Raw genomic sequence first — 54299 nt, 5'->3', positions numbered from 1 at the left:
GGCGGAATTCATGCTCAAGTCGCGAAATGCGGCAATTACAGCATCTGACGCGAGAACGAGATCCTGCTCTACGGCAGGCAGATCATCCTTCACGAAACTCGACGCGTTGTTCCATTTCTCATATGCGAGTTCGTCAAGAATGGAGGACTCGGGATCTACCGCCCTTAGCACAAGAGGGGTTTCTAAGCCATCCAATGCTTGACGCAAAGGAGTGAGGCTTTGCAACGCGCGAACATAGGGCTCTCGACGCATGTCCTGCAATCGGTTGCGGTCCGCTTTTCGCGAAAGGTGAACATCTCGAAGCCATTGAATCACCTGTCCCAAAACGGCTCCCGCGAAAGCCCCGACACCTCCCGCGACAGCCAAGGAAAAAGACGCATCCATACTTCTCCCACACCCTCCGTCGAGTAGCGGATTCAAGGGTATCGAACCCATGTCAGCATGATAGCGCTTTTGCATGGGAGAAACCCCGTAGCGCGAGAAAAATACTCGGCCCGAGGCCACGCTGGCGGACTCGATGGCCCCGGCGTATGGAGCGCGCTCGCCGAGCGAGTCAACCGCACTCCACTTTGGTACCCCGAGAGGCGCTCTAGAGTGCGTAGCGATCACGCTTAGCGAAGCTTGCCCTCGGGTGGCGCTGTTGCCACGAAACGCGATCCCCTCCGTCACGGCATCAACGGCAGCCGCCCGACGATCTTGTCGACACGGTTGCGCGGGCCGACGATGCTCACCGCGGCGTACTCGATCTCGGCGGCTATGGCCCCGGAGACGGCGGTGAGGTACTCGTCGTACACACGCGTGCTCTGGGCCGCCTGAGGCGTGTCGGCGACGAAGGTCAGCTCGTGCGCCTCCGCCTTGGCGCGGACGGCGCGGAGCGTCGCGGCGTCCGCGACCAGGACCGAGCACCCCGCCCACGGCAGCCCGGGGTGCACCGCACCGTCGGCGTCCTTCGCGTCCGGGCCGAGGAGTCCGCCCACCTGCTGCGCCGTCGCGGCCGCCGCGCAGATCGCCGCGTTCGCCGCAACGCCCGGGGCCAACGTCTCGTCGACGACGATGACCCACTTGAGCCGCGCCGCGCGCGTCGGCGCACTCGTGTCGATCTCCTCCGGGGCGAACCCGATCCCGCTGCTCATGGCGTCTCCTCAGTCATGTATCCGGTGTGACGCCGTGACTCTATGACGAGATACGCGTGCAGCGCATTGAATCCGTAGATGATTCGGCAGAGTCCGTAGGATGCCAGTCATGGACGCACTTGATCAGGCAATCCTCCGCGAGCTGCAGTCGGATGCACGGAAGACCAACAGGGACGTCGCGGCCGCCGTGGGTGTCTCACCGACGACGGCGCTCGACCGCACCCGGGCCCTGCGGGACCGCGGTGTCATCCGTGGCGCGGTGCTCGACGTCCACCTGCCGTCCATCGGCCGACCCGTGCAAGCGCTCGTCGCGGTGCGCATTCGCCCGCCGTCGCGCAAGGCCATCGAGGCGTTCCGCGACTGGGCGACGTCACGGCCGCAGACACTCGGCGTCTTCGTCACCACCGGCACGGAGGACTTCATCGTCCACGTCGCGGTGGCCGACAACGACGCGCTCTACGCGTTCGTCATCGACGAGCTCACCCTGCGCCCCGAGGTCGCCGACGTGCGGACGTCGGTCGTCTACGAGCACCTGCGGAGCACACGCATCGACCCGGTCGGCTGACGCGGACGTCACGCTGGAGCCGTCCCGCCGGGGTCGTCGCGCAGGGAGCGGATCATGTCGGTCAGCATCGCTCGGGCGACGACCTGCTGCTCCTGCGTCATACCGCCCAGCATCCTCACCTCGACGGACCGGACGGCGGCGGAGGCCTCGGCGAGGCTCTGCCAACCGCGGTCGGTGAGCTGCGCGGGAAGGACCCGCCCGACCCTGCCCTCGACCGGTCGAGTCACGGAGCCGTCGCGCTCGAGGGCCTGGAGGAGCACGTTCATCGACTGCCGCGTGACGAACGTTCCTCGCGCGAGCTCGGAGCTAGACAGGCCCGGCCTCTGCGCGAGCAGCTCCAGGCAGGAGTAGTGCGTGATGGTCATCCCCAGCGGGCGCAGGACGGCCTCCATGGCCGTCCGAAGTGCGCTCGACGCCTCCTTGAGCAGGTAGCCCAGCGACGTCTCGAGATCGATCCCCTCGTGCCTCATGTCAGAAGTCTGACATACACTTGGCAATGTCAACCTTCTGACATGACACGAGGAGCTCTTCCATGCCCGTCACCGGACCCGACTTCATCTCTCTCCAGGCCACCGACCTCGCCGCGTCCCAGGCGTTCTACGAGAACCACCTCGGTCTCGTCCGTTCCCAGCCCGGGCCACCGCACGCCGTCGTCTTCGAGACCGCCCCGATCACCTTCGCTCTCCGGGAGGTCGTCCCCGGGACGGATCTGTCGACCGTCGCCCAGCCGGGCATCGGGGCCGCGATCTGGCTGCACGCCACGGGCGTCCAGGAGATCCACGACTCCCTCGTCACCGACGGCCGCACGATCGTCACCGCCCCCTTCGACGGTCCCTTCGGCCGCACCTTCACCTTCGCCGACCCCGACGGCTACCACGTCACCCTCCACGACCGCGCCTGACACCCGAGGCGTCGCCGGCCGTCGTCGGGGTCGTGGAGCGCTGCGGACGGTGGGGTCACGGTGAGGGGAGTGCGCCCGTCACGCCCGCGCCATCCCAGCCCCGCGCCGGGCCGCGACGGGCACGATGGCGAGCACCGCGATGAGCACGACGGCGGCGGTGAGGCCCCCGTACATGGGCCAGTTCATGGGCGGCAGGACGGTGCCGAGGAGCCCGTACCCGGCGCCCACGAGGGCGGGGACCACGGAGAGGGTCCCGATGCCCCAGGCGAGGACCGCGACGAACGCGGCCTCCACGGCGACCATGGTGGTGAGCTGGCGGCCGGTCGCACCGGTGCGGCGCAGGAGGGCGAGCTCGCCGCCGCGCTGGGAGCTGAGCATCGCGAGGGTGTTGGCGGCGGCCATCGCGATGAACGTGAGGAGCGCGAGGAGGAGCACTGCGGAGAACTGCTGCTGCTCGGCGCCCGACGCGCGGACCTCGTCGACGTACTCGCCGGTGGTGCGGACACCGAGGCCCAGCGCCTCGACGGTCTCCCGCACGTCGCCGGTGGCACCTGCGTCGGTGCGCACCAGAGCCGTGTCCAGCGCCGCCCCGTCGGCGAGACCGGAGCCGAGGCCCACCATGTAGTCGCCGAACCCGAGCGACCGGTCGTAGACGGCGACGATGGTCAGCTCGGTCTCGACGCCGTCGGCGTCGCGCACCTCGACGGTGTCCCCGAGGCCCTTGCTGGTGCCGAAGGTCGCGTCCTGGGAGACGGCGACCGTCCCGGCGGAGGCGAGGTCGTCGAGCGTCCCCTCCCGCACCAGGGGGTCCACGACCCCGGTCACGCCGTCGCCGAGGAGGCGCAGCGCGGTCGGTTCCCAGGAGAGCGCGTCGAGGGCGGGGAGGTCCTCGTCGTCGGGCTCGATCTTCACGTCCGCGGTCACGGTGCCGGTGCTCGCCACGGCGTCCACGCCGGGCACGCCCCGCAGCTGGGTCGACTGGGTGTCGGTCGCGTCGACCACGAGGTCGGCGGTCAGCCCGTCCTCGAGCTGCACGCCCGACGCCTCGACGACCGTGCGGTCGACGCCCGACTGCACGGTCCCGAGCGCGAGGAGCAGGGCGAGGGGCACGATGGCCGCGGTGAGGCGGCGCGAGAACCCGCGGGCGTTGAGCATGGCCATGTGGCCGCTCACGGAGCTTCCCGGCCCGGAGGCCCGGACGGCCCGCTCGGCGAGGCCGGCCACGAGCAGCGGCCCGGCCAGCGCGGACCCGGTGATGAGGAGCAGGGCGGAGCTCGCGGCGGCGGCGGTGCCCATGATGCCGGGCGAGAAGAACGGCACGGTGGCGACGGCGACGCCCGCGACGCCGAGGCACGCGGCGGTGGTGCGGCGTGCGGTGCTGAGGGCCGACGGCTCGGCCTCGGACTGCTGCACGGCGGCGGTGGGGCTGGTGCGCACGGCCTCCTTGCTGGCGAGGCGGGCGGCGAGCAACCCGGTGGGGACGAGCAGGAGGAGGGTCCCGAGCACTGGCCACGGGGACAGGGTGAGCTGGTACCCGGCGGGCACGATGCCGCCCGACTCGAGGAGGGGGGTGAGGAGGCGGGCCGCGAAGAGCCCGGGCACGGCACCGACGGGTCCTGCGAGGGCGAGGACGAGGAGGACCTCACCGGTGACCATCTGCCGCACCTGGCCCCCGGTGGCACCGACGGCGCGCAGGAGCGCGAACTCCTGCCGGCGTTGCCGCAAGGCCGCGGAGATGGTCGTCGACACCATGAGGAGGACTACGAGGACGGTGGTCCCTGCGAAGGACGACGCGACGGTGACGAGCAGCATGGCGGTGCCGTCGGGCTGCTCCGCACCGAAGCCGGTGCGCGCACCGGAGTCGAGGAGGACACCGGTGGCGGTGAGCAGCGCGGACGCGAGGACGACGATGACGAAAGCCCCCGCGAGGCTCGCACGGTGGGCGCGGGCGGAGGACCGGGCGAAGGACCACATGGCGCTCACCTCCCCGACGCCACGAGCTGGGCGGTGATCTGCTCGACGCTGGGCGCCTCGAGGTGCCCGACGACGTTCCCGTCGGCCAGGAAGAGGACCTGGTCGGCGGCGGTCGCGACCCGGGGGTCGTGGGTGACGAGCACGAGGGTCTGGTCGAGCTCGCGGGCCGTGGCGCGCAGGACGTCGAGGATCTGCTGGCCGGTGCGGGAGTCGAGGGCACCGGTGGGCTCGTCGGCGAAGACGACGGTGGGGCGCGTGACGAGCGCCCGGGCGATCGCGACGCGCTGCGCCTGGCCGCCGGACAGCTGTCCGGGGAGGCGGTCCTCCATGCCCTGCAGGCCGACGGCCATGAGCAGGTGCTCCTGCCAGGCGGGGTCGGGGCGTCGGCCGTCGAGCAGCAGCGGCAGCTGGACGTTCTCCGCGACCGTGAGGTGGCGCACCAGGTTGTACGACTGGAAGACGAAGCCGACGCGGCGGCGGCGGAAGCGGGTGAGGTCGTCGGCGCTCAGGGTGGTGAGGTCGACGTCACCGACGACCACCTGGCCGCTGGTGGGGACGTCGAGGCCCGCCGCGCAGTTGAGGAACGTCGACTTGCCCGACCCGGAGGGGCCCATGACAGCGGTGAAGGACCCGGGGCGCAGCGCGACGGACACCGACCGCAGGGCCTCGGTCTCCCCGAGGCCGTTGGGGTACGTCTTGCGGACCTGGACCAGGCGGACGGCGGTGAGCGAGCCGTCGTCCGGAGCGGTGTGCGGCGCCGCCTGGGCGGGGCTCACGCTCGGGGACGACTGCGACGAGGGTGCTGACGGTGCGTTCATGGTGACGCTCCTCCGGGGGTCGGGGCGACGGGTGATCCGTCGTCCTCGACGCTACGAGCGGCACCGGGGCGCCATCGAGCCGCCTAGGAGGGAACCTCGTGCCTTGCATCCTTCGATGCAAGGCCCACACCGGCGCCCCCTCCGGCGCTGTCGTCGGGCACGGTGACGATGCGGTTCTGGTAGGCCCACACGACCGCCTGGAGCCGCGAGCGCACCCCGATCTTGGGCATCATGCGCGCCAGGTGGGACTTCACGGTGGACACCTCGACGACGAGCTCGGCGGCGATGTCGTCGTTGGACATGCCCTGGGCGAGGAGCAGGAGGATGTCCACCTCGCGGGCCGTGAGGAGGTCGGTGGGGTTCTGCACGGTGACGGGCTGGGTGCGGCGACGCTCGACGAACTCGCGCAGCACGCGGCGCGTGAGGGTGTGGTCGAGGGTCCCGTTCCCGGCGGCGATGGACCGCACGGCGTCGACCATGGTGGACGGTTCGGCGTCCTTGAGGAGGAACCCCGACGCCCCGGCCTCGAGGGCCCCGAAGACGTACTCGTCGAGGTCGAAGGTGGTGAGGACGAGGACGGGCACGGGGTCGGTGACGTCGGGGCCGCAGAGCTCCCGGGTGGCACTGATGCCGTCGCGGCCGGGCATCCGGATGTCGAGGCACGCGACGTCGGGGCGCAGCTCGCGGGCGAGGCGGACGGCCTCGTCGCCGTCCCCGGCGACGCCCACCACCTCGATGTCGGGCTCAGAGCCGAGGAGGGCGGCGAGCCCTGCCCGGACGAGGGGCTGGTCGTCGGCCACGACGATCCGGATCATGCGGTCTCCCTGGTCGCGCGGGCGTCGTCGCTCGGGGCGCCGGCGTCACTCTGGTCCTCGGTGGGGTCACGGCGCAGGCGCAGGGACACCTCCCAGCCGCCGTCGATCGTCGGACCGTACCGCAGGTCGGCGGCGGTGAGCTCGGCGCGCTCGCGCATGCCGACGAGGCCGAACCCTCCGCCCGTCCCGCCGGGGTCGGCGGTCGCCGCGGCGTCGTTGCGGACGGTGACGACGACGGTGGCCGGGTCGGTGTCGTCGACCGTCACGAGGGACGGGGCCCCTGGAGCGTGCTGGACGGCGTTGGCGAGCGCCTCCTGGACCATGCGGTACGCGGTGAGCTGGGCGAGGGGGCCCAGCCCCGCGCCCAGGGTGTCGTCGTCGGCGGCGGGGAGGGTGAGGAGCTCCACCGTGGCCCCGGCGGCCGACGCCTGCTCGACGAGCGCCGCGATGCCGGTGAGGGACTCGACGGACAGCTCGGCGTCGCCCTCGCGCAGCAGGCCGACGAGGCGGCGGAGGTCGCGGAGCACGGCCGTGCTCTGGCCGCGCACCTGCCGGACGCCCTCGCGGGCGGCGTCGGGGTCGGTGATGATCTGGCGCTCGACGGCCGCGGCCATGACGGCGATGCCGGAGAGGTGGTGGGCGGCGATGTCGTGGAGCTCGCGCGCCATGGCGGTGCGCTCCTGGGCGCGGGCCTCGCGCACCAGGGCGTCGTGCTCGCGGGCGAGCGCGAGGATCTCCTGCTCGCGGGCGCGCCCGACGTCGCGGCGCGTGGTCACGAGGAGCGCGACGAACGCGGGCGCCCCGACGAGGACGAGTGCCTGCCCGACGGCGTACGCCACGAGCATCCACCAGGTCGTGTCCCCGGCGCGCAGCCCGGCGACGAGGTACGCGACCACGGTCAGACCGGCTGCGGCGAGCCCGACGCCCCGCACGTCGGCGGGGGTCCGGTCGACGAACGCCAGGTAGCAGGCGACGACGAGCGGCAGCGACGTGATGCTCGACGCCTCCCCCGCCCCCGCTGCGGCGACGAGCACCTGGACCCCGGCGACGAGGAGGAGCACGGCGACGGGTGCGGTGCGGGCCCGCAGCAGCGCGGCGCACTGGACCGTGAGTGCGACGGCCACGACCCACCACACGGCGTCGCGGACGGTGGGCACCGACACGAGGCCGGGGTCCGCCGTGTCGGTGAGGGTCACGAGGAGCAGGACCCCCATGGATCCCGCCCAGCAGAGCGCCGCCGGGAGGATGTCGCGGTGCGGCGTCGGACGGTCCGTCCGCGAGAGGGTCATGGGGCGACCCTATGCCCGTATCCACCCGGTCGACAGAGTGTCAAACGTTATCGATAACGTTTTCTGTACGGTATGGTCGGGTTCATGGCACAACGGGTCACGATCACCGACGTCGCGCGCGCAGCAGACGTCTCCGTGGCCACCGTCTCCAAGGTCATCAACGGCAGGTACGGCGTCTCGCCCACCACCTTCGGGCGCGTCAAGGAGGTCATCGAGACCCTCGGCTACGAGTCGAGCCTCGTGGCACGCAGCCTGCGGTCCCGCCGCACCAACGTCATCGGGATCCTCGTCGCGGAGTTCGAGCCGTTCAGCACGGAGATCCTCAAGGGCGCCTCCACCGGCCTGGCGGGCACCGACTACGAGCTCCTCGCGTACACCGGTGGCCAGCACAGCGGCGGCGTCGGGTGGGAGCGCCGGTACCTGTCCCGCCTGAGCGGCACCCTCATCGACGGCGCCGTCCTCGTGACCCCCACCGTCGTGGACGCCGACGCGGAGATCCCCGTGGTCGCCATCGACCCGCACGCCGGGCCCGCCGACCTCCCCACCGTCGACTCCGACAACCTCGCCGGGGCGCGCCTCGCCACGGAGCACCTCCTCGCCCTCGGCCACCGGCGCATCGCGTTCCTCTCCGGCCGCAGCGACCTCGAGTCCTCGCGCCTGCGCGAGGAGGGCTACCGGCAGGCCCTGGCCGCCGCGGGCGTCCCGGTGGACCCGGCGCTCATCCTCGCGGGCGAGTACCGCAAGGAGAACGCCCTCGAGCCGGCGCACCGGCTCCTGTCCCTCCCGGACCGCCCGACGGCGATCTTCGCCGCGAACGACCTGTCGGCCATCGCTGCCCTCGAGGTCGCCCAGGAGATGGGCGTCCACGTGCCCACGGAGCTGTCCGTCGTGGGCTTCGACGACGTGCCGGAGTCGGCGAGCACCGCTCCCCCGCTGACCACGGTCCGTCAGCCCATCCAGCAGATGGGCGCCGCCGCCATCGGGCTCCTCATCTCCCTCATCAACGCCACGCCCGTCGACGAGACCCACGTGCGCCTGCCCACGTCCCTCGTGGAGCGCGGCTCCACAGGACCGCGCCCTCCCCGCTGACGCTCAGGCGACGGAGCGGGCGGCGCGGTTCGCGACGGCCGCGCCCTGGAGCAGCACCGCCGTCTGGGCGGCCAGGCCGAGGAGCCCGGTGCCGATGCCCCACCCCTCGCCGAGCGTCGCGTACGCGGCGCCCATGAGGACGAGGGTGACGACGGCCAGCGGGACCGCTCTGCGGACCGCCGGCAGAGCTGCCGCGTGCCCCGCGACCCAGGCCGCGTCGGACGCCTGCGTGTGCCGGGTGCGGATCCCGGCGCTGCCGTTGCGGACCAGCCGGCCCTCCGCCGCCATCCGTGTGACGACGACGATCATGACCGCGACGAGCACCACGCTGAGCGCAAGGGGAATCAGAGCCATGCGTCGACCCTACCGGTGGGCGACGCCCGCTTCGAGCGGTTCGTCCGGCCGGCTCCCACCGCGCCCACGCCCCGCTCCGAGGACGTGCGGGACGACGGCGGCCGCACCGCTCACCGCGGCGGCGGCGAGGAGCGCTGTCCCTGTGCTCGTGGATCCTGCGAGGCCGCCCGCACCGGCGCTCCCGAGCGCCTGGCCGAGGACGAGCGCCACGAAGAGCAGGGACGTGCCCGACGAGGCGCGCTCGGCGTCGAGGTCCGCGGTCCACGCGATGAGCACCCCGGAGCCTGCCGTGTACGCCCACCCGAAGGCGACGCATGCGGCGAGCGCGGCCGTCGTCACGCCGGGCAGCAGCCCGAGCGCCGCCGACGCGAGCGCGACCCCGGCGGCGGTGAGCGTCCAGGCCGCCGGGGGGCGGAGCATCGCGAGGTGCCGCGCGGTGACGATGACGGCAGCGCCGCCCGCCCCGAGTGCGATCCACGCGGTGACGGACGTCGTCTCGGAGACGCCCGCGGCCACGAGGTGTGCACGCCCGTAGGTCCACACGCCTGCGGACCCGGCGCCGAGGAGGAGGGCGGCGACGATCGGGGCGCTGTGGGCGACGAACCAGGCGCGGGGTGGGAGCCACGAGGAGGGCGGGGGCGACGGACGTCCGGTGGGGTCCGCCGGTCCGCGCGGGGTGTCGGCGCCGTGGTCGAGCCGGAGGACGAGGAGTGCGACGAGCCCGGTGACGACGGCGATGACCATCCAGGCGAGGCGCCACCCGGGGAGGAGGACGAGGGCGAGAATCCCTGCGGCGACGAGCCCAGGCCCGGTGCCTGCGTTGACCATGGTCTGCGCGCGGTCGACGGAGCTGCTCGTGACGGAGCGGTGGACGATCGTCACGAGCGCGGGTGACGCGAGGCCCGCTCCGGCGGAGGCGAGGATCGCGGCGACCGCGAAGACCGCGATGCCGGGCGCCGCGGCCATGCCGGCGGCACCACCACCGGCGGTGAGCGCCGCGGCGACCACAAGCGCGCGAGGGCGGTGGGGGCCGACGACGAAGCCGACGAGCGCACCCACGCAGTAGACGAGCGAGGCGCCGGACGAGACGAGCCCGGCACCGGTGTCGGCGAGCCCGAGGTCGGCCTGGACGTCGGGCAGGAAGAGCCCGAAGGCGAGGCGGACGAGCCCGTACGTCGCGGCGATCAGGGCGCACCCGGCCGCGACGAGGGAGATGTCGCGAGGACCAAACGAAAACGACCGTTTCATATTGGTGAGTCTAGGGTGCTTGCATGCCCATCCGCCCGCGCAGCGAGACCAAGCTCCTCGACGCCGCCGACGACCTCCTCTTCACGCGGGGCATCGCGGCCACGTCCGTCGACGAGATCCTCGAGCGCGCCGGCGTGTCCGCCGCGACCCTCTACCGCGGGTACACCAGCAAGGAAGCGCTGGTCGCGGCCGCCCTCGTGCGCCGCCACGAGACGTGGATCGCCGTCTGGGACGCGGCCGTCGAGCGCGCCCGCACCCCCGTGGACAAGGTCCTCGCCGTCTTCGACGCCCTCGACGAGTTCCAGCGCCGACCCGACGGGTCACGCTGGTGCGCGTTCCTCGGCACCGCCGCGGAGTACGCCGACGCACCACCGGAGATCACGGCCGTCGTCCGCACCGAGACCGAGACCTACCGCACCCGGCTCGCGGCCCTCGCCGCACCGGTCGTCGGCGTACGGGCCGACGCGGTCGCCGACGAGCTCCTCCTCGTCGTCAGCGGCGCCCTCGCGATGCGCCTGCGCGACCCCGACCACGGCACGGGGACCGCCCGGACAATCGCCGAGGCTCTCCTGGACACCGGGTCCTGACCGCCGCCGCGCGCGCTACCTTCGATGACGTAACGCCGGTCACCCAGGAAGGCACACCATGCCCGAGCACGCGCAGCCTGAGCCTCTGACCATCGCCGTCCTCGGTGCCGGCGGCGTGGGCGGTCTCGTCGCCGCGCTCGCCGCCCGGGCCGGGCACCGCGTCGTCGTGCTCGCGCGCGAGCCGTCCGTCGAGGCCCTCCGGGCAGGTGGCATCCGCGTGACGAGCCCCCTCTTCGACGACGTCGCGGTCTCCGTCGAGGCCGACACCGTGCTGCGGGAGCCGGTCGACCTTTGCATCATCGCCGTGAAGCAGACCGCCCTGCGCGACGCGCTCGACCGTGTCCCCGCACGCATGGTCGAGGCCGGGCTCGTCGTCCCTCTCCTCAACGGGGTGGAGCACGTCGCGACGCTCCGCGAGCGGTTCGCTCCCGAGGCGGTCGCCGCCGGAGTCGTGCGGGTGGAGTCCTCGCAGACCGCACCCGGGCGGATCGTCCATGGCAGCCCCTTCGTCGAGGTGGATCTCGCCAGCAGCAGCGCACCGGGCAGCCGACTCGCCACCGCGGCCGCAGCCTTCCAGGGCGCCGGCATCACGACGAGGGTCCTCGACGACGAGGCCTCGATGCTCTGGGGCAAGCTCGCTGTCCTCGCACCGTTCGCGCTGCTCACCACGCACCACCGTGCGCCGATCGGTGATGTGCGCACCACCTGGCGCGACGAGCTCGTCCAGCTCGTCGCGGAAGTCGCGGCCGTCGGGCGTGCCAGCGGTGGTCCCGACGTGACCGGGAACGCTCTGCGCTTCTACGACTCGTTCCCGGCCGAGGCCCGGTCCTCCATGCAGCGCGACGCCGAGGCCGGGCGTCCCCTCGAGCTCGACGCCATCGGCGGAGCCGTCCTCCGGGCCGCGGAACGCCACGGCGTGGCTGCACCCCTCACACGGCAGTTGGTCGACGCCCTCTCCTGAGGCGGCACCGTTCCCGACCATGTCGGTTGCTGGCTGCTGCCACCGCCTGCTGGCCGCGAGTTCGTCACTTCCAGTCGAGTTCGTCACCTTGATGAGACGAACTCGGCACGAAGCGACGAACTCGACGAGAGACGGCGGGCATCGGACATCGGGTGAAGGTGGGGCTGCGGGCGCGCAGGGGTGCGGGTGAGGGCGGCGATGACGCAGCGTCAGTAGTGGGTGTTGCTCGCCTGGACGAGCATGAACGCCGCGAGTGCGACGACGAACGCGACCGCGCCCGTACGGAACGCGGAGATCCCGTGGGCCCGGGTCTTCTGCGGCCACCCGTCGAAGAGGTCCATGATGGTCGCCCGCCGCGCCTTCGCGAGGAGGACCGCTCCCCGGACGACCTGGACGACACCGGCCAGGACGAACAGGGCGGCGACGACGAGGACGACTGTCGCGGTGTGGTTCTCGGACATGCCGCCCTCCGGTTCTCGTGCGACGAACCTACGCTGCAGCCGTCGTGGTCGCGCTGCCGAGATTGAGTATGGCGATTGCTCTCGCCACACTGTAGGTTAACAACGAGCATAATCGTCATATCCCTTGGAGGTTCGCTGTGGCCGGATACCGGATCGATCGGGAGGTCACAGCACTTGGCGAGCACGTGCGCGGCTGGCGCATGGTGCTCGGCCTGACCGCCCAGCAGGTGGCCGAGCGGGCCGACATCACGCGGGACACCCTCCGCAAGATCGAATCGGGCAACCCGCGCGTGAGCTTCAGCAACGTCGCCCAGGTCCTCCGCGCGCTCGGCGTGCTCGACCAGGCCATCGAGGCGATCGACCCGCTGAACAGCGACATCGGGAGGTTACGCGCCGGCAACCTGACGAGGAAGCGAGCGCGATGACCACCGTCGAGGTCCTCATCGACGAGGCCGGCTATACGCACCTGGTCGGCCAGGCGCATTTCACTCGGAACCGCGGACAGCTCTCCACGACTTTCCTCTACGACACCGCCTACCTCGCCGGCGGCGGGACGAACATCGACCCCGCCCTCCTCCTGGTCTCCGGGTCACAGTACCAGAACGGCCTTCTTCGAGCCTTCGCCGACAGCGCTCCCGATCGGTGGGGGCGCAACCTCATCGAGAAGGCCGAGAGGACACATGCTCGCGAGGAAGCCCGCACCCCACGTCGGCTCGACGATCTCGATTTCCTCCTCGGGGTCAGCGACGACACACGCCAAGGCGCGCTGCGCTTCCGCCTGCCCGGTCACGACGACTTCCTGGGCAGACCGTCGAAGGTCCCGCGACTGGTCTCACTGCCGGAGCTCCTGCTCGCCAGTGACCAGCTCGCCTCGTCAGCCGATCATTCATCGGCTGTCAAACAGCTCCTGGACACCGGGACGACCGGCCTCGGTGGCGCCAGGCCGAAGGCCTCCGTGCGTTTCGAGGACGGAGGCCTCGGGATTGCGAAGTTCCCTCACTCGAGCGACCGGTGGGACGTCATGGCGTGGGAGGCCACTGCTCTCGACCTGCTCGAAAGCACGGGAATCCGCACGCCGCGACGCCGGCTGACTCGCGTCGGGGATCGGAGCGTGTTGATCCTCCGCCGGTTCGACAGGGGAGACTCTGGCCACCGCATCGCCTACATCAGTACCATGACGGCGACCGGCTCCACCGACGGTGACCATCGTGATTACGCCGAGATCGCCGAGGTGATGCGTGACCTCTCCCTCTCGCCACGCCAGGACCAGCACGAGCTCTATGACCGAGTCGTCGCCAGTGTCGTCCTCGGCAACACGGACGACCATCTGCGCAACCACGGATTCCTGGCCGATCGGGGGCACTGGACGTTGAGCCCCGCCTTCGACGTGAACCCGAACCCGGATCTGCAGAAACCGAGCTCGACGTCGATCGCGGGAGCCGATACCTATCCCGAGCAGATCGACGGTCTCGCAGCCCTCGCCTCGGACTGCAGCCTGACGGTGGCCCAGGCACGAGAACGGATGGGGAAGATCGCAGCGTCGATGCTCGGGTGGCGGGACCGGGCGCGCAAGAACCGGATCAGCGAGCAGGAGATCACGATGATGGCCGAGTCGATCACTCCCCGCCTGGAGGCGGTGGCGACCCAGGCCGCGCGTCAGTGCATCCCGAAGCGGGCGAGCGGTTCGACGAGCTCTCGTTCCTCGTAGGAGAGGTGGGACAGCAGGACGTCGCTGAGGACGTCGACGGCCTCCCGGAGGTCCGTGGTGGTCCCGGTCCCGGCGACGAGCGCGACGAGGGCCTTGTCGACCTCTTCGAGGACGTCGTGGATGACCTGGTGCTCCTCCTCGAGGCGGTCGATGACCGGGCTGAGCCGGGGGTCGGAGTCGCGCAGGTGCGGGAGCATCGACCGGTCCTCGATGGTGTGGTGCGTGGTGACGAGGCGGCAGTACGCCTCGCAGTACGACCCCAGGGTCCAGTTGTTCTGCCGCATGGTCATGGTGCTGATGTGCGAGCGCGCGGTGCCGACGTCCATGGCCCCGGCCGACACCTGGTCCACGAGGTCGAGGACCTGCGCGAGCTCGGCCCGCAGGTGGTCGTGGATGTCCACGAGGCGCTGTGGGACCTCCTCCTCGAACGCCGTGTACGTGCGCCCAGGGTCGGGTGCGGGCCCGACGGGTCGGGTGCCCTCGTCGAGGAGCCGGCGGTCGCTGCGCCGGGTGCCGTCGTCGGGCGTGGGCACCACACCCAGACCCGCCGGGGTCGAGGCCGCCGCCGACGGCACGGGAACGACGACGGGTGCCGCCTCCGTCGCCGTGTCGGCTTCCTGAGGTTCCTGCGGTTCCGGCTGCGCGGTCCGCCCGGCGGCGACGAGCTCACGGACCGCGGGGGCGACGTCGCCGGCGAACCTGCGCAGGTCGTCGGGGTCGTCGCTCCCGAGGACGAACGTGTCGATGCCGTCCTCGAGCGCGAGGGTCGCGAGCTCCTCGGCCCACTGCGCGGCGGGGCCCTCGAGGCGCCCGCCACCCTGGGGGGCGAACCGACCGTGGACGTTGAGCATGCGGCGCACCTCCGACGGTGACCGGCCCGCCTCCGCGGCGGCCTCGTCGATGGCAGCGTTGCCTGCGGCGAGGTCCCCCGGGGCGAGGTAGCCCAGGGACGGCAACCAGCCGTCGGCCCGGCGCCCCGTGAGGCGCAGCATCCGCGGCTTGTACGCGCCGAGCCAGATCTCGACGTCGTGGGCGGGTGCGGGGCCGCGCTTGGCGCCGGCGGCGCGATGGAACTCGCCGTCGACCCGGACACCGCCGCGGGTCTGCACGTCCCAGGTCTGCGTGATGATGTCGAGGGCCTCCTCGAGGGCGCGCACGCTCTGCCCGCCGGTGAGCCTTCGCCCACCCATCGCCTCGATGGCGTCCCAGAACGCCCCGGCCCCCAGACCCAGCTCGACACGACCGCCCGAGAGCAGGTCGAGGCTCGCGACGCTCCGCGCCAGCACCGCCGGCGGCCGCAGCGGAAGGTTGGTGACGTTCGCCGCCAGGTGGACCGTGCTGGTCCGTGCCGCGACGTAGCTGAGGAGCGTCCACGTGTCGAGGAACCCCGGGTTGTACGGGTGGTCCTGGAACGTCACCAGGTCCAGACCCACCTGCTCGGACAGCACCGCCGTCGCGACCGTCCGATCGGGGTCCGCGCTGCTCGGCGTGACGAACGACCCGAACTGCAACGCACGGCCGTACCTCGTGGTCGCGGTGGGCTCGTCGTGGTGCGTGGCCATGGGCTCTCCTCCGTGATGCGCCGCGGGCGACGGCCCGCCCAGCGTATCCAGCCAGGAGACAGATGATGATGGTGCTGGACTATCGGCAACCATGGCCATCCGTCGCGACTCCCGATGACGCGACGGCGAGCGGACGACCGCGGAGACCGACGAGAGGGAGCGACGTGCGACGAACCGTGCTGGTGGTCCTGGTAGCGGCGGTGCTCGGGGCGTGTGCGACCGGGGCACCGTCCACCGACACGCCGCGGGCCGTCTCCGCCCCGGACTACCTCGAAGAGGCTCTCGCTCTCCTGGACGACGGCCTCCATGCCGGGACCGACGCGTGGGCCGCAGCTCGTGAGGACGCCGTGGAGCAGGTCACCGCCGCGACGTCGATCGCCGACGTCCATGCCGTCGTCGACCGCCTGGCGACGATCGCCGGCGGCCCGCACAGCACGTTCCGCACCCCCGAGGAGGTGCGCGCCTGGGAGGCGGAGTCCGCCGACACCCCCGACCTGCCGAGCGTCGAGGTGGACGTGGACGTCGGTGTGCTCACACTGCCACCCTTCCCCGTCGACGAGCCCGAGCTCGTCCAGCAGTACGTCGACGCCGGGCTGGCCGGGATCGCCGAGCACACGGACGCCGACCTGTGCGGATGGGTGATCGATGTCCAGTTCAACACCGGCGGCAACGCGCACCCCATGATCGCCGCGGCGTCACCGCTGCTCACAGACGGTCCCGTCCTGGGGCTCCGCGAGCAGGACGGGACGGTGACCGAGCTCGTGGTCGACGGGAACTCCGTCCTCGTGGACGACCAGGTCCTGGCCGTCGGCAGCGGCGACCCGTTCAAGGTGAGCACGCCGTCGGTCGCCGTGCGGCAGGGCCGGATGACCGCGAGCGCCGGGGAGGCCGTCGTCGTCGCGTTCTCCGGGGAGGCCACCGCCCGGACGTTCGGGGCACCCACGCGGGGGTTCACCTCGGGGAACAGGTACCTGGAGCTGAGCGACGGTGCCGGGCTCACGGTGACCACCGGGCTCTTCCAGGACCGGCGTGGGACCGCGTACGACGGGCGGCTCGCTCCCGGCATCGAGGGGGCCGACGCGGTGACGGCCGCGGACGGCCTCACGGAGGAGGAGTGGATCCGGGAGCGGTGCTCCCGGCGATAGATCGGGTGCTCTCCCGTCGTCAGCGCCGGAAGAGCTTCGCGAGGAAACCTCCCTCGCGGGTGGGCTTCGCGTGGCCCTGGCAGCGGTCCGTCTGGCGCACGCCCTTCATGACCTGGTCGACGTGCTGGCCGCAGCCCGCCCACGTCGTCTTCCCGCACTCCTTGCATGTCACTGCTCGGCACATGTCGCCTCCTCGGTGGGTCGGGCCGCGTCTCGACCCTCGCCCTCCGCTATACCCCCAGGGGTATACAGAGCCGGATCGACGCGCTTCGTTGACGACCGCTCCACCACTTGACGATCCGTCAACTCAACCCATAGCGTCGACGAATGACTCCCGACGGCACCGGACCCCGGACCTCGCACCCAGCCGACGCACGTCGGCGCGGCCTGCTCGCCCGCGCCGACGCAGCGGGGCACCGGCCGGCCGTCGGGACGAGCGCCACCGAGGGCCGCCTCGTGATCACCATCGGCGCACTGACGTTCGCGTTCCTCGCCGTGACGTTCCAGCTGACGTCTCTGGAGTGGGGCGGCCTCATCGGCGCAGCGGCCACGCTCGTCCTCCTCGCCGCCCTGCCGTTCCTCGCCCGGGCACGGCGCGACCACGAGCGGGTCCACCCCCGCGGCTACCGGCGCCGGTGGGCCGCGGCCGCCGTCTGGGCGGTGGTGGTCGCCGGGCTCGGCGCCTATCTGTGGAGGTCGGGTCTCGTCGACGTCGCCGCACCGGTGTGGCTCACCACGGCCGTCGCGCTCGCCGCGGTCGCACCGCTGCTCGCCCTCGGTGCATGGCTCGTGCGGTCGGCCCGGTGAGCCTCGCCTCGGCGCGCGTCGCCCTGGACGACCGCGTCCACTCCCCCGTGCGGTTCTGCCTGCTCGCCGCCCTGAACAGCGTGGACAGCGCCGACTACCAGACCCTCAAGGACGCCCTCGACGTCAGCTACACGCTCCTCAGCAAGCACATAGCCCTCCTCGAGGACGCCGGGTACGTCCGCGTCCACAAGGAGTTCTCCGGGCGCACACCCCGCACCGTCCTCGCCCTCACAACCTCCGGCAGGGACGCGTTCCGCACCCACCTCACGGCGCTCGACGAGATCGTCGCCGGCCTCACCTGACGGCCTCCGTCAGCCCTCCACGACACCGGCGAGCTGCAGCGCGGGGAACACGACGGCCGGCGAGCTCGTCATGAGGTTCACCACCACGTGGGAGATGGTCACGGGCAGCAGGCGGCCCTGGCGCAGCACGATGAGCCCCGACCCGATGCCCCACACGGTGAACGCGACGACGTACACGACCATGGCGTCGGCCGTGGGCGCGAAGAACGCGTGCTGCAGGCCGAACACCAGCGAGCACACGCCCACCGCGAGCGCCGTGGGCCACGCTGCACCCAGGTGGGTCTGCGCGTACCCGCGGTACACGGCTTCCTCGGCGGGGGCGTTGAGCGGGACGAAGGTGAGGACGGCGACGATGCCGAGGGCGAGCGCCCACCCCGGTGACGCGACGGACGCCGCGTCGGGGTCGTAGAAGACCGTCTCGAACGCGGTGAACGTGTCGCCGCCGTGGAGGACGGCCATGGTGCCGAGGACCGCGAGCACGAACGGCACGTAGAGAACGGCGATCCACAGGAACCCCCACCCGATCTCCCGGGCCCACCCGCCGTGCGGGGCGAAGAGGGACCGCAGCGTGCGGCCCTCGGCGCGGAGAAGGCGGGAGGTGAGGACGAGGCAGACGACGTTCACGGGCAGGAGGCTCAGCGACGCGAGCATCGGTGTGGGCGGGAACGACGCCGTCCCCTCACCGGCGTCGACGATCGCCCAGGCGGCGAGGGTCGCGAGCGCGACGAGCACGAGGCGGGTGAGGAGGAGGGCGCCCGCCTGGCGGGTCCGGGGCATCAGTCCCAGACGATCGACAGCACGCGGCTGCCCGCCGGGACGGCGGGTGCGTCGACGAGGTTGTCGACGACGTAGCCGTCGACAACGCCGTCGGACTCGAGCCATTCGGTGTCGGCGAGGTCGGTGAGCTCGTCGGTGTCGAGGCTCGTGCACACGGCGACGGCCTCGGCGAGCACGAGGTCGGACCCCTCGACCGTCTCGTCGTGGAGCTGCACGCGCACCCAGTCGACGTCGTCGTGCGACTCGATCGAACGCAGCCGGTCGGCGATCTCCGCGAGGCTCGGCCGCCCGTACCCCCACTGGTTGGGGGCGAGCGACCCTTCCTCCTCGTTGCCGGGGAAGAACTCGTCGAGGGTGAGCAGCGGCAGGGCGCCATCGACCGCGCGGGCCAGGACGTCGTCGAGCTGGATCATGGTGCGAGCGTAGCGGCGCGTCGCGCTCATGGCACGGGTCGCCGGGTGGTGGCTACCGGTGCGCCTGCTCCGCGAGGTGCGCCGCGAGGACGTCGCGGACCGTGGTCCACGTGTGGTCGCCCCAGCGGTCGTTGTCGACGTGGTGCAGCTGGGCCTGGCCGCTGAACATGCTCACGAGGTACTGCATGCCCTGCCAGGCGGGGAAGGTCTCCTCGGGGCCCTTCGAGGTGCGGCGCATCACCGTGGCGGCAGCGGCGAGCGTGCCCGTCGTCCCGGCCCACTGAAGGGTGAAGGGCGTGCCGGTGAGCTCGGTCATGGTGCGGGCGATGTCGCGGCTCGTGACGCGGTCGCCGGCGACCTCGACGACGCGTGGCGCGTCGTCGGTGAGCGCGACGAGGGCGGTGACGCGGGCGGTGTCGTCCTTGGTGGTGAAGTCGAGGACCTGGTCGGCCGACGACCAGTAGAGGACCTTGCGCCGGTCGAACAGGACGATGGGCGCCTGCCCGGTGAGCATGTCCGTGAACGCGCCGTTGAGGATCGAGGTGGCACGCACGGGTGCGGCGTCGACGTCGGTGGCGAACACGCGCCGCAGCTCGAAGTTGCGGTTGCTGCCGGGGTCGATGCGCCGGTAGTCGGCGGAGTAGTCCGACGGGACGAAGCGCGGCACGCCCGCGTCGACGGTCGCGGCGAGGAGCGCGCGCTGCGCGTCGACGACGACGGGGCGGGTGCCGCTGAGCGCGGAGACCACGCAGTCGACGCCCGTGGCTGCGGCGGTCAGCGCGGGGTGGTCGGTATAGGTGGCCTGGACGACGTCGACGCGGTCGTCGCCGCCATAGCGGGCGGCGGCGGCGGCGCCGCTGCCGGGCCGCGTGAGCACGCGGACCCGGGCGTCGCGGGCGAGGAGCTCGCGGACGACGCGGTGACCGAGGTCGCCGGTGGCGCCTGCGACGAGGACGGTGCTGGTCATGGTGGGGGTCTCAGTCTCTGCTGGTGGGGTGGGTGGTGCGGCGGGAACGATCTGGGGCGGCGACGGGCTGGTTGCTCGAGGTCTGGGTCTCGGCGGCGGGCACGCAGGCCTCGACCTGGTCGGCGCCGAGGGCGACGCGGGCGAGCAGGTGGCGCAGCAGGGTCTGCTCGTCGAGGGCGAGGCCCCGCATGAGCGTCCCCTCGACGGCTCGGAGGTCCCGCCGCGCGGTCTCGAGGAGCGCGCGGCCGGCCTTCGTGGCGTGGACCTGGCGGACGCGGCGGTCCGTGGGGTCGGGTCGCCGTTCGACGAGGCCCGCCCCTTCGAGCGCGTCGACGACGTAGGTCATGGCCGTCTTGTCGATGCCGAGACGGTGCGCCAGGGCGAGCTGCGACGACGCGTCCTCGGTGGTGATGGCGACGAGCACCTGGTATCCGCGCGGCCCCCCGGGCACCGGTGCGACAGCGCCCTGCGCCACCCGGGAGAACCCCTGGTAGACGGCCTGCAGCGACCACCCGAGCTCCGTCTCGATGCCCGCGGCGTCCCAGTCGATGTCCGTGGCGCGCCAGGTGTCGGGCGACGACGTGCCGGTCGGTCCGTCATCGGTCGATCCGTCGTCGGCGGGGCCGGGGTCGGTCGGGTGGGTGGCGCTCGGTGACTCCATGCGGCGATCGTACCGACACGAGATCGTCTTGTGCAAAGATGATCTTCACGACCAACGATCCGGAAGCAGGCAGTCATGACCACCACCGCCGTCACGCCCTTCGTCCTCGACGTCCCGCAGGCCGACCTCGACGACCTCCGTCGTCGCCTGCTCGCCACCCGGTGGCCCGACCGCGAGACCGTCACCGACACCTCGCAGGGCCCGACCCTCGAGAAGATGCAGCGCCTGGTGGACCACTGGGCCACCGCGTACGACTGGCGCCGGACCGAGGCGCTCCTCAACGGGTGGGGCCAGCACACGACGACCATCGACGGGCTCGACATCCACTTCCTCCACGTGCGGTCCGCCGTCGCCGGGGCCCGCCCGCTGCTCCTCACCCACGGGTGGCCCGGCTCGGTCCTCGAGTTCCGGCACGCCATCGGCCCGCTCACCGACCCCGAGGCCCACGGCGGCTCCGCCGAGGACGCGTTCGACGTCGTCATCCCCAGCCTGCCCGGCTTCGGGTTCTCCGGCCGCCCCACCGAGACCGGGTGGGACGCCCGCGGCACCGCGAAGGCCTGGGCCGTGCTCATGGACCGTCTCGGGTACGCGACGTGGTTCGCGCAGGGTGGCGACCTCGGCGCGTCGGTCACCGCGGAGCTCGCCGCGCTGCAGGGCCGCGAGGACATCGGGCTCGCGGGCATCCACCTGAACATGGCCCTGTTCATGCCCACCGACGAGGAGGCGCAGGCCGCGACGCCGGAGGAGCAGGTCATGCTCCAGGAGGGCGGCTACTACTGGCAGGTCCTCTCCGCGTACTCGCAGCAGATGGCCACGAGGCCGCAGACCATCGGCTACTCGCTCACCGACTCCCCCGTCGGGCTGGCGTCGTGGATCTACGCGATGTTCCAGGACGTCGGCGGGTCGCACGACGAGCACGGTGACGCTGAGAAGATCTTCACCCTCGACGAGATGATCGACGACATCATGCTCTACTGGCTCCCCGGTACGGCCGCGTCGGCCGCCCGCATGTACTGGGAGTCGGCGCGCACCGGCTGGTCCACCCCCGGCACCCTCGAGGAGCCCCTCACCCTGCCCACGGGCCTGAGCATCATGCCCGGCGAGTACGTGCGCCGCTCACGCCGCTGGGCCGAGCGCCGCTACACGAACCTCGTCCACTTCTCCGAGGTCGCCCGCGGCGGACACTTCGCGCTCCTCGAGCAGCCCGAGCTCCTCGTCGAGGACATCCGGGCGACGTTCCGGAAGGTGTGACGGCTCACGGAGTCCGCAGATGTTCCTCGGGTCGCGGGCGGAGGAGCGCCAGGACCGTCAGTCGGCCTCGGGCTCCGAGACGAGGTGGACGATCGACGCCGGGCTGGTGATCCAGTACGCGGACGTCGTGCCCAACGGCTCGATCTCGTCGCAGCGGGTCACGCCCGCTGCCCGCAGGTGATCGGCGGCGGCCGCCGTGTCCGCCGTCGTCACCTCCAACCAGAGCTCTGCCTGGCTGACGCCGGGGACCTTGTCGATCCACAGCGTGTTGGCCCCGAACTCGAAGCCCACCGACTCCGGACCGGACTCGAACGGGTTCTCGACCTGGCGCATGCCCAACGTGTCGCGGTAGAAGGCGACGGTTTCCTCCCACACGTGGGGCGGGACCTTCATGGCGATGTTGCGGCCCCCCTCGAAGGTCAAGGGCTTGTCTGCAGTCACGCGCGCTCCTCGGTGGGTTCCGACGGGAGCACTGACGCTACCGAGGCAGGGCACGGGCGGCCACCCCTCAGCGGGTCCGGCGAGCACCACGAGCCGGGCACGGCACAATGGACGCCGTGATCACGGTCAGCACGGACGGTTCCTGCCTGCGCAACCCCGGAGGGGCGAGCGGCTGGGCGTGGGTGAACCACGACGGGTCGTCCGCGTCGGGTGGTATCGCGTCGGGCACCAACCAGGTGGCCGAGCTGTCGGCGGTGCTCGAGGCGATCCTCGCCCACCCCGGCCCCGAGGAGCTGCGCATCGAGTCCGACTCCCAGTACGCCATCAAGTGCGCATCCGTGTGGGTGGCGGGCTGGAAGCGCAAGGGGTGGCGCACCGCGAGCGGCGGCCCTGTGCAGAACCTCGAGCTCGTGCAGGGCATCGAACGGGCCATCGCGGAGCGCGAGGGGAAGGTCGTCTTCCACTGGGTGCGCGGTCACCAGGGCGACCACTTCAACGAGAAGGCCGACGTCCTCGCCGGCACCGCGGCACGCGCCGCGAAGCGCGGCGACGTCGTCGTGACCCGAACGGGCGCGACGACGCCCGTCGGCGCCGGCGCGCGCCCCGCACCTGCCGCAGTCGCCGCCGCCGCGGAACCAGACTTCCTCTTCTGAGCACCCCGACGTGAGCGGGCGACGCATGGAAACTGCCCGTCGACTCCCCTAGCGTCGTGAGGACGGGTCGTGCCAGCGGCTCGCCCGAGACCTCAGGGGGGGACCGATGAAGAACTCACGCAGGACGACCCTGCTCGTGATCGTCGCAGCAGCCCTCGGTGGGTGTGCTGCCGAGGAGGAGCCCGACCAGACCCCGGGAGCGCCCAGCGGGACGGTCGGGCTGGCAGTGTCGGTGACGTGCGACGAGGGTTCCGACCCGCTGTGCGTCCCGATCGGCGATCAGCACGTGATGAGCCCCGCGGGCTACCAGGCTGTGCCGGTCGACGACGCTGCCGTCGCCGAGCGCGACGGTCAGAACTCGGTCGCCCTGACGTTCACCGAGGACGGGGCGGACGCCCTGACGGCGCTCACGGAGGAGGCCGCCGAGGCCGGGGACAGCGCGCGCCTCGTCATGCGGGTCGGAGACGAGATCCGTTCGGCCGTCGAGGTCCCGGGACCCGTCGACGGGAACACCTTGACGATCGCGTTGCCGCCGGACGAGAGTGCTCAGGAGGTCGTCGACCTGATCGTGGAGGACTGACCCGGTCCCGCGTGCGGCCGGACGAGGAGGACGACCGTGGACCTGCTGCTCCTCACCGCCGGCAGCCGGGGTGACGTCGAGCCGTTCGTCGCCCTCGCGCAGGCAGCCGTCGCCGCGGGGCACCGCGTGCACCTGGGGATCCCGGACGGGTCGGGAGTCGACGTCGACGGCTCGGTGCCGCTCGTGCCGCTGCACGTGGACTTCTCCCGGCTGGTCGCCGACCAGGGCGTGTCCCCGTGGGCCGCGGCGCGGTCGATGAGGACGACGATCCGACCCGCAATGGGACGCATGCTGTCCGCGGCGGCCAGGGCCGTCGTCCATGTGCGACCGGACGTCGTCGTCCATCACCCGAAGGTGCTCAGCGCACCGGCGGCGGCCGCGTGCGTCGGGGCGACGTCCGTGGTCGCGGAGATCGTCCCAACACTCACGCCCACGCGGGCGTTCCCCATGCCCGGCACCGTGGGCGTCAGCCTAGGGCCGCTCAACCGTGCGACGTACGGGGCGGGGTCGGCGGCGGCCGCCATGTTCCGCCGCGAGGTGGACGCCGCTCTCGCGCCGCACGGGATCTCGGGTGACGCGCGCCGAGCGCGCCCCGCGGGCTCGCTCGTCCCGATCAGCCCCCTGCTGCAGGGCCGACCGGACGACTGGCCCGCGACCACGCAGCTCACCGGCCCCTGGGTCTCTCGGACGCCGAGCGCACCGCTCGACACCGACGTCGCACGGTTCGTGGCGCAGGGCCCGTTCGTGTACGCCGGGTTCGGGTCCATGGCCTCCGGCGACCCGCGCGCCCGGGCCGCCGCGATCGTCGAGGCTGCCCGGGCACGCGGTCTCGCCGTGCTGCTCGCCACCGGGTGGGGTGGGCTCGAGCTGCCCGACGACGCCCGTGGTGCGGACGTCCTGTGCGTGCGCTCCGTCCCCCACGACCAGGTCCTGCCGCACGCCGCGGTGGCCGTGCACCACGGCGGTGCCGGGACGTCGCACGCAGCCGTCCGGGCAGGTGCGCCGTCGGTGGTGGTGCCGTTCCTCGCCGACCAACCGTTCTGGGCGCACCGCCTCGCCGAACGTGGGCTCGGCGCACCACCGGTGCGGCGGCGCCGCGTGAGTGCCCGACGGATCGGGGCCGCGATCGACACGGCCCGCGCACTCCGCACCGACACCCTCGCGAGCGCCGCGTCGACCATGCGCGAGGAGAACGGCACCGCCCGGGCGCTCACCGCCCTCGAGATCCTGCGCCGGTGACAGACGACGGTCATACGCCGACGACCGACCGCGCGTCGGGCGGATCGGGGCGAACCGCGCGAACCGGTAGGTTGGCGGCATGAGGTGCGACCAGTGCGACGCGACCATCACCGGCGAGCCGACCCGCACGGCCACCCGGACCCTCTGCCACGGATGCGGTGAGACGTTCGTCGGCCTCACAGCGGGCTATGCGGCGACCGGTTCCGTCGGCGGCGCGGTCTCCACGGCACGGTGGTACCGCGTCATGCGAAAGATCCGGCGCGGCGGCCGCAGTTAGGTCACGACCGGCCGCCACGCCTGTCTCACGGAGAGGCACCACATTCACGCCAGGGTGCCGAACGCCGAAGGACGAGAATCGCTCCGAATTCCGAACCGTGGGGTGCGCGCAGAGATGTGCGCCGTGAATCGTCATGCAAATAAGAAGCCGGCTTCAATGTACGGTGTTTCCACAACGGCAGGGGACCAGAACAGGAGATTACCCATGGCACAGCGAGTAGTCGTCGAGCTCACCTCAGACGTTTCGGGCGGGACCGCGGACGAGACCGTGTCCTTCGCCCTCGATGGCGTGACGTACGAGATCGATCTCACCACTGAAGAAGCCACGGAAATGCGTTCGGCACTCACCACGTACACCGAGGGCGGCCGGAAGGTCGGACGGACCACGGCAGCGAAGACCGCTCGCCGCTCGTCGACCGGGAACGACTACGACGCCACCGCGGTCCGTGCGTGGGCCGCGTCCAACGGTGTCGAGATCTCCGGACGGGGACGCATCTCGAAGGACGTCCTGGAGAAGTACCGGGCCGCAGGCAACTGAGAGACCCTTGATCGACCGAAGGGCCGAGCCGCTGAGGCTCGGCCCTTCGGCGATTTCGCACAGACCGCTGCCGCAAGAATTGAGGGAACTTTCTCGACCGGCTTTCTACCCTCTGACCTCGACATATCGTGGTGGTCCGAGCAGTTTCACGCGACGAGTCTGCGCGAGCGCCAGACGACGGCCGCGTGGATGACGCCGGCGAGGAAGACGCCCAGCATCCGGGCGGCCTGGTGGGCCGCGTCCGCCGGCCCTGCGTACGTCACGGCGATCAGCACGCCGGCCGACAGGACGACCACCAGGACGATCAGCACGGGACGCCCACCTGCCCGCCGCATCCCCCACGTCCCGACCGACATCAGCGTGAACGCGACGAGGAACGACAGGACGGGTCCCATCAGATCTGGGTCGGACATCGCGGGCTGCCCCCTCCTGGACGGTGGAGCCTCACCCTAGCGGTGGCGAGCCGTCACCAGGGGACGACGCCCTCGTCGTCGAAGAAGCCACCGGTGGGGCCGTCGTCGGGCAGCGTGGCGAGGCGGATCGCCGTCGCGGCGCCCTGCTGCGGGGTGCGCACGCCCGCGAACCCGTTGAGGTCCGTAGCGACGAACCCGGGGCACGCGCAGTTGACGAGGATGCCGGTGCCGTCGAGCTCGCGCACGTACTGCAGGGTGACGGCGTTGAGGAAGGTCTTGGACGGCGAGTAGGCGACGGCCACCGGACCGGTGGTGGTCTCGCCGCCGGGACCGGACTGGTAGGTGAGGGACCCGACGCTGCTGGACATGTTCACGATGCGCGGCGACGGCGCACGGCGCAGCAGGGGCAGCATGGCGTTGGTGACCCGCACGACGCCGATGACGTTCGTCTCGACCGCGGTGCGGATGACGTCGAGGTCGGCGGTGGTCGGCTGCTGGGCGGGGCCGCCCGTGATTCCTGCGTTGTTCACGAGGGCGTCCAGGTGACCGGCACGCTCGGCGATGAGGTCCGCGGCCGCGGCGACGCTCCGGTCGTCGGTGACGTCCAGGGGGACGCCGAACGCGTCGACGCCCGCCTCCCTCAGCGCGGCGACCGCCTGCTCGCGCCTCGTCTCGTCGCGGGCGCCCACGCCCACGCTGTACCCCAATGCGCCGAGCCCTGCCGCGATCTCGTACCCGATGCCCTTGTTCGCCCCGGTGACCAGGGCCGTCTTCGTGGTTGTCATGCATCGATCATGCGGAGCGGGCTGCTATCGCGTCCAAGACCCGTTCGATCAGGATCGATACCCAGGAGGTATCGAGAGGGTGCGCGGGTAGCCTTCGAGGGTGGAGTCACGAGAGCTGCGCTACTTCGTGGCCGTCGCCGAGGAGCTGCACTTCGGGCGGGCGGCCGAGCGCCTGGGCATCGCCCAGCCGCCCCTGTCCCGGGCCATCGGTCAGTTGGAGCGCCGCCTGGGCGCCGAGCTCCTGCACCGCACGAGCCGCGCCGTCACCCTCACGTCCGCCGGCACCGTCCTGCTGCGCGACGGGCGCGCGGCCCTCGACGCCCTGGACGCCGCCGAGCGTCGTGCCCGACGCGCAGCCCACACCACCGACGACCGGCCGAGCATCGCCCTCGCGATCAAGGCCGGCGCCTCCACCGACCTCCTCAGCCGCCTCCTCCAGGCGTACGACGCGGTGCCCGGGTCCGTCCACGTGGACGTCGTGCTCTGCGGGCCCGGCGAGCAGGCCAGGTTGCTGCGGGCGGGCGACGTGGACGTCGCGATCCTCCACCGCCCCTTCGACGACACCGACGGTCTCGACACCGAGGACCTCGTCACCGAGGGCCAGGTCGCCATCCTGCCCGCCGGGCACCCGTTGGCCGCCCGCGAGACGCTGCACGTGGCCGACCTCGCTGACGTCGACGACCTCCCCCCGGCGAGGTGGCCCGCACCCGACGGCACCTACGCGCCCGGTCCCGGCCCCGAGCTCCAGAGCCACACGCAGCTGCTGCAGCTCATCGCCCTCGGCCGCACCCTCGTCCTGGCCCCCGAGTCGTCCCGGTCCCACCTGCGCGACGACGTGACCGCCGTCCCCGTCGTCGACGCACCCCCGGTGACCACGGTCATTGCATGGCCCCCGCAGAGCCGCACCCGGGCCGTCGCCGACCTGGTCCAGGCTGCACTCGACCTCTCCCCTGCCCCCGACGACGGGGACGAAGATCCGTCGTAAGACCGAGGTGCTGGGCCACCCGGACCGGAACGATGGGCTCATGACCATCACAGGCGCGCCCTTCGTCCCCACCGCCGGTCTCCGGACGCTCGCCGGCTGGGCCCGGCGCGACGTGATCACCGCGACCACCGCGGCCGCGGTCGCCCTCGTCCTCCTCATCACGCCCGTCCACCCCGGACCGCGATACGCCACCGAGGACGGCGTCTACGTGGCGACCCCGTCGCCGGGCATCCTCGCGATGCTCGTCGTCCTCGTGGTCCTCGCCGGGATCACCGTCGTGGTGGGGGTGCTCGTCACCAAGCGCTCCGTCGTCCTCGCGACAGCGCTCACCCTGGTGCCCGCAGTGCTCGCGGTCTGGTGGCAGACCTTCGTCTGGGGATGGTTCCTCGGCACGATCGGCGTCGCGGTGATCGCGGCGTCCATGTCATGGCGGCGCGCCACACTCCCCTACGGAGCAGCCCTGGCGGTCGCGGCCGTCCATTGCGTGGGTCAGGTCCCGGCGCTCCTGCCGCTCGGGTTCGTCAGCGTGGATCCGACGCTCGCAGGGCGGTTGGAGGCGCTCGCCGTGCACGTCGTGGTGATCACGGCGGTCGTGGCGGCGAGCGCGGGCGTGAGCACCTCACCTCGTGCTCTCGTCGAGTGGTGCCGCCGTGAACCTCTCACCCTGCTCTGCGTCCTGACGGTCGCCCTCTTCCTGCAGCAGACGGGGGTGCTCACCTCGCCCATGTACATCGAGGAGACGAACACCTTCCTGTACCACCCGCTCCAGGGAGCCCTTTCTGCCGTGTCAGTCCTCGGGCACGTGAGCGTCGTTGCCGGTGTGCTGCTCGCGAAGCGTTCCGCGGTCTGGGCCACGACGCTCACCCTGCTCCCGTTCGTGGTCCTGCCGTGGTGGCAGACGTTCGCGTGGGGGTGGCTCCTCGGGACGATCGCCGTCGCGGTGATCGTCGCGTCCGAGTCCTGGCGGCGGGCCGTCCTGCCCACTGTTGCGGCCCTGGCCGTCTCCGTCTTCTACTGCGTGAGCTACACCCCCGCTCTCCTGCCGATCGGGATGGTCACGGCGGGGACGACGTCCGGTCGGCGGGTCGTCGCCATGGCCCTGTACGTCGTCTTCATCACCGGGATCGTCTCGATGAGCGCGGGGATCGGCGCCACGGCCCGCGCTCAGCGGCTCCGGAACGCCGCGGACGAGCAGCACGAGCGTGCCGTCCACGCGGAGGTGGTCACGAGCGAGCGGGCGCAGGTGGCCCGCGACCTGCACGACGTCGTCGCGCACCACGTGTCCCTCGTCGCGGTGCGCGCCGAGAGCGCCCCGTACCAGCACCCCGGGCTCGACGACCGGACACTTGCGATCCTCGGGGAGATCGCCGACGACGCCCGGCAGGCGCTCGCCGAGCTGCGGCAGGTCCTCGTGGTGCTGCAACGCGCTGAAGGGAGCGGTGACGGAGGGGCCAGCAGGGCCCCGCAACCGGACGCGGCCGACGTCGACGAGCTCGTCGTCAGCGCCCGGGCCGCCGGGCAGGAGGTCGACGTGGACGGTGCGTGGGGCGCGGTGCCGCCCGCGCAGGGGTACGTCCTGTACCGGGCGGTCCAGGAAGGTCTGACGAACGCGCGGCGCCACGCACCGCGCGAGGTCGTGACGGTCACCAGGACGCGGGAGAGGTCGACGGTGGGGGTGACCCTGTCGAACCCGGTACGCAGGCCGCGCACGGTGGCGCCCGGGCGTGGGTTGGTGGGGATGCGCGAACGGGTCGAGGCTCTCGGCGGGACCATGGTCGCGTCGGTCGAGGAGGGCCGCTTCACGCTCGCGGTCACGCTCCCTGTGGACGTCACCGTGAACTCCGCGGTGGAGGTGGGCGCGTGACCGGTCCACGGACCACCGTGGTCGTCGCCGACGACCAGACCGTGGTGCGGCGTGGTTTCGCGGCCATCCTCGGGTCCGCCCACGACCTCGAGGTCGTGGGCGAGGCCGGTGACGGCGCGCAGCTGCTGAAGGTCGTCGCGGAGCATCAGCCCGACGTCGCGGTCGTCGACGTGCGCATGCCGGTCATGGACGGCATCGTCGCGACGCAGCGCATCACTGCGGAGCACCCCGGCACGCGCGTGCTGGTCCTGACCACGTTCGACCTCGACGAGTACGTCTACGACGCCCTGCACGCCGGGGCCAGCGGTTTCCTCCTCAAGGACGTCACCGCCGACCGGCTGCTCGACGGGGTGCGGCTGGTGGCCGACGGGTCGATGCTCCTCGGCGCGAACGTCACCCGCAGGCTCGTGGCCGACTTCGCGGCCCCCGCACGCCGGTCCACGCCGGCACCGGGCCTCGACGACCTCACGCGTCGCGAACGGGAGGTGCTGCTCACCGTCGCCCGCGGACTGTCGAACGTGGAGATCGCCGTCGAGCTCTTCATCAGCGAGGCCACCGTGAAGTCCCACGTGTCGGAGATCCTCCGCAAGCTCCAGTGCCGCGACCGCGTCCAGCTGGTCATCGCCGCCTACGAGAGCGGGCTCCTCACGACCTGAAGTCCGATGAGGTCGCGGTCTGCGCCTAGAGCAGAGCGTCCTCGGGTGAGGGGTGTTGTGCAGTACCTCCCGGGATGAGGACCGGCTCGAACATCGGCTCGTCCCCGTGCCACACGTGAAGCAGATACCCGTTTGCCGGCACCGGCACCACACGAGTGCGGATCTTCATCCGGCCGAGCGTGGTGATGACCTTTACCGCTTCCACATCCAGTGACGCCCGTATCAGTTTGTAGCCAGCAGACCGCCGCAGTCGGCCGAACCGGCGCCTTCCGTAGAGCCCTTCTCCGGACATCCCTGGGACAAGGTGCCCTCCGAGATCCTCCTCAGGAAGCCGGGCGAGGTCTGACAGGTCACCGATGGAGGAGCCGCCGCCGAGGGCACGCCACCCACCTCGGTCTCTGAGCAAGAGCCACACGTCCACCGTCGACTCACCCTCATCAGGCCCGCGATAGCCGAATGCCGTTGCTGCCAGATCGTCGTCGGTGGCAGCAGCAAGGTCGATGAGCCCCACAGGGGCCGGCTGAGCGGCAGGAGGGAGGGACTCCGGAGCCTCTGGGGCAACGTCCGACGGTTCCAGGTTCAGCAGTCGCATGCTCTGGGCCAAGACCGAATACTCCGGAGCATGAAGGTTCATGAGGCGTCCTGTCTCGGGTGAGGGCTGTAGGCGGCTCTCGTATCGCCCACGAAGCGTGGATCGTTGCTGCTCGGCGCGACTCCTTGGGGACATCTCAAGCCGTGCGTCGGAGCCTGAGATATCTGCGCCGGCCGATGAGCTGGTCGAAGGACCGGAACACGCTCCCCACTGGCTCGACGGAGAAGACGGCGCTCTCACCTGACCGAAGCGTGACATCGACGGGTGGACTCCCGGTCCAATCGATCCGCGCCTCGACACGGTGCAGACCCGGAGCCAGCGGCACCACCAGCTCGCCACCCCTGCGCAGCTTCCCGACAGACTCACCATCGACGGTCACCCCATACCGTCGCATCCAGTCCCGCACGTGCGAACCGGGACGTCGGACGACCAGCGTCGCCCCCGGCACGGCTTCGGTGGGAGACATCGCCTGTCCTCTCTTCTCCTTCGGCACATATCGGTCCGATCCGACGCTAACGGATCAGGGCCGATCGGCCATCGATCGCCTGAGCAGCGACGCACGTGACGTCGACTCGGCGATCGCATCCACCGACTACCCGGTCGTTCAAGTCTGGTGCCGAGATCGAGGAGCACGCCTCACCCGAGGCTGGGTGATTCAGCGACCGTCAGATACACAACTGCGGTCGAACCGGAGAACAGGTAAACCGAGACGTGCAGGATCCGCGATACGGATTTCTTCACGGGACCCCTCCATCGACGAGTTGCGGTCGCACCTCGGACGGACAACCCCAGGCGCGTCCGGCGCTACTTTCCGTCGCGCTCCCACATCTTCCGCCCGACCGTGACCACGACGAGCGCGACGGCGACCGCGATGCCCCAGCGTCCGAGCATCGGCAGGTCCGTCGCGACGTCGAGCACCACGTTGGTCGCGAACGCGACCAGCGCAGCGACGATCACGGTGATGGTGTCTCGTCTCATCGTTCTCCCCCAGGTGGTGCGGATGGTCCGTCGTCCATCCTGCCCGCGACGCCACCAGCCCGCCATGCGCGCGACGGGACGTCTAGTCGACCGGTTCGATCGCGCCCACTGCGACTGCGTCCGCGCACACCGGGGTGCTCTCGTTCTTCCAGCATGAGACCTCTAGGTCGAGTCGCCCGATCTCCGCGCGCTCTGTCATACCCAGCGCCCCCGGCTCGCGTTCCAGAGCCGAGAGCCACTCTGCGGCGCTCGCGCACGCCGAGAGCGTCTCGACGATGAGCGGGTTCGCCGCCGCGCTGTCGGGCTCGTCGGCCGCAGTCTCCATCGCGCCCAGGCACGCGGTCGACGGGGCCATCCGCTGCCAGACATAGGGCTCCCGCTGCGGCACGGCGTCCGAGGGCGCTGCCTCTACCGAGGCTGACTCCGTCGGGCTCGGTGTCCTTTCCGGCGCGGTCTCACCACCCGCGCACCCTGCCAGCGTTGCCGTGAGCGCCGCCCCGGCCAAGAGCCACCGCCAGGAACGCCCCTCATGCCTCATGGTCAGCACGTTAGCCGCCTTGCGCCGCGACCGTGGCGTCCCCCATCCCTACGCGCCGCCCATCCCGCTCGGCGAGCGGGCTTGGCGGGAGGCGAGGCCTCATTCTGAAGTCTGCATCGCGGCGCACGCGAGGCTCCTTCGCCACGTCGCTCCGCTAACGTCGACCACATGACCGCGCGCCGCGAACCGCTCCTGCTGCTGGACACCGCGTCTCTGTACTTCCGGGCGTTCTACGGGGTGCCCGACTCGGTGAAGGCCCCCGACGGCACGCCCGTGAACGCGGTGCGCGGGCTCCTCGACATGGTGGCGCGCCTCGTCACCGACCACCGTCCGTCGCGCCTGGTCGCGTGCTGGGACGACGACTGGCGGCCCGCGTTCCGGGTGGCCGCCATCCCGTCGTACAAGGCGCACCGCGTGGCGGAGACCGACGGCCCGGAGGCCGAGGAGGTGCCCGACCTCCTCACCCCGCAGGTGCCCGTCATCGCCGAAGCCCTCGAGGCCCTCGGCATCGCCCGCGTGGGCGCCCCCGGGTTCGAGGCCGACGACGTCATCGGGACCCTCGTCGCCCGGGAGAAGGCCCGGCCCGCCGCGGACCGCTCCCCCGTGGACGTCGTCACCGGTGACCGCGACCTCTTCCAGCTCGTCGACGACGACGCCCACGTCCGCGTCCTGTACACGCAGCGCGGCATCACCAACCTCGACGTCATCGACGGTGCGCGCCTCGCCGAGAAGTACTCGGTGGCGAGCGGCGACGCGTACGCGGACATGGCGGTGCTGCGCGGCGACCCCAGCGATGGCCTGCCCGGCGTCCCCGGCATCGGGGAGAAGACGGCCGCGACGCTGGTCGCCCGGTACGGCGACCTCGACGGCATCCTCGCCGCCCGCGACAGCGACGACAAGGGCCTCACCGCCGGGCAGCGCACCAAGCTGCGCGACGCCGCCGACTACCTCGACGCCGCACCCGTCGTCGTGCGCGTCGCCCTCGACGCACCCGTCGGCGACGTCGACGACACCCTGCCCCGTGAGCCCCACGACCCCGACCGGCTCCACGAGCTCGCCGAACGCTGGGGCCTGCGCTCCAGCGTAGAGCGGGTGCTCACGGCGCTCGCGCTCGCCTGACCCGGACATCCCCTCCCGGCACTTCTGCCTCATCGGCGCTCCGCTCAGGCGAAGTCACCGCATCTTTTGTTGGCACGTCGACAGAAGTGGCATAGTGTGGCGCTCATCGAGCCCGGCGACGACGCCGGAGCCAGCGCCCGCACCGCCGCGGACGCGACGGGCAAGGGGGAACGACGATGCACGAGAACACCCACGCGTGGTCGCACGGACGGACGGGCCTGTGGCTCGTCGGGGCACGCGGCTCGGTCGCCACGACCGCCGTCGTCGGCCTCGCCGCCATCAGCATGCGCCTCGCACCGCCCACGGGATGCGTCACGGCAGGCGACGACCTCGCCGACGTCCCGCTGCCCGCGTTCGACGACATCGTCGTCGGAGGGCACGACGTCACCGACACCCCGCTCACCAAGCGCGCCGAGCACCTCGTGGGCGCCGGGATGCTGCCCACCACGCTCCTCCACGGCGTCCTGCCGCGACTCGCGGCCACCGAGGCCGACCTGCGCCCCGGCTACTCACCGCCACGGCCCGGCGACGACGCCCCCGAGCCCCAGGGCGCCGCCGCCCGACGCCTCGCCCAGGACATCGTCGAGTTCCGCGAGCGCCACGACCTCGCCCGGGTGGTCGTGGTCGACGTGTCCTCCACCGAGCCGCTCGTCGAGCACCTCCCCGAGCACGACGACCTCGACCTGCTCCGTGCTGCGCTCGAGACCCCGGGGCGCCAGGTGCTGCCCGCGAGCTCGGTGGCGGCCTACGCGGCGGTGCTCGCCGGCGCCCCGTACGCGTGCTTCACGCCGTCGACGGGCATGGGTCTGCCGGCGCTCGAGCGTGCGGCCGTCGAGGCAGGTGTCCCGGTGGCGGGCCAGGACGGCAAGACGGGCCAGACGTGGTTGCGCACGGTGCTGGCCCCGGCGTTCGCGTCGCGGGGGCTGCGGGTGCTGTCGTGGTCGGGCACCAACCTCCTCGGGGGTGGGGACGGGGCGACGCTCGCCGACCCGGCGGCCGTGCAGAGCAAGCTCGTGTCGAAGAACCGTGGGCTGCAGGACCTCACGGGCACCACGGTGACACCGCTGCACATCGACAACGTGCCCGACCTCGGGGACGTCAAGGTCGCGTGGGACCACGTGCACGTCGAGGGGTTCCTCGGGTCGCGGGCGACGCTGCAGACGACGTGGAGCGCGTACGACTCGATGCTCGCCGCACCCATGGTCCTCGACCTCGCACGTCTCCTCGCCCTCGCCCACGCCGCGGGACGGCGAGGACCCGTGGGCGAGCTGGGGTTCTTCTTCAAGGACCCGTGGGGCAGCGACGTCCACGCCTTCGCCGAGCAGGGCCGCGCCCTCGTCGGCTGGGCCGCCGAGGCGGCGCGCGCGGTGGAACCGTGAGCCCGTCGTCGGGCGACCTCCTGGAGCTCGTCCGGGCGCCGGCGATCCTCACGGTGCTGGGCGACACGCTCGCGGGCGGCGCCGCGGCCGGTCACGCGTTCACCCCGCGTCGCGCGGCGCTCCCCCTCGCGTCGGCGTGCTTCTACGCGGGCGGCATGGCGCTCAACGACTGGGCGGACCGTGAGATCGACGCAGTGGAGCGACCGGAGCGCCCGGTGCCGTCGGGCCGCGTCTCGCCGCGGCAGGCGCTCGGGGTGGCGATCGGGCTCACGGCTGCGGGCCTGGCGCTCGCACCAGTCGGCGGGGGACGACGCGCGCTGCTCGTGGCGGTCCCGCTCGCCGCAGCGGTGTGGACGTACGACGTCACGGCCAAGGACCGCGCGGCCGGGCCCGTGGTCATGGCCGCCTGCCGGGGTCTCGACGTCCTCCTCGGTGCGGGGCCCGGGCACCTGCGTGCCGCGCTGCCCGCCGCCGCAGCGCTCACCGTCCACACCGCGGGAGTCACCGTGCTGTCCCGGGGCGAGGTCCACGGGACGACGTCCGGGCGCGCCTGGGCGGTCGCCACGGGCACGGTCCTCACGACGCTCGCCGCAGCGATCCCCACGTCGTCCCGGCACGGCGCGCTCACGTCCTCGCCCGGCGCGGTCGGACCACGGTCCGCACGCCCCCTGGACCGCGCGCTCGCCGCGGGGGCAGCCGTCGCCTACGCAGCGTCGTGCCTGCCCGCGCAGACCACGGCCGCCCGTGTCCCGACGGCGGCGAGGGCCCGCACCGCGACGAAGGCCGGGATCCGCGCGATGATCCCGCTCCAGGCGGCGTGGGCAGGACGCCACGGGCACCCCGGAGCGGTGCTCGCCCTCGGTCTCGTCGAGGTCGCGGGTCGGGTGCTGCGAGCGCGGTCGGCCGCGGCGGGGACGCAGGTGAGCGAGACGTGACGGGCCCGATGCCGTTCACGCTCGGGTACGGGACCAACGGGTTCACCGACCACCCGCTCGACACGGCGCTCGACGTGCTCACCACGGAGGGGTACGGGGCGGTGGCGCTCACGCTCGGGTTCCCGCACCTCGACCCGTTCGCCCCCGACGCCGATGACGCGGCCGCGGCGCTCCGTGACCGCCTGGACGAGGCCGGCATGCGGGTGGTCGTGGAGACGGGCACGAGGTTCCTCCTCGACCCGTACGTCAAGCACCGCCCGACCCTCGTGGACGCCGACGCCGACGCACGCATGGCGTACCTGCGGCGTGCCGTCGACGTCGCGGGCGTCCTCGGGGCTGGTTGCATGTCGTTCTTCTCCGGCATCGCGCCGCCCGACGCGCGCCCCGGCGACGCCTGGTCGCGTCTCCTGGAGCGGCTCCCCCGGCTGGTGGACCACGCGGACGCCGCGGGTGTCCGGCTGGCTCTGGAGCCCGAGCCGGGCATGGTCGTCGAGACCGTCGGTGACGCGTTGCGCCTGCGCGAGGAGATCGGGTCGCCCGGGACGCTCGGGCTCACCGTGGACCTGGGGCACTGCGTGGTCGTCGAGCCCGGTGGCGTCGAGGCGGCGCTGCGGGCGGCGGCGCCGCACCTGGTGAACGTGCAGGTCGACGACATGCTGCCCGTCGCCCACGAGCACCTGCCCCTCGGGGACGGCGTGCTCGACCTCCCGCTGGCGCTCGCGACGCTCGCCGACGTCGGGTACCGCGGGGTGGCGGCCGTCGAGCTCCCCCGGCACTCGTTCGATGCCCCGGGCCTGGCCCGGCGGAGCATGGCCGCGCTGGTCGCCGCCTGGCAGGCCCAGGGCGCGACGCACCCCGACCTGACGCACGACGCACGGCACCGAGCACCTCTCCACACCCCCGGAGGACCACGATGAGCGCACCCGCTCCCCGCACCGACACCCCACCTCCCGGTGGACCGCCCGGCGCACCGTCAGCTGCGGCCGACTGGCTCGCCGGGGCGCTCGACGCCGTGGGCACCGACCCGTCGGCCCTCAGCACGGCCTTCGCGACCGCGGGACGGCACGTCGGGCGGCACCCGCTCGACCCCGAGGGGGACCCGCGCGGGGTGCTCGGCTCGGTGGACGACGCCGCGCGGGCGCTCCTCCTCGAACGGGCCGTGCACGTCGCGGGCGACGGCGCGCCCGACCTGCTCGCCTCTCTCTACCGCACCGGGGACACCGCGGAGCGGCGGGGCGTTCTCCGCGGTCTCGACCGCCTCGTCGAGGTGAGTGCACCGCTGGCCGACGCCCTCGTCGCCACGGGCCTGGAGCTCGTCGCCGACGCCCTGCGGACCAACGACCCCACCCTCGTCGCGGCCGCCACCGGTCCGTTCGCGGCCGCCCACCTCGACCAGCACACGTGGCGTCACGCGGTCCTCAAGCTCGTGTTCATGGGCGTGACGCTCGACGCCGTCGCCGGGCTCGCGGTGCGCGCCGACGACGAGCTCGCGGCGATGGCGGACCGGTTCGCCGCAGAGCGGCGGGCCGCGGGCCGCACCGTGCCGGACGACCTCGCGCGTATCACCCCCGACGCCGGCACCACCACCGAGAACGACAGCTCCCCAGAGAAGGACGCCTGATGCGCATCTTCGACCCGCACATCCACATGACGAGCCGTACGACGGACGACTACGAGGCCATGTACGCCGCGGGGGTGCGGGCGCTCGTCGAGCCGGCGTTCTGGCTGGGGCAGCCGCGCACGAGCGTCGCGTCCTTCACGGACTACTTCGACGCGCTGCTCGGCTGGGAGCGGTTCCGGGCGTCGCAGTTCGGGATCCGCCACCACGCGACCATCGCGCTCAACCCCAAGGAGGCGAACGACCCCCGGTGCGTGGGGGTGCTCGACGAGATCCCGCGCTACCTCGTGAAGGACGGCGTGGTCGCCGTCGGCGAGGTGGGGTACGACTCGATGACCCCGGCCGAGGACGAGGCGTTCGCCCGCCAGCTCCAGATGGCCCGCGAGCACGGCCTGCCCGTCCTCGTGCACACCCCGCACCGCGACAAGGCGTCCGGCACGCGGCGCACGCTCGACGTGGTCGCCGAGTCGGGCGTGCCGCCCGAGCACGTGGTCGTCGACCACCTCAACGAGACGACGGTCGCGGCCGTCAAGGACGCGGGCGCCTGGATGGGGTTCTCCATCTACCCGGACACGAAGATGGACGAGGCCCGCATGGTCGCGATCCTGCAGGACGTCGGGACGGACAAGGTGCTCGTGAACTCCGCCGCCGACTGGGGGCGCTCGGACCCGCTGAAGACTCGGCGCACCGGCGAGGCGATGCTCGCTGCAGGGTTCAGCGACACCGACGTGGACCGGGTCCTGTGGCAGAACCCCGTGGACTTCTACGGGCAGTCGGGCAACCTCGTCCTCGACCCCGTGCCCGGCTTCGACGCCGCGGAGGGTCCGGCGGCGGGCGTGACCTTCGAGGGCAGCTCCGTGCTGCGCGGGGTGCGGGCGTGACCGCGGCTCCCGCCACCTCGGGTGGCGCCTCCCGGATGCACCTGTCGTACTGCACCAACGTGCACCCGGCGGAGGACCTCGACGGGGTGCTCGACCAGCTCGTGCGCTCGGCGGGTCCCGTGCGGGAGGCCGCGGGCCTCGACGTGCTCGGCGTCGGGCTGTGGCTGCCCGCGTCGCTCGCCCACCGCCTCGCGGGCTCTGCGGAGGACCGGGACCGCCTGCGCACCGTCCTCGCGGAGCAGGGCCTGGAGGTGCGGACGCTCAACGCGTTCCCGTACGCGGCGTTCCACGCCGACGTCGTGAAGCTCGACGTGTACTCGCCCACCTGGGCCGAGCCCGAGCGGCTCGCGTACACGCTCGCGTGCGCCGAGGTCCTCGCCGACCTGCTGCCCCCGGGGGCGGACGGGTCGATCTCGACGCTGCCGCTCGCGTGGCGCGAGCCGTGGTCGGCCGAGGACGACGCCGCGGCGACCGAAGCGTTCGTCGCGCTCGGTGCCGGGCTGCGGGACCTCGCCGCGAGGACGGGACGCACCGTCCGGGTCGCGGTCGAGCCGGAGCCCGGGTGCGTCCTCGACACCGTGGACGACGTCGTCGCGTGGTTGAGCGCGCGGGTGCCCGACGGCGTCGACCCGGAGCACGTGGGGGTCTGCCTCGACACGTGCCACCTCGCGGTCTCCTTCGCTGACCCGGAGGGCGCGGTGCGGTGGATCACCGACGCGGGCCTGCGCGTCGTCAAGGTCCAGGCGTCGGCTGCGCTGCACGTCGCCGACCCGGCGGACCCTGCCGCGCGGGCGGCCGTCGCCGCCTTCGCGGAGCCGCGCTACATCCACCAGGTGCGCGAGCGCACCGAGGCCGGGCCGGTCCTCGCGGCGGACGACCTGCCGGCCGCCCTCGGCGACGAGCACGGCGACGCGACGGGTGACGCGCTGCCCGGGACGGGCCCGTGGCGGGTCCACTTCCACGTCCCGCTCCACCACGAGCCCGCTCCCCCGCTCGCGGCGACGACGGACGTGCTCCGCGCAGCCGTCCGCGCGGTGGTGGCCACGCCGCACGGTCTCGAGGCTCACCTCGACGTCGAGACGTACACGTGGTCCGTGCTGCCCCCCGGGTCGCGCGACGTCTCGCTCGTCGCCGGGATCGCGGCGGAGCTGCGGTGGGCGTTGGACCACCTGCTCAGTGAGCAGGGACCGGACGTCGGCGCGGGCACCGGTGCGGAGCGGGCGGTGGCGCGGTGAGGCCGGTGCTGCTGCTCGACGTCGTCGGGCTCACGGAGAAGGCGCTCGCGCACATGCCGCGCCTGCGGGCGCTCGCGTCGGGCGGGTGGCAGTCGCCGCTGGCGACGATGCTGCCTGCGGTGACGTGCAGCATCCAGGCGACGATGCTCACGGGCCTCACGCCCGCGCAGCACGGCATCGTGGGCAACGGCTGGTACTTCCGCGGGTTGGGCGAGGTGCACCTGTGGCGCCAGCACAACAGGTTGGTCGAGGGCGAGAAGGTGTGGGAGACCGCGCGCCGTGAGCAGCCGGGGTACACGGCGGCGAACGTGTGCTGGTGGTACGCGATGGGCGCGAGCACGGACGTCACGGTGACGCCCCGACCGGTGTATCACGCGGACGGCCGCAAGTCGCCGGACGCGTACGTGCGCCCACCGGCGCTGCACGACGAGCTCACCGGGCGGTTCGGGGAGTTCCCGCTCTTCACGTACTGGGGTCCGACGGCGTCGATCGAGTCGTCACGGTGGATCGTCCACGCCACGCGGCACGTCATGCGGACACGGTCGCCGAACCTGCTCATGGCGTACGTGCCGCACCTCGACTACGACCTCCAGCGGTTCGGTCCCGACTCTCCCGAGGCGGACGCCGCGGCGGCCGACCTCGACGCCGTGCTGGCGCCGCTCCTCGACGACGCGGCCGAGCGCGGTCTCGTGGTCCTCGTCGTGTCCGAGTACGGGATCGCGCCCGCGAGCCGCCCGGTCCACATCAACCGGGCCCTGCGGGAGGAGGGTCTCCTCGAGGTGTACGTGCAGGACGGCCGCGAGCTGCTCGACCCATGGACGTCGCAGGCGTTCGCGGTGGCCGACCACCAGGTGGCGCACGTGTACGTCGACGACGCGTCGCAGGTCGCCCGGGTGGCCGACCTGCTGCGCGGGCTGCCCGGCGTGGACGAGGTCCTCGACCGCGACGCACAGGCCCGGTACGGGATCGACCACCCCCGCGCGGGTGAGCTCGTGGTGGTCGCGGAGCCGGGCGCGTGGTTCACGTACTACTTCTGGCTCGACGACGACGTCGCCCCCGACTACGCGCGCGGCGTCGACATCCACCGCAAGCCCGGCTACGACCCCGCCGAGCTGTTCTTCGACCCCGCCGACCCCTTGGCCAAGGCGCGGGCCGGGCTGAACCTCGTGAAGAAGAAGGTGGGCCTGCGGTACGCGATGCGGACCACGCCCCTCGACCCGTCGTGCGTCCGCGGCACCCACGGCCGGCTCCCGGACTCCGCCGCGGACACGCCGTTGATGATCTGCTCCGACCCGGCCACGTCAGGAGGGGTCGGTGATCTCGTCGCTGCGGGGCGTCCCGTCCCGGCGGCAGCGGTCAAGGACGTGGTGCTCGGTCTGCACGGACCCACGACGACATGAGTCGAGGCTGCGGCGTCGGGGACGCCCGAGCGGGGACGCCGCGCGGGACCGCTCGCTAAGGTCGGAGCATGGCTCTCATCCACCAGGCGACACTCAGTCCGACCAAGATCGAGCTCCTCGACGCCTGGGTCCCCACCCAGCCGTGGTTCGTGGGCACGCCCGGTACCGGTGTCACGCTCGTGGCGTCCTACCGGTTCGACGACCCGGAAGGCGAGGTCGGTATCGAGACGATGCTCGTCCGTGCCGGCGGTCCGGTCCTCCAGGTGCCCCTCACGTACCGCGGCGCACCCCTCGAGGGCGGGGACGCCGCCCTCATCACGACGATGGAGCACTCCGTGCTCGGCCGACGGTGGGTCTACGACGCCGAGCACGACCCGGTCTACCGGGCCGTCCTCGCCAGGACCGTGCTCACGGGCGGTCGCGAGGCCGACCAGTACGTGGAGGCCGACGGCGCGACGATCCCACGTGAGTCGACGGCCACGGTCGTCGGCAGCGGCACCAGGGCCGGGGCCGACGTGTCGGACGGCAACGCGCGCATCGACCTGGTGCGCACCCCGGGCACGGACGCACCCGACCTCGAGCCCCTGCCCGACGGGTCGCCGGTCGAGGTCCTCACCGGCACCTGGTCCGAGGACGGCGAGCTGTCCGCACCCCGCGTCCTCGCACGCGTCCGAGTCTGAACCCTCGTCGCGGAGCTCACCCGGCGGGCACGCCGCGGGGCGTCACGCCTCGCAGAACGCCGCGTCGAGGGTGTCGGTCACGGCGTCGTACGCCTCGTCGAGCGCGTCCTCGTCGTCCATGTCGATGAATCCCCACGGGAGCGAGGTCACCGCGACGCTGAACGCGGTGCCGTCGGGAGCGACGCCGTTGCGCGTCTGGAACCCGTGGATGTCACCGCCGTGCCCCCAGATGACACCGCCGCAGCTCAGGGGGTAGCTCTGCAGGCCCAGCCCGTACTCCGCGCCGGGCCACGAGCCGTCGTCGCTCGGCACCGTCGTCTGCATCTCCGTCATCATCTCCTCGCTGAGGAGACGCCCGTCGAGCACGGCCCGCGCGAACTCGTTGAGGTCGCTCGGGCTGGCGACGACCTGCCCGGCCGCCCCGGCCCACGAGGGGTCGAGCTCGGTCACGTCGATCTGCTCACCGTCGGAGCCCACGTGGTAGGCGGTCGGGTGATCGCCCCGGAGCTCCTGCTCACCGGCCGTCGGGTAGTAGGTGTGCTCGAGGCCGAGCGGGTCGACGATGCGCTCCGTGACCTCCTCGGCGACGGGCCGCTGCGTCACCTTCTCGATGAGCATCCCGAGGAGGATGTAGTTGGTGTTGCTGTACTCCCAGCGCTCCCCCGGCGCGAAGTGCGCCGGCTGGGCGAGCGCGATGTCGATGAGGTCCCTCGTCGGCACGTAGGCGTGCTGGATCTTCTCGAGCTCCAGGGCGAACTCCGCCGTGTACTCGGGGAGCCCGCTCGTGTGCTGCAGCAGCTGCCGCACGGTGATGGCGCGCCCGTCGATCCCGTCCCCGCGCACCAGGCCGGGCAGGTACGTCTCGATCGGTGCGTCGAGCTCGACGAGGCCCTCGTCGACGAGCTGCAGGACGGTGACGGCCGTGAAGGTCTTCGTGTTGCTGCCGACACGGACCTCCCCGTCGACGGGCACGGCTGCGCCGGTCGCGACGTCCCCGACACCGGCGACGTAGTCGTCATGGTCGCCGTCCGGGTGGGTCACGGACGCGAGCGCCGCGGGGAACCCGAGGTCGACGAGACCCTCCAGCCGGTCCTGCACCACGGGGTTCGCGGCGGGCTCGCCGGCCGCGCTGCTGGCGACGCCCGGGTCGTCGGCGAGGACCGAACCCGCTCCCCACCACACCCCGGCACCGAGCGCACCGACGGCCAGCACGCTCGTCGCACCGATGGCCACGGCCCTCCTGCGTGACGGCGTGGTGGTCGGTCGGGTGGTGGTCGTCCCGTGGTCGTCGTCGTGAGGCATGTCGTCGTCCCTTCCCTCTCAGGTGGCGGGCACCTGGTGCTCGCCGTCGTCCCGGCTGGACATCACCAGCCTGGGCCGTCGCGGCCTGTGACGCCCTACCCCCGTGGACAGGATGTGGACTGTCCTCGAGGAGGGGCGCCCCACGGCGCCGTGTGGGTCAGCAGGCTCGTCATCGCCTACCGTGGTGCGACATGACGATCACTGTGGCGATCGCCGACGACCAGAAGATCGTGCGCGCCGGCCTCACGGTCCTCCTCGAGGGTGCGCCCGACGTGCGCGTCGTCGGCGAGGCGCAGGACGGGCACGAGGCCGTGGCCCTCGTCCGCGAGCACCGCCCGGACGTCATCTGCATGGACATCCGGATGCCAGGCCTCGACGGCATCTCGGCGACCCGGCAGATCACCGCCGACCCGGAGAACACCACGGGTGTCCTCGTGCTGACGACCTTCGAGATCGACGACTACGTCTTCGGTGCGCTCGAGGCCGGCGCGTCGGGGTTCATGCTCAAGGGCGCCGACGAGGACCTGCTCATCGGCTCGGTCCGCTCCGTCGCCCGCGGGGACGGCACCCTGGACCAGCGTGTGACGCGCCGGGTGCTCACGGAGTTCGCCAACCGGACGTCCGCGCAGCGCCCTCCGGCGGCAGAGCTCGTCGTGCCCCTCACGGCACGCGAGACGGAGATCCTCACGCTCCTCGGCGAAGGACTGTCCACCCAGGAGATCGCGGGACGGCTCTTCGTGGAACCCACGACCGTCAAGTACCACGTGGCCGGGATCCTCGCCAAGACCGGCGCACGGGACCGGTTGCAGGCCGTCGTGTGGGCCTTCCGGAACGGCGTGATTACCGCACCGACCCTGGGGGTTCGGGTGCGAGGAGGATCGGGACGAGACCAGCCTGTGCGCTGATCCTGGCGGAGGCTCGCACCGTCGGTCTGGTCCCTATCGCGACCCCCTCCATGCGGGCGCCCACGTCTGTCTCGGCTGCGCTGTAACGGTCCACACCATTGCTGCTCGGTGTCCGTCCTGTTGGTTTGTGAGTGATCGGTCACTAACTAAGGAGCGACCATGAACGCCTACCCTTCCCGCGAGCTCACCCCCGCACAGCACGCCCTGGCAGAGCACCTGCGGCTGGTGTCCTCCGGCCAGATCGACGAGTGGATCGAGCTGTACGCCGCGGACGGCACGGTCGAGTTCCCCTTCGCTCCCGCCGGTGTGCCCAACCGGGTACAGGGACGCGAGGCGCTGATCGCCCACATGCGCGGCTTCCCGCAGACCTTCGACGTGACATTCGTCGACGTGAAGTTCATCGAGACGACCGACCCCCGCACCGCGGTCGCCGAGTACCGCTCAGAGGGAAGCGTCATCAGCACCGGCAAGCCGTACGAGCAGACGGTCATCACGGTGATCCGCCTCGACGAAGCTGGCCTGGTCGAGCGGTTCGTCGACTACTGGAACCCTCTCGTGGTCATCGAGGCCATGACCCCCGACCAGACGACCAGCGGCCAGGACGTGTCGTGGCCCGCAGGGCGCTGATCCCGATTCGGTAGGGTGGGAGTGGGCGAGACGGGTAGTCCACACCACCAGTTTCTAAACAACCCGGTCACTACGCCGCCTGCTCCGTTAGTCTGCTTCTACCCGACAGAACGGATGTGATCGTGGCAAATTTCCGCGTGTTCGTTTCGAGCACCGCATACGACCTCGGAGTTTTGCGGTCGGCTCTGCGAGGGTTTATCGAGCAGCTTGGTTATACCGCCGTGCTCAGCGAGTACTCTGATGTTCTGTACGACCCTAATGAACATACGCACAAGAGTTGCCTCGCCGAGGTACCGAACTGTGATGTCGTGGTGCTGATTATCGGGTCAAGATTCGGGTCAACCCTGCGTCCGGAGGTGCTAGAGGGCACATTCGGGAAGCTCTCCACAGATTTCCTGACGGATGCCGGTTCGGAAATCTCGATAACGCAAGCCGAAGTGCTAATGGCGACGGAGCGCCGGATCCCATTGTTCGCCTTCGTTGAAGGAGCTGTTTACCACGACTATTTCGTCTACCAGCAGAACAAGGGTAAGGAGTTTGCGGCGAAGATCTCCTATCCTTCGATAGCGCAGCCTGAGTCGGCGGAGTACATCTTCCGATTCATCGACTTTCTCCAGGGCAGGGCTTCAAATAATGCTGTGATCCCGTTCGAGCGATTGGAGGAAGTGACTGAACATCTAAGGAAGCAGTGGGCGGCCCTGTTCCAGCGGCTTCTGTCGGAGTCGCGCGAGGAAGCGCAAGACGCTCGCCGTATTGACCGGCTGGCCGATCAGTTCGACGATTTGAAGACAGCGCTTCTCGCTACGGTCGGCGATTCGTCTAACCGCGCTGTGGCCAGGGGTGTAATCAGGTACCGACGCCTGGTCGATTTCCTCCGAAGCCTCCCGAACTCGGGCACGCCCATGCGCCAGGTAGTGATCGAGGGTGCGGCGAGTTTTTGGGACATGTTGCGTGAAGCCGCGGGATTCGCGGGCCTGCAGGAAATCGATAATCAGCGGAACTCGCTTTGGAACGCAGTCCTTTATACGAATGACGGTGAGACGTATCTGAGTCGGCTGCCTTTGGTCGGGCTCGAGCGCCTAGAGCGCGACTGGCAAGCCTTTAGAGGCCTAAGCGCGCCAGATCGCGAAGTGATCTTCGATGCCATCCTCGATTCGGATGATCGACACGCGGGTTATGTACGCCGCGCAAGTAAGGACGACATAGAACGGCTCGCGGGACCGACCAGTCGAGAGTGGCTCCTCGATGACGAGACGCGCGTGCGGTTTGAAGCAATGGGGCCGCTAGCACCTCGGGTCGAAAACGATGACGAGGACCCGGAGCCGCCGCGCGCGGCGGGCGCTTGACCTGAAGCAGCAACAAGATTCGTCCCCGGCGGTCGGAACTCGTGTGGGCGCGTCCGCTCCTCCTGGCAAGGAGCGGAGCGCCCGCAGTCCGCGCTAGCAGGCGAAGACGAACGGCACCGCGGTAGTCGCCGTGTGCTCTGTGCGGGTGGTTCCTTGTACGCGCCCGGGCCGGGTGATTAGGTTCTGGGGCGGGCGCTGGCTGACCGGCGGCTACTGAGACAACTGATGAGGCCCTGTCCCGGGGCCATCGCGAGTGGCGCGCGGTCACAGGGAGACGGGAAGTACAGGGCGCGCGGCCCGCAGAGCGCGCCACTGCCCGCCACGAGACGAACTGTCAACGGACCGGTCGCGTCCCTGTCGCGTCGTCTCGTGGGTGGTCCCGTTGTTTCCTCTGTCGTCTGGTCCTTGTTGGTCCTTCTCGCTGTATCACGCTGCCGCTGAGAGGGTTCTTGCTTCGTCGGCTCCCACCAGCCCGAACGTTCGACCGGCACCCGTGGTACGGCCGCTGACCCCGAGCGGGCAGCGCCGAGTCAGTCCGGCGCGCGCGTGCCACCGTCCGCCGCTACTACGCGGCCCACGGCCTGAATTGCCTGGGCACACTCACCTACGGGCTGCTGCTCTGCACGAACCCGGTGGCGCTGCGTTGGCACGTCGCCGAGTTCTTCCACGACCTCCGCGACGCTCTCGGCGGCGACCCGCTGCGGTGCGTGTGGGTGCCCGAGCTGCACGAGGACGGCGGGCGCTTCCACGTGCACTTCGCCGTGGGCACGTTCGTGCCCTCTGGGCTGATCCGTCGCACGTGGGGCCGGGGGTACGTGAGCATCAAGTTGCTCGGTGAGCTTGGTGTGGGTGCTGGGGCGCTGGAGGAGGCGCGCCGTGCGGTCGGGTACCTGTCGAAGTACGTCGGCAAGGCCTTCACCGACCCGTCGGTGCGGGTGCCCGGGGATGCATCGGTACGACGTCGCGCAGGGGTTCAAGCCCGCGCAGATGAGGGTTTTGGGGCTATCCTCCGATGAGGTGCTGACCCGGGCGTCGGAGGTGCTAGGGATCGAGTCGGCGCGCTGCTGGTTCTGCCCGGACACCGAGGGGTGGGTCGGCCTGCCGGTGCTGTGGGCTCAGTGGTGCCGGTGATTCTCGCGACCGTTGATCGTGATGCGCTGGCTCGATAGGTGGAGCGCTCGTGCGCTGCGCAGGGTGTTCCGGTTCGTGTGTCCGATCCTGCGGTGCTTGCCGATGTGGGCGTCCTGTTGGGCACGCGGCCGGTCTGAGCGCCTCCCTGCCGCCGAGCCAGCTGCACTCGGTCCGGGTCCAGCCCGCGCCGCCCGGGGACGTTGGCCTCGGTGATGACGGCGTGGTCGAGTCGTGCTGGACGCCGCCTTGGCCTGTTTCGCGCGCAAGGGTTACTACGGCACGACGTCCAGTGAGATCGCCGAACGGGCCGGAATCTCTCTGCCCTACGTCTACCGCCTCTTCGCCAGCAAGGAGGCGCTGTTTGCCGGTGCCGTTCTCCACGCGTCCGAGCTGCTCTCCGATGCTCTGACCGGTGCCGACGAGGCCTGGCCGCCCCGGCAGGCGGAGGGGGTGATGCGTGCGATCCGGTCCGCCTACAGCACCCTGATCCAGGACCGGGACGTCATGCGGTTCCTCATGCAGGCCAGCTGCACAGCTGATGAGCCGCTCATGGCCGAGGCGGTGCGCACGTGCTATGCCCGGCAGGTCGAACTCGTCAGCGAGCTCCTGAACCACGACGACGCTGCGGTCCGGCACTGGTTCGGCGCCGGCATGCTCGAGAACGTCATCCTGACTCTCGGCCTGGCCGACGTCGACGAGCCCTGGGCGGGGACCCTCAGCGGCCTCGATCGGACAGCGGCAATTCCACCCACCAGGTTTCGCTTTAACTCCGACCGCGAGGGCGGTCAGCCGACGACGGCGTCGATCGCCTCCGCAGAGAGGACGTGGTCGATGGCCATGGCGCTCGCCCCGAGGACCCCGGCTCGACGGCCGGTCTGGGAGGTGACGATGCGCAGGTGCTGCGTGGCCAGCGGCAGGGAGCGCTGGTAGACGACCTCGCGGATCCCGGCGAGCAGGTGGTCGCCTGCCTCGGCGACCTGCCCGCCGACGACGATGACCGACGGGTTGAGCAGGCTCACCGTGGCGGCGAGGACGGTCCCGAGGTCGCGCCCTGCCTGGCGCACGGCCTGGCTGGCGACCACGTCGCCGGAGCGCACGAGCGCCACGACGTCGGTGCCGTCCGTCGCGTCGAGCCCGGACTCCGCGAGCGCGCGGGCGATGGCACGTCCGCCGGCGACGGCCTCGACGCAGCCCGTGTTGCCGCAGCGGCAGGGGACGTCGGCGGCGCTGTGCACGGCGATGTGCCCGATGTCCCCTGCGGCGCCCTGCGCCCCGCGGCGGAGGGCGCCGTCGCTGATGAGGCCTGCCCCGATGCCGGTGGCGACCTTGACGAAGAGGAGGTCGGCGACGTCGGGCCACGCGGCCCGGTGCTCACCGAGGGCCATGACGTTCACGTCGTTGTCGACGAGGACGGGTGCGTCGAAGCGGGCGGAGAGGATCCCGGGGACGTCGACGTCGTCCCAGCCGGGCATGATCGGCGGGTTGATGGGCCGCCCGGTGGAGTGCTCGACGGGGCCGGGCAGGCCCATGCCGACGCTCGCGAGGTCGGTGAGGGGGCGTCCGGCCTCGGCGACGAGCTCGGCGCCGGCGTCGGCGACCCATCCGAGGACGGCGTCGGGCCCGTCCGCGATGGAGATGGTGGCGCTGCGCTCGGCGAGGACCTGGGAGGCGAGGTCGGTGACGGCGAGGTGCGCGTGGGTGGCGCCGAGGTCGACGGCGAGGACCACGCGGGAGCCGGGGTTGAAGGCGAACGTCACGGGTGGTCGCCCGCCGGTGGAGCCGGCGTCGCCCGCGGGGGCGACGAGCCCCGAGCTCATGAGCTGGTCGATGCGGGCGGCGATGGTGGACCTGGCCTGCCCGGTGACGGTGGCGAGCTCTGCGCGGGTGCGGGGTTCTCCGTCACGGAGGAGCTGGAAGATGCGCCCGACCCCCGTGGGCCTGCTCACCGGGGTGTCGGTCTTCACGATGCTCACGGTGCCTGCTTCCCTCTCCTCCGCGATGTTCTACGGAGTCAACTTTTGATTGTGTGGTGACAAAAGATATCGCACCCGACGAGGCCGTGGTGACGCCGGCCAGGGTGACGTGGGGGTGAGACCCGTCCCCACTTGCAACACTTCGGTCGCAACTTCTGCTGGACACCGAGCAGAAGTGCGCTATGTTCGGTTCATCCCGGGCGACGGTGCCCGGAGCAGATCGAAGGAGACCGACGTGGCCAGACCGATCACCCTCTTCACCGGCCAGTGGGCCGACCTCCCCTTCGAGGAGGTGGCACGCCTCGCCTCCGGCTGGGGGTACGACGGCCTCGAGATCGCCTGCTGGGGCGACCACCTCGACCCGTGGCGCGCCGCCGAGGACGACGCCTACGTCCAGGACCGCCTCGACATCCTCGAGCGGCACGGGCTCCAGGTCCACGCCATCTCGAACCACCTCAAGGGCCAGGCCGTCTGCGACGACCCCATCGACGCCCGGCACCGCGACATCCTCCCCGACCGCATCTGGGGCGACGGTGACGCCGAGGGCGTCCGGCAGCGCGCCGCCGAGGAGATGAAGATGACCGCCCGCGCCGCCGCGCGCCTGGGCGTGCAGACCGTCGTCGGCTTCACCGGCTCCTCCATCTGGAAGTACGTCGCGATGTTCCCGCCCGCCACGCAGGAGATGGTCGACGCCGGGTACCAGGACTTCGCGGACCGCTGGAACCCCATCCTCGACGTGTTCGACGAGGAGGGCGTGCGGTTCGCGCACGAGGTCCACCCGAGCGAGATCGCCTACGACTACTGGACGACCGCCCGCACCCTGGAGGCGATCGACCACCGCCCCGCGTTCGGCCTCAACTGGGACCCGAGCCACATGGTGTGGCAGGACCTCGACCCGGTGAGCTTCCTCTGGGACTTCAAGGACCGGATCTACCACGTCGACTGCAAGGACGCGAAGAAGCGCATGACCAACGGTCGCAACGGCCGCCTCGGGTCCCACCTGGCCTGGGCCGACCCGCGCCGCGGCTGGGACTTCGTCTCCACAGGCCGCGGGGACGTCCGCTGGGAGGACGCCTTCCGCATGCTCAGCACGATCGGCTACGCGGGCCCGATCTCCGTCGAGTGGGAGGACGCCGGCATGGACCGGCTCGTGGGCGCACCGGAGGCGCTGGAGTTCGTCCGCCGCAACCTCTTCGACGCCCCCACGGCCGCCTTCGACGCCGCCTTCTCCACCTCCCGGTAGCACTTCTACCAGCAGCGACGCTCATTTCTAACATCCACCGCGCTACTTATGATTGACAGCCGACACAAGTACCGTTAGGTTCCTCAGCATGGTCAACGACGACCCCCGAAGCAGCCCCCGCCCGCTCCTCCAGATGCGCGGCATCGTCAAGGTGTTCCCCGGCGCACGCGCCCTCGACGGCGTCGACCTCGACGTCCTCCCCGGCGAGGTCCACTGCCTCCTCGGGCAGAACGGTGCCGGCAAGTCCACCCTCATCAAGGTCCTCGCCGGAGCCCACCAGCCCACCGAGGGCCGCATCCTCGTCGACGGCGAGCCCGTCACCATCGCGAACCCCGTCGCAGCCCTCGGGCTCGGCATCGCGACCATGTACCAGGAGCTCGACGTCGTCGACGGCCTGAGCGTCGCCGAGAACATCTACCTCGGCCACGAGCTCGCCACCGCCGGGTTCTCCCAGCGACGCGAAGCCACGCGCCGCACGCAGGAGATCCTCGCCCGCCTCGGCCACCCCGAGATCTCCCCCGGCCAGGAGGTCGGACGCCTGTCCGCCGCCGGCAAGCAGATCGTGTCCATGGCACGCGCCCTGTCCCACGACGCCCGGGTCATCGTCATGGACGAGCCGTCCGCGGTCCTCGACTCCGAGGAGGTCGCCAACCTCTTCCGCGTGGTCCACGAGCTCACCGCCCAGGGCGTCGCCATCGTCTACATCTCCCACCGCCTCGAGGAGATCCGGCAGATCGGCGACCGCATCACCGTCCTCAAGGACGGGCGCACCGTCGCCACCAACCTCCAGGTGTCCGAGACCAGCAAGGACACGCTCATCCGGCACATGACCGGCCGCAGCGTCGACCACGCGTTCGCGACCCGACCGCCGCTCGCACCCGACGCCGAGGTCCTCCTCGACGTCCAGGGGCTCGCCCTCGCCGGGGCGTTCGAGGGCGTCGACCTCCAGGTCCGCGCCGGGGAGGTCGTCGGCCTCGCCGGGCTCGTCGGCTCCGGGCGCTCCGAGATCCTCGAGACCATCTACGGTGCCCGGCGTGCCACCGCCGGCACCGTCACCGTCGGCGGCCAGAAGCTGGGACGCGGCTCCGTCGCCCACGCCGTGCGCGCCGGGATCGGGCTGTGCCCCGAGGAGCGCAAGAGCCAAGGGCTGCTCCTCGACGAGCCCGTCTACCGCAACATCACGCTCTCCACCTTCGGCCGGTTCGCGCGCAGCGCCTTCCTCGACGAGAAGGCCGAGCGGGCCGCCGCCGAGGAGCAGATCCGCTCCCTCGACCTGCGCCCCGCCGACGCGGACCGCACCGCGCGCACCCTGTCCGGCGGCAACCAGCAGAAGGCGCTCCTCGGCCGGTGGCTCGTCCACGGGTGCCGGGTCCTGCTCCTCGACGAACCCACCCGCGGCGTCGACATCGGGGCCCGCTCCGAGATCTACGCCCTCGTGAGCTCCCTCGCCGCGTCCGGCGCAGCAGTCCTCGTCGTCTCCAGCGAGATCGAGGAGGTCCTCGGGATGTCCGACCGGGTCCTCGTCATCTCCGAGGGACGCGTCGTCCACGAAGGTCCCGCCGCAGAGATCGACGAGCACACCGTGCTCGACCTCGTCATGGAAGGAAGTGCCGCGTGAGCGAGCAGAAGCTGACCCCCGTGGTCGCGACGGACGAGACGTCCGAGGTCGCGCGCAAGGAGGTGGCACGCAGCGGGGGCCGCACCAACCCCCTCTCCGGCCCGCTCGGCCGCACCGTCGGACTCGTCCTGGCCCTCCTCATCCTCTGCGTCGTCGGGTACGTCACCGCCGGCGAGCGCTTCGCCAGCGTGAACAACCTCATGACGATCCTGCAGCTCGCCGCCGTCATCGGCGTCCTGAGCATCGGGATGACCTTCGTCATCACGGGAGGCGGCATCGACCTGTCGGTGGGTTCCGTCCTCGGGCTGGCGACCGTGTGGTCCACAACCCTGGCGACGCAGACGATGGCGGAGGACACGCACTGGATCGTCATCGTCGGGGTCGCCCTCGCCGTCGGCACCGTGTGCGGGCTCATCAACGGGGTGCTCATCGCCTACGGCGGGGTGGTCGCGTTCATGGCGACGCTCGCCATGCTCGTCGGCGCCCGGGGCCTCGCAGAGATGATCGCCAACCGCCGCACGCAGGTGGTCACCGTCCAGCCGTTCCTCGACACGTTCCGTGCCGACGTCCTCGGCATCCCCGTCATCGTGTGGATGTTCGCCCTCGTCTCGGTGGCCGGGTGGGTCCTGCTCAACCGGACCACCTTCGGCCGGCGCACCCTCGCCGTCGGCGGCAACCCCGAGGCCGCGCGCCTCGCCGGCATCAAGGTCCGCCGGCACTCCATGTACCTCTACGGGATCGCCGGGCTCACCGCGGGCATCGCCGCCGTGATGATGCTCGCCCGCACCACGGCCGGGTCGTCGACCAACGGCTCGCTCTACGAGCTCGAGGCCATCGCGGCCGTCGTCGTCGGCGGGACGCTCCTCGCCGGGGGGCGCGGCACCATCGTCGGCACCGTGCTCGGTGTCCTCATCTTCACGACGCTCACCAACGTCTTCACGCAGAACAACATCTCGAGCTCCGCCCAGGCGGTGGTCAAGGGCGTCATCATCGTCGCCGCCGTCCTCCTCCAGCAGCGCTTCGCCTCACGCAGCCGCACCTAGCCCGCCCACCGCTGCCCCGCCACCACCCGTCCCAGCCCGCACCACGCCACCCGCTCCCCCGGACCGAGTCACAGGAGATTCCCATGTCCGCACGTCTGTCCGCCCGCCGCACCCTCCGCCAGCGCATGACCGTCCTCACCGTCGCGACAGCAGCGTCCGCGCTGCTCGTCACGGGGTGCACCTCGAACACGCCGGAGGACGAGGACGTGAGCGCCGACGCCGGCACGGCGTCCGACAACGACGCCACCGGCGACACCGTCGTCATCGGCTTCTCCGCCCCGGCGGCCGACCACGGCTGGATGGCCGCCATCTCGGCCGCGGCCGTCGAGGAGGCCGAGCGCCACGAGGACGTCGACCTGCGCGTCGCGGAGGGCACCAACGACGTCAACCAGCAGATCAGCCAGATCGAGACGTTCATCAACGACGGCGTCGACGCGATCGTCATGCTCCCCTACGACGGTGCGGCGCTCACCCAGGTCGCCATCGAGGCCATGGAGGCCGGCATCGTCGTCATCAACGTCGACCGCGAGTTCACCTCGCCGTTCGCCGCGCGCGCCACCGTGCTCGGCGACAACTACGGCATGGGCGTGAGCGCCGGGACGTACATCTGCGAGCAGCTCGGGGACGACCCCGACGCCGTCGTCGCCGAGATCGCGGGCATCGACTCCCTGCCCCTCACGCAGGACCGCAGCGAGGGCTTCAGCGACGCCCTCTCCGACTGCGGCCTCGACGTCGACAACCGGGTGGCCGCCGACTTCACGGTGCAGGGCGGCGAGCAGGCCGCAGCGAACCTCCTGCAGGCCGCACCGCAGATCGACGCCATCTGGAACCACGACGACGACCAGGGTGTGGGCGTCCTCGCCGCGATCGAGAACGCGGGCCGCGACGAGTTCTTCATGGTGGGCGGCGCCGGGTCGGCGAACGTCATGCGCTCCATCCAGGCCGACGACTCCGTCCTCCAGGCCACGGTCGTGTACCCCGCGACGCAGGCCGCCGACGGCATCAAGCTCGCCCGCCTCGTCGTGCAGGACAAGTCGGTGGGCGACCTCACGTCGCTGAGCGTGCCGCGCACCGTCCAGCTCTTCGCACCCGTCGTCACCGCGGACAACGTGGAGCAGTACCTGTCCACCGCGTTCGAGTCCTGACAGGGAGGGAACCACGCTCATGGACCGCCCCGCACGGCCCCGCCTGGGTGTCGCGATGATCGGCTACTCCTTCATGGGTGCCGCGCACTCCCAGGCGTGGCGCACCGCGCCCCGCTTCTTCGACCTACCCATGGCACCCGACATGGCGGTGCTCGGCGGCCGCGACCCGCACGCCGTGCGCGACGCCGCGGACCGCCTCGGCTGGTCGTCGACGGAGACGGACTGGCGCGTGGCGGTCGAGCGGGACGACGTCGACCTCGTCGACATCTGCACCCCGGGCGACTCGCACGCCGAGATCGCGGTCGCGGCGCTGCGGGCCGGGAAGCACGTCCTGTGCGAGAAGCCCCTCGCCAACACGGTGGCGGAGGCCGAGCTCATGGTGGCGGCGGCCGA

61 protein-coding genes and 1 pseudogene (1 of these 62 running past the window's edge) are annotated in these 54299 nt (G+C 71.6%); 37 read left to right on the top strand and 25 right to left on the bottom strand.

Translation table 11 applies throughout. The features are described from left to right. Together JAV76_RS11460 and JAV76_RS11455 are read right to left on the bottom strand one after the other, a co-directional pair. Positions 1 to 435: the 5' portion of a hypothetical protein gene (locus JAV76_RS11460; protein ID WP_198734197.1), read on the bottom strand. It extends 351 nt beyond the left edge of the window; 435 of the gene's 786 nt are visible here — the first part of the coding sequence; the start codon lies at positions 433 to 435; the stop codon falls past the left edge of the window. A gap of 230 nt (positions 436 to 665) precedes the next feature. After that, on the bottom strand, positions 666 to 1133 hold the full coding sequence (locus JAV76_RS11455; protein WP_198734196.1) for a DUF2000 domain-containing protein: 468 nt from the start codon (positions 1131 to 1133) through the stop codon (positions 666 to 668). Between the two features lie 109 nt (positions 1134 to 1242). Between JAV76_RS11455 and JAV76_RS11450 the strand changes: the two genes are divergently transcribed. Next, positions 1243 to 1698 (top strand): Lrp/AsnC family transcriptional regulator, encoded by a 456-nt coding sequence (locus JAV76_RS11450; RefSeq protein ID WP_198734195.1) that lies wholly within the window; start codon positions 1243 to 1245, stop codon positions 1696 to 1698. Between the two features lie 8 nt (positions 1699 to 1706). Here JAV76_RS11450 and JAV76_RS11445 read toward each other — a convergent pair whose 3' ends face one another. Beyond that, positions 1707 to 2168, bottom strand: a complete 462-nt coding sequence (locus JAV76_RS11445; RefSeq protein ID WP_198734194.1) for a MarR family winged helix-turn-helix transcriptional regulator — start codon at positions 2166 to 2168, stop codon at positions 1707 to 1709. Positions 2169 to 2230: 62 nt separating this feature from the next. Here JAV76_RS11445 and JAV76_RS11440 point away from each other — a divergent pair, with 62 nt between their 5' ends. Continuing rightward, on the top strand, positions 2231 to 2599 hold the full coding sequence (locus JAV76_RS11440; protein WP_198734193.1) for a VOC family protein: 369 nt from the start codon (positions 2231 to 2233) through the stop codon (positions 2597 to 2599). Between the two features lie 78 nt (positions 2600 to 2677). Here the strand turns inward: JAV76_RS11440 and JAV76_RS11435 are convergent, their stop codons facing one another. The 4 genes from JAV76_RS11435 to JAV76_RS11420 all read right to left on the bottom strand — a co-directional run bounded on the left by JAV76_RS11435 (position 2678) and on the right by JAV76_RS11420 (position 7495). After that, the gene (locus tag JAV76_RS11435) at positions 2678 to 4573 is read right to left on the bottom strand and encodes an FtsX-like permease family protein (RefSeq protein ID WP_198734192.1); all 1896 of its coding nucleotides are present in this window, start codon (positions 4571 to 4573) and stop codon (positions 2678 to 2680) included. Between the two features lie 5 nt (positions 4574 to 4578). Continuing rightward, a complete protein-coding gene (locus JAV76_RS11430) occupies positions 4579 to 5391 on the bottom strand; it encodes an ABC transporter ATP-binding protein (RefSeq protein WP_198734191.1) in 813 nt (270 codons plus the stop codon). A gap of 83 nt (positions 5392 to 5474) precedes the next feature. Further along, positions 5475 to 6206, bottom strand: coding sequence for a response regulator (locus tag JAV76_RS11425; protein ID WP_198734190.1), 732 nt, complete (start codon positions 6204 to 6206; stop codon positions 5475 to 5477). Continuing rightward, entirely contained in the window at positions 6203 to 7495 is a 1293-nt protein-coding gene (locus tag JAV76_RS11420; RefSeq protein WP_198734189.1) for a sensor histidine kinase, read from the bottom strand. Before JAV76_RS11420 ends, JAV76_RS11425 begins: the two co-directional genes overlap by 4 nt. Before the next feature lie 84 nt (positions 7496 to 7579). Here JAV76_RS11420 and JAV76_RS11415 point away from each other — a divergent pair, with 84 nt between their 5' ends. Next, a complete protein-coding gene (locus JAV76_RS11415; RefSeq protein ID WP_198734188.1) occupies positions 7580 to 8584 on the top strand; it encodes a LacI family DNA-binding transcriptional regulator in 1005 nt (334 codons plus the stop codon). A 3-nt stretch (positions 8585 to 8587) separates the two neighbouring features. Here the strand turns inward: JAV76_RS11415 and JAV76_RS11410 are convergent, their stop codons facing one another. Together JAV76_RS11410 and JAV76_RS11405 are read right to left on the bottom strand one after the other, a co-directional pair. Beyond that, complete coding sequence (locus JAV76_RS11410) at positions 8588 to 8938, bottom strand: hypothetical protein (protein ID WP_198734187.1); 351 nt, start codon at positions 8936 to 8938, stop codon at positions 8588 to 8590. A gap of 9 nt (positions 8939 to 8947) precedes the next feature. Beyond that, positions 8948 to 10186 (bottom strand): MFS transporter, encoded by a 1239-nt coding sequence (locus tag JAV76_RS11405; protein ID WP_198734186.1) that lies wholly within the window; start codon positions 10184 to 10186, stop codon positions 8948 to 8950. Positions 10187 to 10209: 23 nt separating this feature from the next. Between JAV76_RS11405 and JAV76_RS11400 the strand changes: the two genes are divergently transcribed. Next, positions 10210 to 10773 (top strand): TetR/AcrR family transcriptional regulator, encoded by a 564-nt coding sequence (locus JAV76_RS11400; RefSeq protein WP_198734185.1) that lies wholly within the window; start codon positions 10210 to 10212, stop codon positions 10771 to 10773. Between the two features lie 58 nt (positions 10774 to 10831). After that, a complete protein-coding gene (locus JAV76_RS11395; protein ID WP_198734184.1) occupies positions 10832 to 11734 on the top strand; it encodes a ketopantoate reductase family protein in 903 nt (300 codons plus the stop codon). Between the two features lie 209 nt (positions 11735 to 11943). Here JAV76_RS11395 and JAV76_RS11390 read toward each other — a convergent pair whose 3' ends face one another. Beyond that, positions 11944 to 12195, bottom strand: a complete 252-nt coding sequence (locus JAV76_RS11390) for a hypothetical protein (protein WP_198734183.1) — start codon at positions 12193 to 12195, stop codon at positions 11944 to 11946. Between the two features lie 137 nt (positions 12196 to 12332). Between JAV76_RS11390 and JAV76_RS11385 the strand changes: the two genes are divergently transcribed. Beyond that, positions 12333 to 12620: a helix-turn-helix domain-containing protein gene (locus tag JAV76_RS11385; protein ID WP_198734182.1), complete on the top strand. Its 288-nt coding sequence runs from the start codon at positions 12333 to 12335 to the stop codon at positions 12618 to 12620. Beyond that, entirely contained in the window at positions 12617 to 13903 is a 1287-nt protein-coding gene (locus tag JAV76_RS11380; protein ID WP_198734181.1) for a type II toxin-antitoxin system HipA family toxin, read from the top strand. The genes JAV76_RS11385 and JAV76_RS11380 overlap by 4 nt, the downstream gene beginning before the upstream one ends. On the opposite strand, the gene JAV76_RS15265 is transcribed toward JAV76_RS11380, so the two are convergent. Then, complete coding sequence (locus JAV76_RS15265; protein ID WP_198734180.1) at positions 13852 to 15465, bottom strand: LLM class flavin-dependent oxidoreductase; 1614 nt, start codon at positions 15463 to 15465, stop codon at positions 13852 to 13854. The two genes, JAV76_RS11380 and JAV76_RS15265, sit on opposite strands and share 52 nt — an antisense overlap. Before the next feature lie 164 nt (positions 15466 to 15629). Between JAV76_RS15265 and JAV76_RS11370 the strand changes: the two genes are divergently transcribed. Next, the gene (locus JAV76_RS11370; protein WP_198734179.1) at positions 15630 to 16610 is read left to right on the top strand and encodes a S41 family peptidase; all 981 of its coding nucleotides are present in this window, start codon (positions 15630 to 15632) and stop codon (positions 16608 to 16610) included. A 19-nt stretch (positions 16611 to 16629) separates the two neighbouring features. Here the strand turns inward: JAV76_RS11370 and JAV76_RS11365 are convergent, their stop codons facing one another. Further along, complete coding sequence (locus tag JAV76_RS11365; protein WP_198734178.1) at positions 16630 to 16794, bottom strand: DUF8730 family Cys-rich protein; 165 nt, start codon at positions 16792 to 16794, stop codon at positions 16630 to 16632. A 143-nt stretch (positions 16795 to 16937) separates the two neighbouring features. Here JAV76_RS11365 and JAV76_RS11360 point away from each other — a divergent pair, with 143 nt between their 5' ends. Together JAV76_RS11360 and JAV76_RS11355 are read left to right on the top strand one after the other, a co-directional pair. Continuing rightward, the gene (locus tag JAV76_RS11360) at positions 16938 to 17417 is read left to right on the top strand and encodes a hypothetical protein (protein ID WP_198734177.1); all 480 of its coding nucleotides are present in this window, start codon (positions 16938 to 16940) and stop codon (positions 17415 to 17417) included. Continuing rightward, positions 17393 to 17719, top strand: coding sequence for a winged helix-turn-helix domain-containing protein (locus tag JAV76_RS11355; RefSeq protein WP_198734176.1), 327 nt, complete (start codon positions 17393 to 17395; stop codon positions 17717 to 17719). The genes JAV76_RS11360 and JAV76_RS11355 overlap by 25 nt, the downstream gene beginning before the upstream one ends. 9 nt (positions 17720 to 17728) lie before the next feature. Here JAV76_RS11355 and JAV76_RS11350 read toward each other — a convergent pair whose 3' ends face one another. The 4 genes from JAV76_RS11350 to JAV76_RS11335 are packed head-to-tail and all read right to left on the bottom strand — an operon-like array spanning position 17729 to position 20537. Beyond that, positions 17729 to 18496 (bottom strand): CPBP family intramembrane glutamic endopeptidase, encoded by a 768-nt coding sequence (locus JAV76_RS11350; protein WP_198734175.1) that lies wholly within the window; start codon positions 18494 to 18496, stop codon positions 17729 to 17731. Further along, a complete protein-coding gene (locus tag JAV76_RS11345; protein ID WP_198734174.1) occupies positions 18496 to 18909 on the bottom strand; it encodes a YfbO family protein in 414 nt (137 codons plus the stop codon). The genes JAV76_RS11350 and JAV76_RS11345 overlap by 1 nt, the downstream gene beginning before the upstream one ends. Before the next feature lie 52 nt (positions 18910 to 18961). Beyond that, the gene (locus tag JAV76_RS11340) at positions 18962 to 19876 is read right to left on the bottom strand and encodes an NmrA family NAD(P)-binding protein (protein WP_198734173.1); all 915 of its coding nucleotides are present in this window, start codon (positions 19874 to 19876) and stop codon (positions 18962 to 18964) included. A 10-nt stretch (positions 19877 to 19886) separates the two neighbouring features. Next, positions 19887 to 20537 (bottom strand): MarR family winged helix-turn-helix transcriptional regulator, encoded by a 651-nt coding sequence (locus JAV76_RS11335; protein WP_198734172.1) that lies wholly within the window; start codon positions 20535 to 20537, stop codon positions 19887 to 19889. 75 nt (positions 20538 to 20612) lie between these two features. Here JAV76_RS11335 and JAV76_RS11330 point away from each other — a divergent pair, with 75 nt between their 5' ends. Beyond that, positions 20613 to 21788 (top strand): epoxide hydrolase family protein, encoded by a 1176-nt coding sequence (locus JAV76_RS11330; protein WP_198734171.1) that lies wholly within the window; start codon positions 20613 to 20615, stop codon positions 21786 to 21788. A gap of 57 nt (positions 21789 to 21845) precedes the next feature. On the opposite strand, the gene JAV76_RS11325 is transcribed toward JAV76_RS11330, so the two are convergent. Beyond that, positions 21846 to 22229 carry a VOC family protein gene (locus JAV76_RS11325; protein WP_198734170.1) on the bottom strand — a complete coding sequence of 128 codons (384 nt, stop codon included), beginning with the start codon at positions 22227 to 22229 and terminating at the stop codon, positions 21846 to 21848. Positions 22230 to 22345: 116 nt separating this feature from the next. Here JAV76_RS11325 and JAV76_RS11320 point away from each other — a divergent pair, with 116 nt between their 5' ends. From JAV76_RS11320 to JAV76_RS11305, 4 genes are all read left to right on the top strand, one after another. Then, positions 22346 to 22882: a ribonuclease H family protein gene (locus tag JAV76_RS11320; protein ID WP_198734169.1), complete on the top strand. Its 537-nt coding sequence runs from the start codon at positions 22346 to 22348 to the stop codon at positions 22880 to 22882. A gap of 106 nt (positions 22883 to 22988) precedes the next feature. Then, positions 22989 to 23462, top strand: a complete 474-nt coding sequence (locus tag JAV76_RS11315) for a hypothetical protein (protein ID WP_198734168.1) — start codon at positions 22989 to 22991, stop codon at positions 23460 to 23462. Positions 23463 to 23498: 36 nt separating this feature from the next. Continuing rightward, positions 23499 to 24701, top strand: a complete 1203-nt coding sequence (locus tag JAV76_RS11310) for a nucleotide disphospho-sugar-binding domain-containing protein (protein ID WP_198734167.1) — start codon at positions 23499 to 23501, stop codon at positions 24699 to 24701. Positions 24702 to 25182: 481 nt separating this feature from the next. Then, positions 25183 to 25515 (top strand): histone-like nucleoid-structuring protein Lsr2, encoded by a 333-nt coding sequence (locus JAV76_RS11305; protein WP_198734166.1) that lies wholly within the window; start codon positions 25183 to 25185, stop codon positions 25513 to 25515. A gap of 146 nt (positions 25516 to 25661) precedes the next feature. Here JAV76_RS11305 and JAV76_RS11300 read toward each other — a convergent pair whose 3' ends face one another. Both JAV76_RS11300 and JAV76_RS11295 read right to left on the bottom strand, forming a co-directional pair. Continuing rightward, complete coding sequence (locus tag JAV76_RS11300) at positions 25662 to 25910, bottom strand: hypothetical protein (protein ID WP_198734165.1); 249 nt, start codon at positions 25908 to 25910, stop codon at positions 25662 to 25664. Positions 25911 to 25981: 71 nt separating this feature from the next. Beyond that, the gene (locus JAV76_RS11295) at positions 25982 to 26713 is read right to left on the bottom strand and encodes an SDR family oxidoreductase (RefSeq protein WP_198734164.1); all 732 of its coding nucleotides are present in this window, start codon (positions 26711 to 26713) and stop codon (positions 25982 to 25984) included. Positions 26714 to 26813: 100 nt separating this feature from the next. Here JAV76_RS11295 and JAV76_RS11290 point away from each other — a divergent pair, with 100 nt between their 5' ends. From JAV76_RS11290 to JAV76_RS11280, 3 genes are read left to right on the top strand one after another with little or no spacing between them, the layout of a single operon-like run. Next, positions 26814 to 27698 carry a LysR family transcriptional regulator gene (locus tag JAV76_RS11290; RefSeq protein WP_198734163.1) on the top strand — a complete coding sequence of 295 codons (885 nt, stop codon included), beginning with the start codon at positions 26814 to 26816 and terminating at the stop codon, positions 27696 to 27698. Positions 27699 to 27738: 40 nt separating this feature from the next. Further along, entirely contained in the window at positions 27739 to 29562 is a 1824-nt protein-coding gene (locus JAV76_RS11285) for a histidine kinase (RefSeq protein ID WP_198734162.1), read from the top strand. After that, positions 29559 to 30218 (top strand): response regulator transcription factor, encoded by a 660-nt coding sequence (locus JAV76_RS11280; RefSeq protein WP_307844173.1) that lies wholly within the window; start codon positions 29559 to 29561, stop codon positions 30216 to 30218. Before JAV76_RS11285 ends, JAV76_RS11280 begins: the two co-directional genes overlap by 4 nt. Positions 30219 to 30243: 25 nt before the next feature. Here JAV76_RS11280 and JAV76_RS11275 read toward each other — a convergent pair whose 3' ends face one another. The 4 genes from JAV76_RS11275 to JAV76_RS11260 form a co-directional block, all read right to left on the bottom strand. Further along, positions 30244 to 30852: a hypothetical protein gene (locus tag JAV76_RS11275; protein WP_198734161.1), complete on the bottom strand. Its 609-nt coding sequence runs from the start codon at positions 30850 to 30852 to the stop codon at positions 30244 to 30246. Positions 30853 to 30946: 94 nt separating this feature from the next. After that, positions 30947 to 31276, bottom strand: coding sequence for a hypothetical protein (locus JAV76_RS11270; RefSeq protein WP_198734160.1), 330 nt, complete (start codon positions 31274 to 31276; stop codon positions 30947 to 30949). Between the two features lie 338 nt (positions 31277 to 31614). After that, positions 31615 to 31788: a hypothetical protein gene (locus tag JAV76_RS11265; RefSeq protein WP_198734159.1), complete on the bottom strand. Its 174-nt coding sequence runs from the start codon at positions 31786 to 31788 to the stop codon at positions 31615 to 31617. Between the two features lie 82 nt (positions 31789 to 31870). Then, positions 31871 to 32113, bottom strand: coding sequence for a hypothetical protein (locus tag JAV76_RS11260; RefSeq protein ID WP_198734158.1), 243 nt, complete (start codon positions 32111 to 32113; stop codon positions 31871 to 31873). A 381-nt stretch (positions 32114 to 32494) separates the two neighbouring features. Here JAV76_RS11260 and JAV76_RS11255 point away from each other — a divergent pair, with 381 nt between their 5' ends. From JAV76_RS11255 to JAV76_RS11215, 9 genes are all read left to right on the top strand, one after another. After that, positions 32495 to 33445: a 5'-3' exonuclease gene (locus JAV76_RS11255; protein ID WP_198734157.1), complete on the top strand. Its 951-nt coding sequence runs from the start codon at positions 32495 to 32497 to the stop codon at positions 33443 to 33445. 176 nt (positions 33446 to 33621) lie between these two features. After that, positions 33622 to 34824: an inositol-3-phosphate synthase gene (locus JAV76_RS11250; protein WP_198734156.1), complete on the top strand. Its 1203-nt coding sequence runs from the start codon at positions 33622 to 33624 to the stop codon at positions 34822 to 34824. Beyond that, positions 34821 to 35759, top strand: coding sequence for an SCO3242 family prenyltransferase (locus JAV76_RS11245; protein WP_198734155.1), 939 nt, complete (start codon positions 34821 to 34823; stop codon positions 35757 to 35759). Before JAV76_RS11250 ends, JAV76_RS11245 begins: the two co-directional genes overlap by 4 nt. Further along, positions 35756 to 36676, top strand: coding sequence for a sugar phosphate isomerase/epimerase family protein (locus tag JAV76_RS11240; protein ID WP_307844172.1), 921 nt, complete (start codon positions 35756 to 35758; stop codon positions 36674 to 36676). The genes JAV76_RS11245 and JAV76_RS11240 overlap by 4 nt, the downstream gene beginning before the upstream one ends. After that, on the top strand, positions 36673 to 37380 hold the full coding sequence (locus JAV76_RS11235; protein ID WP_198734154.1) for an EboA domain-containing protein: 708 nt from the start codon (positions 36673 to 36675) through the stop codon (positions 37378 to 37380). The genes JAV76_RS11240 and JAV76_RS11235 overlap by 4 nt, the downstream gene beginning before the upstream one ends. After that, complete coding sequence (locus JAV76_RS11230) at positions 37380 to 38258, top strand: TatD family hydrolase (RefSeq protein ID WP_198734153.1); 879 nt, start codon at positions 37380 to 37382, stop codon at positions 38256 to 38258. The genes JAV76_RS11235 and JAV76_RS11230 overlap by 1 nt, the downstream gene beginning before the upstream one ends. Next, entirely contained in the window at positions 38255 to 39493 is a 1239-nt protein-coding gene (eboE, locus tag JAV76_RS11225; RefSeq protein ID WP_307844171.1) for a metabolite traffic protein EboE, read from the top strand. Before JAV76_RS11230 ends, eboE begins: the two co-directional genes overlap by 4 nt. 5 nt (positions 39494 to 39498) lie before the next feature. Further along, complete coding sequence (locus JAV76_RS11220; protein ID WP_307844170.1) at positions 39499 to 40893, top strand: alkaline phosphatase family protein; 1395 nt, start codon at positions 39499 to 39501, stop codon at positions 40891 to 40893. 68 nt (positions 40894 to 40961) lie between these two features. Next, the gene (locus tag JAV76_RS11215; RefSeq protein WP_198734151.1) at positions 40962 to 41573 is read left to right on the top strand and encodes a CG0192-related protein; all 612 of its coding nucleotides are present in this window, start codon (positions 40962 to 40964) and stop codon (positions 41571 to 41573) included. A gap of 42 nt (positions 41574 to 41615) precedes the next feature. Here the strand turns inward: JAV76_RS11215 and JAV76_RS11210 are convergent, their stop codons facing one another. Then, positions 41616 to 42875 (bottom strand): serine hydrolase domain-containing protein, encoded by a 1260-nt coding sequence (locus tag JAV76_RS11210; protein WP_198734150.1) that lies wholly within the window; start codon positions 42873 to 42875, stop codon positions 41616 to 41618. A gap of 191 nt (positions 42876 to 43066) precedes the next feature. Here JAV76_RS11210 and JAV76_RS11205 point away from each other — a divergent pair, with 191 nt between their 5' ends. The 5 genes and pseudogenes from JAV76_RS11205 to JAV76_RS15140 all read left to right on the top strand — a co-directional run. Continuing rightward, positions 43067 to 43780, top strand: coding sequence for a response regulator transcription factor (locus JAV76_RS11205; RefSeq protein WP_198734149.1), 714 nt, complete (start codon positions 43067 to 43069; stop codon positions 43778 to 43780). 159 nt (positions 43781 to 43939) lie between these two features. Then, a complete protein-coding gene (locus JAV76_RS11200; RefSeq protein ID WP_198734148.1) occupies positions 43940 to 44407 on the top strand; it encodes a nuclear transport factor 2 family protein in 468 nt (155 codons plus the stop codon). Between the two features lie 122 nt (positions 44408 to 44529). Then, positions 44530 to 45753 carry a DUF4062 domain-containing protein gene (locus JAV76_RS11195; protein ID WP_198734147.1) on the top strand — a complete coding sequence of 408 codons (1224 nt, stop codon included), beginning with the start codon at positions 44530 to 44532 and terminating at the stop codon, positions 45751 to 45753. A gap of 632 nt (positions 45754 to 46385) precedes the next feature. Continuing rightward, complete coding sequence (locus JAV76_RS11190) at positions 46386 to 46769, top strand: rolling circle replication-associated protein (protein ID WP_198734146.1); 384 nt, start codon at positions 46386 to 46388, stop codon at positions 46767 to 46769. 346 nt (positions 46770 to 47115) lie between these two features. Next, positions 47116 to 47238: pseudogene (locus JAV76_RS15140) on the top strand (helix-turn-helix domain-containing protein); the annotation flags it as partial. Positions 47239 to 47669: 431 nt separating this feature from the next. Here the strand turns inward: JAV76_RS15140 and JAV76_RS11185 are convergent. Continuing rightward, the gene (locus JAV76_RS11185) at positions 47670 to 48857 is read right to left on the bottom strand and encodes an ROK family transcriptional regulator (protein WP_307844168.1); all 1188 of its coding nucleotides are present in this window, start codon (positions 48855 to 48857) and stop codon (positions 47670 to 47672) included. Between the two features lie 235 nt (positions 48858 to 49092). On the opposite strand from JAV76_RS11185, the gene JAV76_RS11180 reads away from it, so the two are divergent. From JAV76_RS11180 to JAV76_RS11160, 5 genes are all read left to right on the top strand, one after another. After that, positions 49093 to 50100, top strand: coding sequence for a sugar phosphate isomerase/epimerase family protein (locus JAV76_RS11180; RefSeq protein ID WP_198734145.1), 1008 nt, complete (start codon positions 49093 to 49095; stop codon positions 50098 to 50100). An 88-nt stretch (positions 50101 to 50188) separates the two neighbouring features. Then, the gene (locus JAV76_RS11175; RefSeq protein WP_198734144.1) at positions 50189 to 51718 is read left to right on the top strand and encodes a sugar ABC transporter ATP-binding protein; all 1530 of its coding nucleotides are present in this window, start codon (positions 50189 to 50191) and stop codon (positions 51716 to 51718) included. Further along, entirely contained in the window at positions 51715 to 52761 is a 1047-nt protein-coding gene (locus JAV76_RS11170) for an ABC transporter permease (protein WP_198734143.1), read from the top strand. Before JAV76_RS11175 ends, JAV76_RS11170 begins: the two co-directional genes overlap by 4 nt. 83 nt (positions 52762 to 52844) lie before the next feature. After that, positions 52845 to 53906 (top strand): substrate-binding domain-containing protein, encoded by a 1062-nt coding sequence (locus tag JAV76_RS11165; protein WP_198734142.1) that lies wholly within the window; start codon positions 52845 to 52847, stop codon positions 53904 to 53906. A gap of 19 nt (positions 53907 to 53925) precedes the next feature. Next, positions 53926 to 54299, top strand: a 374-nt coding sequence (locus JAV76_RS11160; RefSeq protein ID WP_198734141.1) for a Gfo/Idh/MocA family protein, incomplete at its 3' end; no start/stop codon positions are given.

This window comes from Sanguibacter suaedae (genome assembly GCF_016342785.1).
Lineage (GTDB): Bacteria > Actinomycetota > Actinomycetes > Actinomycetales > Cellulomonadaceae > Sanguibacter > Sanguibacter suaedae.
Note: the sequence above shows the minus strand (reverse complement) of the source record. Positions and strands in the feature narration are given on the sequence as shown.

Excerpts from the sequence above, each read along its gene's own strand:
- JAV76_RS11455 (WP_198734196.1), bottom strand. The coding sequence starts at position 1,133 with ATGAGCAGCGGGATCGGGTTCGCCCCGGAGGAGATCGACACGAGTGCG.
- JAV76_RS11450 (WP_198734195.1), top strand. The coding sequence starts at position 1,243 with ATGGACGCACTTGATCAGGCAATCCTCCGCGAGCTGCAGTCGGATGCA.
- JAV76_RS11445 (WP_198734194.1), bottom strand. The coding sequence starts at position 2,168 with ATGAGGCACGAGGGGATCGATCTCGAGACGTCGCTGGGCTACCTGCTC.
- JAV76_RS11440 (WP_198734193.1), top strand. The coding sequence starts at position 2,231 with ATGCCCGTCACCGGACCCGACTTCATCTCTCTCCAGGCCACCGACCTC.
- JAV76_RS11435 (WP_198734192.1), bottom strand. The coding sequence starts at position 4,573 with ATGTGGTCCTTCGCCCGGTCCTCCGCCCGCGCCCACCGTGCGAGCCTC.
- JAV76_RS11430 (WP_198734191.1), bottom strand. The coding sequence starts at position 5,391 with ATGAACGCACCGTCAGCACCCTCGTCGCAGTCGTCCCCGAGCGTGAGC.
- JAV76_RS11425 (WP_198734190.1), bottom strand. The coding sequence starts at position 6,206 with ATGATCCGGATCGTCGTGGCCGACGACCAGCCCCTCGTCCGGGCAGGG.
- JAV76_RS11420 (WP_198734189.1), bottom strand. The coding sequence starts at position 7,495 with ATGACCCTCTCGCGGACGGACCGTCCGACGCCGCACCGCGACATCCTC.
- JAV76_RS11415 (WP_198734188.1), top strand. The coding sequence starts at position 7,580 with ATGGCACAACGGGTCACGATCACCGACGTCGCGCGCGCAGCAGACGTC.
- JAV76_RS11410 (WP_198734187.1), bottom strand. The coding sequence starts at position 8,938 with ATGGCTCTGATTCCCCTTGCGCTCAGCGTGGTGCTCGTCGCGGTCATG.
- JAV76_RS11405 (WP_198734186.1), bottom strand. The coding sequence starts at position 10,186 with ATGAAACGGTCGTTTTCGTTTGGTCCTCGCGACATCTCCCTCGTCGCG.
- JAV76_RS11400 (WP_198734185.1), top strand. The coding sequence starts at position 10,210 with ATGCCCATCCGCCCGCGCAGCGAGACCAAGCTCCTCGACGCCGCCGAC.
- JAV76_RS11395 (WP_198734184.1), top strand. The coding sequence starts at position 10,832 with ATGCCCGAGCACGCGCAGCCTGAGCCTCTGACCATCGCCGTCCTCGGT.
- JAV76_RS11390 (WP_198734183.1), bottom strand. The coding sequence starts at position 12,195 with ATGTCCGAGAACCACACCGCGACAGTCGTCCTCGTCGTCGCCGCCCTG.
- JAV76_RS11380 (WP_198734181.1), top strand. The coding sequence starts at position 12,617 with ATGACCACCGTCGAGGTCCTCATCGACGAGGCCGGCTATACGCACCTG.
- JAV76_RS15265 (WP_198734180.1), bottom strand. The coding sequence starts at position 15,465 with ATGGCCACGCACCACGACGAGCCCACCGCGACCACGAGGTACGGCCGT.
- JAV76_RS11365 (WP_198734178.1), bottom strand. The coding sequence starts at position 16,794 with ATGTGCCGAGCAGTGACATGCAAGGAGTGCGGGAAGACGACGTGGGCG.
- JAV76_RS11360 (WP_198734177.1), top strand. The coding sequence starts at position 16,938 with ATGACTCCCGACGGCACCGGACCCCGGACCTCGCACCCAGCCGACGCA.
- JAV76_RS11355 (WP_198734176.1), top strand. The coding sequence starts at position 17,393 with ATGGCTCGTGCGGTCGGCCCGGTGAGCCTCGCCTCGGCGCGCGTCGCC.
- JAV76_RS11350 (WP_198734175.1), bottom strand. The coding sequence starts at position 18,496 with ATGCCCCGGACCCGCCAGGCGGGCGCCCTCCTCCTCACCCGCCTCGTG.
- JAV76_RS11345 (WP_198734174.1), bottom strand. The coding sequence starts at position 18,909 with ATGATCCAGCTCGACGACGTCCTGGCCCGCGCGGTCGATGGCGCCCTG.
- JAV76_RS11340 (WP_198734173.1), bottom strand. The coding sequence starts at position 19,876 with ATGACCAGCACCGTCCTCGTCGCAGGCGCCACCGGCGACCTCGGTCAC.
- JAV76_RS11335 (WP_198734172.1), bottom strand. The coding sequence starts at position 20,537 with ATGGAGTCACCGAGCGCCACCCACCCGACCGACCCCGGCCCCGCCGAC.
- JAV76_RS11330 (WP_198734171.1), top strand. The coding sequence starts at position 20,613 with ATGACCACCACCGCCGTCACGCCCTTCGTCCTCGACGTCCCGCAGGCC.
- JAV76_RS11315 (WP_198734168.1), top strand. The coding sequence starts at position 22,989 with ATGAAGAACTCACGCAGGACGACCCTGCTCGTGATCGTCGCAGCAGCC.
- JAV76_RS11305 (WP_198734166.1), top strand. The coding sequence starts at position 25,183 with ATGGCACAGCGAGTAGTCGTCGAGCTCACCTCAGACGTTTCGGGCGGG.
- JAV76_RS11300 (WP_198734165.1), bottom strand. The coding sequence starts at position 25,910 with ATGGGACCCGTCCTGTCGTTCCTCGTCGCGTTCACGCTGATGTCGGTC.
- JAV76_RS11295 (WP_198734164.1), bottom strand. The coding sequence starts at position 26,713 with ATGACAACCACGAAGACGGCCCTGGTCACCGGGGCGAACAAGGGCATC.
- JAV76_RS11285 (WP_198734162.1), top strand. The coding sequence starts at position 27,739 with ATGACCATCACAGGCGCGCCCTTCGTCCCCACCGCCGGTCTCCGGACG.
- JAV76_RS11275 (WP_198734161.1), bottom strand. The coding sequence starts at position 30,852 with ATGAACCTTCATGCTCCGGAGTATTCGGTCTTGGCCCAGAGCATGCGA.
- JAV76_RS11270 (WP_198734160.1), bottom strand. The coding sequence starts at position 31,276 with ATGTCTCCCACCGAAGCCGTGCCGGGGGCGACGCTGGTCGTCCGACGT.
- JAV76_RS11265 (WP_198734159.1), bottom strand. The coding sequence starts at position 31,788 with ATGAGACGAGACACCATCACCGTGATCGTCGCTGCGCTGGTCGCGTTC.
- JAV76_RS11260 (WP_198734158.1), bottom strand. The coding sequence starts at position 32,113 with ATGGAGACTGCGGCCGACGAGCCCGACAGCGCGGCGGCGAACCCGCTC.
- JAV76_RS11255 (WP_198734157.1), top strand. The coding sequence starts at position 32,495 with ATGACCGCGCGCCGCGAACCGCTCCTGCTGCTGGACACCGCGTCTCTG.
- JAV76_RS11250 (WP_198734156.1), top strand. The coding sequence starts at position 33,622 with ATGCACGAGAACACCCACGCGTGGTCGCACGGACGGACGGGCCTGTGG.
- JAV76_RS11235 (WP_198734154.1), top strand. The coding sequence starts at position 36,673 with ATGAGCGCACCCGCTCCCCGCACCGACACCCCACCTCCCGGTGGACCG.
- JAV76_RS11230 (WP_198734153.1), top strand. The coding sequence starts at position 37,380 with ATGCGCATCTTCGACCCGCACATCCACATGACGAGCCGTACGACGGAC.
- JAV76_RS11215 (WP_198734151.1), top strand. The coding sequence starts at position 40,962 with ATGGCTCTCATCCACCAGGCGACACTCAGTCCGACCAAGATCGAGCTC.
- JAV76_RS11210 (WP_198734150.1), bottom strand. The coding sequence starts at position 42,875 with ATGCCTCACGACGACGACCACGGGACGACCACCACCCGACCGACCACC.
- JAV76_RS11205 (WP_198734149.1), top strand. The coding sequence starts at position 43,067 with ATGACGATCACTGTGGCGATCGCCGACGACCAGAAGATCGTGCGCGCC.
- JAV76_RS11200 (WP_198734148.1), top strand. The coding sequence starts at position 43,940 with ATGAACGCCTACCCTTCCCGCGAGCTCACCCCCGCACAGCACGCCCTG.
- JAV76_RS11175 (WP_198734144.1), top strand. The coding sequence starts at position 50,189 with ATGGTCAACGACGACCCCCGAAGCAGCCCCCGCCCGCTCCTCCAGATG.
- JAV76_RS11165 (WP_198734142.1), top strand. The coding sequence starts at position 52,845 with ATGTCCGCACGTCTGTCCGCCCGCCGCACCCTCCGCCAGCGCATGACC.